This window comes from Pseudomonas sp. FW305-3-2-15-C-LB1 (assembly GCF_058787615.1).
The window spans coordinates 163,562-218,651 of sequence record NZ_JBYSZX010000004.1; the positions used below are offsets into that span (position 1 = coordinate 163,562).

Sequence of the window (55,090 nt, forward strand, 5' to 3'; positions counted from 1 at the left end):
CGACGCCATCGAAGACATCATCAGCAAGACCCCGCCGCGCCGCCAGACCCTGCTGTTCTCCGCCACCTACCCGGTGAGCATCAAGCAGCTGGCCTCAAAGTTCATGCGCGCGCCGCAGCAAGTCAAAGCCGAAGCGTTCCACTCCGATGACCAGATCGAGCAGCGTTTCTACGAGATCTCACCGGAAGAACGCATGGACGCCGTGACCAAGGTGCTGGCGCATTTCCGCCCTGCCTCCTGCGTGGCCTTCTGCTTCACCAAGCAGCAAGTACAGGAAACCGTGGATCACCTGACCTCCAAGGGCATTTCCGCCGTTGGCCTGCATGGCGACCTGGAACAGCGCGACCGCGACCAGGTGCTGGCGATGTTCGCCAACCGCAGCACCTCGGTGCTGGTTGCCACTGACGTTGCAGCCCGTGGCCTGGACATCGACTCGCTGGACATGGTGATCAACGTCGAACTGGCCCGCGATTCGGAAATCCACATCCACCGCGTCGGCCGTACCGGTCGCGCCGGTGAGACCGGCATCGCCATCAGCCTGGTCGCTCCGTCCGAAGCGCACCGCGCCCAGGCCATCGAGCAGTTGCAGAAATCGCCACTGAACTGGGACCAACTGGACAACCTCAAGCCGCAAAGCGGTGGTCCGTTGCTGCCGCAGATGAGCACCTTGTGCATCGCTGCAGGCCGTAAAGACAAGGTTCGTCCAGGCGACATCCTCGGCGCGTTGACCGGTGAAGCTGGCATCCCGGGTGCCCAGGTCGGCAAGATCGCGATCTTTGACTTCCAGGCCTTCGTGGCCGTGGAACGCGGGATCGCCAAGCAGGCCTTGCAGCGCTTGAATGACGGCAAGATCAAAGGCCGTTCGTTGCGCGTGCGCATCCTGTAACGGGCTCTCCGCTTCAATGGAGATCCAATGTGGGAGGGGGCAAGCCCCCTCCCACATTTGACTGTATTCCAAATCAGAACTTGTATGAGGACATTGCTGTGCGCTCGACCGAAGTTGTGATCATTGGCGCCGGCGCCGCAGGCTTGATGTGCGCGCTGACCGCCGCCGGGCGTGGGCGCAAGGTGATGTTGGTCGACCATGCGAACAAGGCCGGCAAGAAGATCCTGATGTCCGGTGGTGGCCGCTGCAACTTCACCAACCTGTACACCGAGCCGGCCAACTTCCTGTCGCACAACGAACACTTCTGCAAGTCCGCCCTGGCCCGCTACACCCAGTGGGACTTCATCGGGCTGGTGGCCAAGCACGGCGTGCCGTACCACGAGAAAAAACTCGGCCAGTTGTTCTGCGATAACAAATCCAGCGACATCCTCGGCATGCTGCTCGATGAGTGCATCCAGGTCGGCGTGAGCCTGCACCTGGACACGTCGGTCCAGGAGATTGCCAAGCTGGACAGCGGCTATCAGTTGCAGACCACCTTGGGCGAGTTGCGCTGTGAATCCCTGGTGATCGCCACCGGCGGCCTGTCGATCCCGACCCTGGGCGCGACCGGTTTTGGTTACCAGGTGGCCAGACAGTTCGGCCACGAACTGCTGCCGACCCGCGCCGGGCTGGTGCCGTTCACCATCACCGACCAGCTCAAGGATTTGTGTGGCGAGTTGTCGGGGACGTCGGTGGATTGCCTGGTCAGCTGCAACGGCCAGAGCTTTCGCGAGAACATCCTGTTTACCCACCGTGGCCTCAGCGGGCCGGCGATTCTGCAGATTTCTTCTTACTGGGAATCCGGCGACACGGTTGAAATCAACCTGCTGCCCGACCACGACGCTCACACCTGGCTGCAACAGCAACAAGTCGAGCGCCCCAACAGCGAGTTGAAAACCCTGCTGGGCGAGATCTTCACCAAGAAGATGGCCAACCTGTTGGCCGAGACATGGTTCGTGTCCAAGCCGATGAAGCAATACACCCATGCCGAAATTGCCGACATCGCGCAAAAACTCGGCAACTGGCAATTGGTGCCGGCGGGCACCGAGGGTTATCGCACGGCGGAAGTCACATTGGGTGGCGTGGACACACGGGAAGTGTCGTCCAAGACCATGGAATCGCTGAAAAGCCCCGGCCTGTACTTTATCGGTGAAGTGCTGGATGTGACCGGTCACCTGGGCGGCTTCAACTTCCAGTGGGCCTGGGCTTCGGGTTACGCGGCGGCGCAGTACGCCTGAAGAGTGTAATCGGTCAAATGTGGGAGGGGGCTTGCCCCCGATGGCAGTGTGTCAATCAGTACGACTGTGACTGATCTACCGCTATCGGAGGCAAGCCTCCTCCCACATGGAATAAATTTTGCTGATGGATGTGATCGCCACGCTTGCCGTGGCGTCCTTGATAGCTCAATTTAGCGGCATCGTCCCGGAAGACTCCAGACTTCATGTCATCGACCTCGTTCAAGCAGTCCCTGCGGCGCCTGTGGGCACTGGATAAATTCAGCTACAGCATTCGGGTATTCATTGCCCTCACCGGCAGCATGGCGCTGTGCTGGTATCAGGATGAAATGGCACTGCTGATCCCGTTGTTCCTGGGGATCATCGCCAGCGCCCTGGCCGAGACCGATGACAGTTGGCAGGGCCGCCTCAACGCCCTGGCGGTGACGCTGGTGTGTTTCAGCATCGCCGCGCTGTCGGTAGAGTTGCTGTTCCCTTATCCCTTGATCTTCGCGGTCTCACTGGCCCTGGCCACCTTCTGCCTGACCATGCTCGGCGCCTTGGGCGAGCGCTATGGGGCGATTGCTTCGGCAACGTTGATTCTGTCGGTATACACCATGATCGGCGTGGACCAACGCGGCGGCGCCGTCAGCGATTTCTGGCATGAGCCGCTGCTGTTGGTGGCCGGTGCCGCCTGGTATGGCGCGCTGTCGGTGCTGTGGCAGGCGCTGTTTTCCAACCAGCCGGTGCAACAGAGCCTGGCGCGGTTGTTCCGTGAGCTTGGACGGTACCTCAAGCTCAAGTCATCGTTGTTCGAGCCAATCCGCCAGTTGGACGTGGAAGCGCGGCGCCTGGAACTGGCCCAGCAGAACGGTCGCGTGGTGGCGGCGCTGAATGCGGCGAAGGAAATCATCCTGCATCGCGTGGGCAATGGTCGACCCGGTTCGAAAGTCAGCCGTTACCTGAAGCTGTACTTCCTGGCCCAGGACATCCACGAACGCGCCAGCTCGTCGCACTACCCATACAACGCCCTGGCCGAGGCCTTCTTCCACAGCGACGTACTCTTCCGTTGCCAGCGCCTGCTGCGCCAGCAGGGCAAGGCCTGCCAGACCCTGGCCGAATCGATCCAGATGCGCCAACCGTTCATCTATGACGACAGCTTCGCCGAAGCCCTGGGCGACCTCAACGCGTCCCTGGAGCACCTGCGCATCCAGAGCAACCCAGCCTGGCGCGGCCTGCTGCGTTCGTTGCGCGCCCTGGCGGCCAACCTTTCGACCCTGGACCGCCTGCTCGGCGACGCCAGCAACCCCGACAGCCTGGCGGACGCCACCGACAGCAACCTGCTGGACCGCGCCCCGCGCAACCTCAAGGAAATGTGGACGCGCCTGCGCACGCAGATGACGCCGACGTCACTGCTGTTCCGCCACGCGTTGCGCCTGTCCCTGGCGCTGACCGTCGGCTACGGCATGCTGCATGCGATCCACGCGTCCCAGGGCTACTGGATCATCCTCACCACGCTGTTTGTGTGCCAGCCGAACTATGGCGCCACGCGGCGCAAGCTCGGCCAGCGAATCATCGGCACGGCCATCGGCCTGACCGTGGCCTGGGCACTGTTCGACTTGTTCCCGAGCCCCCTGGTGCAATCGATGTTCGCCATTGCTGCCGGCCTGGTGTTCTTTATCAACCGCACCACCCGCTACACCCTGGCCACCGCCGCCATCACCTTGATGGTGTTGTTCTGCTTCAACCAGGTCGGCGATGGCTACGGACTATTCCTGCCACGCCTGTTCGATACCTTGCTCGGCAGCCTGATCGCCGGCCTCGCGGTGTTCCTGTTCCTGCCGGACTGGCAAGGTCGCCGCTTGAACAAAGTGCTGGCCAATACCCTGACCTGCAACAGCATCTACCTGCGCCAGATCATGCAGCAGTACGCCGCCGGCAAGAGCGACGACCTGGCCTACCGCCTGGCCCGACGCAACGCGCACAACGCCGATGCGGCGCTGTCCACCACCCTGGCGAACATGCTGATGGAACCGGGGCACTTCCGTAAGGAAGCGGACGTGGGTTTTCGGTTCCTGGTGTTGTCGCACACTTTGCTCAGTTATTTGTCAGGGCTGGGCGCGCACCGTGAAACCCAATTGCCGGCCGAGGTGCGTGAGCATCTGATCGATGGCGCCGGCCAGACCCTGGCGGCGAGCATCGATGAGATCGCCACGGGGTTGGCCAACAAGCAGCCGATCGCGATCCAGAGCGATGCCGAAGAAGCGCTGGCGGCGGACCTGGAGCAGATGCCGGATGAGATCGATGAAGGGCAGCGGTTGGTGCAGACGCAGTTGGCGTTGATTTGCCGGCAACTGGGGCCGTTGCGCACCTTGGCGGCGCATTTGATCAAGGACACCAGCGCGGCCTGACCTGTGGCGAGCGGGCTTGCCACAAGAGGCGCCCGCTACATACCGTGCTGCTTCATCAACCGCTCATAGCTACCGTCAGCCTTCATCTTGGCAATCTCCCGATCAAACCCGGCCACGATCTGCTCATGCTCCGGGTTCTTCAGGCTGACCAGGATATGCAGGCTGTTTTCGCTCAGCGGCTGGGGCAAAAACTCCACCGCATTGCGCACCCGCGCCGACTCGCGCGACAGGTAATAGCGCGCCACATACTCATCCTCCAGCGTCAGCCGCACCCGCTGCGCCGCGAGCATGCGCACGGCCATGGCGAAGTTGTGCACCGGGACTTTCTGCAACTGCGCATCCCCATCGAACGCCGCCGAATAGGCATAGCCACGCACCACGGCGATGGGATAGTCGTGCAATTGCGCAAGGTTCTGGAATTCGATGGGATCGTCGCGGCGCTTGATAAAGCGCACACGGTTGAGCAGGTATTCACCTGAGAACTGGCCCAGTTTCGTACGGGCATCGTCGTACCAGGCGTTGATCAGCACGTCATAACGGCCGTCCCCAACCCCCATCAGCGCACGGGCCCAGGGCACTTGCTCGAAGTCACTGGCATAACCCGCACGGGCAAGGGCGGTACTGACGATATCGGTGGCCAGCCCGCCGTTGATCAAGGTGGAATCGGTAAAAGGCGGCCAGGCATCTGCCACCAGACGCAGACGCTGCGCGAATGCCGGCTGGGCCAGCAGCAACACTCCAATCAAAGCAACGGCACGAGAGAATCGCGGCATGCTCAAAGTCCTTGGCAGGCAGGCGGTGGCCTTGGCTCAGGCGCGGCCCGAGGTTCTAACAGTAGCTCAGATTACACAAAGAAACCGGCGCCGAACGCACTCAATGATGGCAAATTGATTTCACTCACAAAAATAGTTGATTTAGACAGCGTTGCCCGCTGCGCTTACTATCCGCAACAGACATTGATAAGAGAACTCGCCATGACCGTTGAATGGGTGTGCAAACACCACGATGACCTGGGCAAGGAGCAGCTTTACGCGATCCTGCGCTTGCGCAACGAGGTGTTTGTTGTCGAGCAGAAATGTGTGTACCAGGATCTCGATGGGCAGGATTTATCGGGCGACACCCACCACCTGATGGCGTGGCAGGACGACCAACTGGTGGCGTACCTGCGCCTGCTGGACCCGGAATCCCAGGGCGGCGACGTGGTGATCGGCCGCGTGATCGTAGCGCCGGTGGCGCGCGGCACCGGGCTGGGCCATCGGATGATGGAAGAGGCGCTCAAGCAGATTGCCGATACCTGGCCCGAGACACCGATGTTCCTGTCAGCCCAGGCGCATTTGCAGGGGTACTACGGGCGGTATGGTTTTGTGGTGGCAGGTGAGGAGTACCTTGAGGATGATATTCCACACATCGGCATGCGAAAGGACTAGGGATAACCCAGCACCTGCTTGATCTGGCCGAGGTTCGCCTCGATCCAGCGCCGATCAATCGCGCCCCAGCTGCGAATCCGATAGTGCCCGGCATGGTTGCGGGCACCGTCTTCCTGCTCGAACTCACACACAATGTCCAGGTCGGCCAACGCCGCAATGGTGTCCTGCGCCGTACGCCGGGGCATGCCGGTGGCGTCGGTCAGGGCCGGGACGCTGCTGGCCTGGCCGCTGTCGATCAGGTAGGCCACGTACAGGCGGCGGTAGAAGCTGCTCTTGGTCTTGCTCACATCCATGGTCGGTTGCCTTGTGCGGTCAGGGTTTGCCCAGCAGGTCGCGGTACGTGAGGTACACCCGCAGGTCGAATTCCACCTGATGGTAGCCCGGCATCATGTACTCGCAGAGTTTGTAGAACGCCTTGTTGTGGTCCGACTCCTTGAAGTGTGCCAGTTCGTGCACCACGATCATGCGCAGGAACTGCGGCGCGGCCTCCTTGAACAGCGCAGCAATGCGGATCTCTTTCTTCGATTTCAGATTGCCGCCCTGTACCCGCGAGATGGTGGTGTGCAGGCCTAGGGCGCGATGAGTCAGGTCCAGGCGATTATCGAACAGCACCTTGTCGATGGCCGGCGCATTGCGCAGATGTTCCTGCTTCAAGGCCAGGGCGTAGGCGTACAGGGCCTTGTCGCTCTGCACCGCGTGGCGTTCGGGGTAACGTTGCTCCAGGTAGGCACCCAACTGGTCCTTGGCGATCAGTTGACGCACTTGTTCCTGAAGGGCGGCGGGATAGGCCTGGAGGTATTTCAGCGCGGTCATGGGGTCTGCAACAGATTCGGATAGGCGCCAGTGTAACGAATTCAGCGCAGGCGAGCGTGGCACCAGTGTGCCACTTCCTCAGCCACCAACGGCTGCGCCGCCATCGGCCCCTGAATGAAAGGGCAGCCATTGGCCTTCAGCCATTGGGCCTGCTCCTGGGTTTCCACCCCCTCAGCCACCACCACTACATCAAAATGCCCGCACAGCTCGATAATGCTGCGCGCCATCACCTCATCCCGCGCTGAGCCTGGCAGGCGAGCGACCAATTGCGGGTCGAGCTTGAGGGTGTCGAAGGCCAGGTCGCGCAGATGCGCCAGGGAACAGTTGCCCAGGCCAAAGTCATCCAGGGCGGTGCGCACGCCGATCTGGCGCAGCAACTTGAGCTGCTTGATCGACTCTTCAAGGTTGCTCATCAGGCAGTCTTCACTGATTTCCACTTCCAGTTGCCGCCCCAGCAGCCCATGTCGCTCAAGCACCTGCTGCAGTTGGCTCGCCAGGTTGGGCATGTTGAACTGACTGCTGCTCAGGCTCACGCTCAACACCAGTTCATCATCCAAGCCGGCGTGCCAGGCCTGGAGCTGGCCTCCGACCTGCTGGTAAATCCAGGTGCTGAGTTGGCTGATCAGCCGGGCTTCTTCCAGCAACGGCAAAAACAGACCGGGTGGCACATCACCGACACTGGGGTGCTGCCAGCGCAGTAGCGCTTCCACGCCGCGCACACGTCCGTCCGCCAACGCCACCTGGGGCTGGTACACCAGGGTGAACTCCTTGTTTTGAATCGCCGTGCGCACGCCGTCTTCCAGCATCAGGCGCGAACGGGCGCGGCCGTTCATTTCCTGGTCGTAATAGCGATATTGCTGACGACCTGCGCGCTTGGCTTCGTACATGGCGATGTCCGCCGCGCGCAACAGGCCGTTAACGTCCGAACCGCAATCCGGGAACGTGGCGATACCGATACTGACACCGAGCATCACATCCAAACCGTCAACCTGCTGGCAGATAGACACCCGTTCGATCAGTTTTTCCGCAATCTTCGCCGCCTGCTCGGGGAACTCCAGTTCCAGCAGCGCGGTGAACTCATCGCCGCCCATGCGCCCGAGAATGTCGTAGGAACGCAGGCAACCCTGCAACTGCTCCGACACCCAGCGCAGCACCCGGTCGCCGGCGTCATGGCCGAGAGAATCATTGACCCGCTTGAAGCCATCAAGGTCCAGGTACAGCAGCACCAGAGACTGCTCGTTGCGCTCGCTGCGCAGCAAAATGTTCTCCGCCGCCTGGTAAAACCCGCGCCGGTTCAACAGCCCGGTCAGCGGGTCGGTGACTGCCTGGAACTCCAATTGTTGATGCAGGTGACGCACTTCGGACATGTCCAGTACAGTCACCACCATGGCCTTCTGTTCAGCCGGCAGCGGCGCACACGACAACGCCACCGGCACCTGCTGGCCGCGGCTGGTACGCAGGATCGCATCGTGCAAGCGCCAGGTCTGGCCCTGGCGGTAAGCGAGGTACATCTCGAACCCCAGCCAGGCCGGCACATGGGGTTTTTGCAGGAAGCTCAGGAAACTCTCGCCTCGCAACTCGGCCATGGTAGCGTTCAGCAGTCGCGAAATGGCCGGGTTGGCATACTCGATCACACTGCCCTCGCCCACCACCAGAATGCCTTCGGCGGCGTTGTCCAACACCGAGGCATTGAACGCCCGTGCGGACTCCAGCTCATGAGTCAGGCGCTGCAAGGCCCGGCGATTGCGCTGATGCTCCAGCAACGCCTGGACCTTGGGTTTGAGGATATGCGGGTCGAACGGTTTGAACAGGTAATCGATGGCGCCACTGGCATAGCCTTCAAGTACTGCGGCGGGCGACTGGGCATTGGCGGTGAGGAAAATGATCGGGGTCATGCGCGTGCGCTGGCTGCCACGCATCAGGCGCGCCACCTCGAAGCCGTCCATGCCGGGCATCTTCACATCCAGCAGCACCAGGTCGACTTCGTGCTTGAGCAACTTCTCGAGGGCTTCCACACCGGACGCAGCGGTCACCACATGCCAGTCTTCACGCTGTAACAGCGCTCGCATGCTGAGCAGATTCTCTGGGTAGTCATCGACCACGAGAAGAACCGAATGACCATCGCCGTGGTGTGGAGCGCATTCCATGCTACGTCTCTTCCTTAGGACTACTCCGGTCATTTCTGACAGAAAACCCGGACAAACACTGAGGCCTCACTCTAGCCCCGGTTCAGAAAAAGCAGAAGTAACCTCAGTGCCATCATTGCGCCAAAGTTCAGGAAGCCGACTAACGGTCAATCGCTACAAGCCACGAACCACGGGAAACATGGCTTTTTGGCATTCCTTTGGCGCCAATAAGTTGCCAGCAATGATTTAACAAGACGGTTAACACCACCTATAAAGAACCTGTCTGGCCCAAGGGCCATAGCCTACACCCCTCTGTAAAAAGGCCTACGCCATGATCGACCTATCCACCTGGAACCTCAGCATCCCTGTCGGCTCTCCACCCGCGACCATCGAAACCCCCAGATTGATGAGCGGCTTCAACGACCAATATTTCCAGGCCGAAGGCAGCAACGTCCAATTCTGGACCCCGGTCACCGGCACCCGTACCGAAAACGCCATTTACCCGCGCAGTGAATTGCGCGAGACCTACGCCGATGGCCGCCTGCGCAACTGGACCTATCCGGATGCGGACAACTTCCTGCGTGCCACTCTGGCCGTCAATCAAGTGCCGTCCTCCGGCAAAATCGTGATCGGGCAGATTCACGCCTATGACAGCCAGAAACCACTGATCAAGCTGGAGTATCAATTCAAGGAGAAGACCCAGACCGGCAACATCGTCGCCAAGGTGCGCATGCGCCCGGATGAAGATGAAGGCCGGGTGATCACCGTGGCATCTAATGTGCCGCTGGAAAAAACCTTCACCTATGTGATCAACCTCAACAAGGCTGGGCTGCTCAGTGTGTATGCGGCGGACGGCGAGTGGAACGAACGCATCGGCGCGGCGTGGGGCGCCAAGCCGTTGTATTTCAAGGCGGGAGCGTATGTGCAGGACAACAGTGGCGACAGCAAGGAAGGGGCGCGGGTGACGTTTGCCAAGTTGGATATTGATCACGAGTAAGATTATTTCAATCATCCCCCGCTACGGCGGGGGAATGATTACTTGGATATAACGAACTTCGACGATCGTCTTACCCCTATAGCAAAACAGCATAAAAAAATAGTATTTCTTGCAGTGCGCACCTTAGCGCACATCTCATAAAATCATGTGCGTCCGACTCATGTAACCATTCAGGAGTTAAACACATGCCAACGATAGCCACCATTAACCAACCTGCCGTCTCGGGGTTTGGCGCCGGGTCGCAACCAAAAATATACAATGCCACCCCACCTGGTTCTTTTGCGACGCCGCCCCAAAACATGCCAGTTGTCACCAGGCCCTTCAGGTATCTCGTCTTGTCGCACTTTTTGAGCAACAACACCAGGATAGGCGATGTGCTGACTTATTACTGCTACCCTGTGCCGTCCGCAGGTCTTCCTACGATGTTTCTGGAGCAAATAACTCTTACTGCCGCGCTGCTACAAATTTACATCAACAATAAACGCGAACATTTTGAGAAGGAAATACCCTGCTACCTTCCAAACCCAGGAGTCTATGATGTTTACTGGGAGCTTGAAAATGCATCTCAAACATATACGGAGATCAGACAGAACCTGAGATTTACAGTTGTATAACTAGAGTAATTACTAAGATGGCTTATCCATTACCTGAAAAACTATTGCGTTACTCACGATGAAAAACTGTTCACTGTCCTTAGAAAAATACTTCACGCCTATAAGAAACCCGCATTTCTGCGGGTTTTTTTGGCGCTATTGGCTTAGTTCACCTTAGCGTTCAACTCACCTTTCAAATACCGCTGATACATCGCTTCCAACGAGATCGGCTTGATCTTCGAAGCATTGCCGGCAGTACCGAAGGCCTCGTAGCGAGCGATACATACATCACGCATCGCGGTCACGGTCGCACCGAAGAACTTACGTGGGTCGAACTCGCTCGGGTTGGTAGCCATCAGGCGACGCATCGCACCGGTGGACGCCAGACGCAGGTCGGTATCGATGTTGACCTTGCGCACGCCGTACTTGATGCCTTCGACGATTTCTTCAACCGGCACGCCGTAGGTTTCTTTGATGTCACCGCCGTACTGGTTGATGATCGCCAGCCACTCTTGCGGCACCGAGGAAGAACCGTGCATCACCAGGTGGGTGTTGGGGATGCGCTTGTGGATTTCCTTGATGCGGTCGATGGCCAGCACGTCGCCAGTAGGTGGCTTGGTGAACTTGTAGGCGCCGTGGCTGGTGCCGATGGCGATGGCCAGGGCGTCGACTTGGGTCTTTTTCACGAAGTCGGCGGCTTCTTCCGGATCGGTCAGCATTTGGCTGTGATCCAGCACGCCTTCGGCACCGATGCCGTCTTCTTCGCCGGCCATGCCGGTTTCCAGGGAACCCAGGCAGCCCAGTTCGCCTTCAACAGACACGCCGCAGGCGTGGGCCATGGCTACGGTTTGCTGCGTGACGCGCACGTTGTATTCGTAGTCGGTCGGGGTCTTGCCGTCTTCGCCGAGGGAGCCGTCCATCATCACCGAGCTGAAGCCCAGTTGGATGGAGCGCTGGCACACGTCAGGGCTGGTACCGTGGTCCTGGTGCATGCACACCGGGATATGCGGGAATTCTTCGATTGCGGCGAGGATCAGGTGACGCAGGAACGGCGCGCCGGCGTATTTGCGGGCTCCGGCCGAAGCCTGAACGATCACGGGGGAGTCGGTCTTGTCAGCGGCTTCCATGATGGCGCGCATCTGCTCAAGGTTGTTGACGTTAAAGGCTGGGACGCCGTAGCCGAACTCGGCTGCGTGGTCCAGCATTTGACGCATGCTGATAAGTGCCATTGTGTTGTCTCTCCCGGTCGAGGGTCGTTAATCGTGCAAGCCTGCCGTAGCGGCGGCTGCTATTCAAGTTATTGCAGGTCAGGGTTTGCATGCCTGACTTGCTGAATCGTTATTGCTGACTCAGAACCCAATTTGGAACCGAATCTAATGTGGGAGGGGGCTTGCCCCCGATCGCGGTGGATCAGTCAAATGACTCATCACTGACAGACTGCTATCGGGGGCAAGCCCCCTCCCACATTTGGACCTCATTTGTCTTGAGATCGTGGTCTTACTGCGCTTTGCAGCCGCGCCCAATCAAATCATCGGTGGCAACCCAGTAAACCAGGCCTTCCTCACCTTTTGTGTGAAACGCCAATTGGTCGTTGGCATACAGTACGCCCGAGGCGGCAACGTCCTGTTTGAGGCGGTAGACCTGGTCGGAACCGCCGAGGCGTACATCCACCTCGGATTTAGCCGGGTTGGCAAAGCGCCAGTTGACCTCGGCCTTGCTGTCGCAGGTCCAGGTGGTCCACTTGTCGGCCGTTTCGGCCTTGCCGTTGAACATGTTCATGCTGCTGCAGCCGGCCAACAAGGCCAGGGCTGCCAGGGCGAAAACGCCTTTCATTGCCAATCCTCACAGGGCGACCATGGCCGCCGCTGCTGTCGGTTAGTTGATCAGACCCGTCAAGGGCAACCCTGTTCCTGACCGTTGGGCGCGGAGTCGTATTTCTCCAGCCGTTCGTTGCCGATGCGCTTGTTGATCACCGGCATGGTTTCGGCTTGCCAGTCGGCCTGGTAGCAGCTCTTTTTCTGCCCGGAGGCAGGTTCATCTGCCGCAGACTTCGCGTTCGGCGTGCTGCCGCAGCCGGCCAACAGGCCCGCTGCGATCACCAATGCCAACGATTTGATCATGGGAATACTCCTTTTCCGGATCACGAGCCTCAGCCTTTGGCTCGGGTTTCCAGCACTTCAACGGCCGGCAGTACCTTGCCCTCGACGAATTCGAGGAACGCACCGCCACCGGTAGAAATGTAGGAGATCTGCTCAGCAACGCCATATTTATCGATCGCCGCCAACGTGTCGCCGCCACCAGCGATGGAGAAGGCCGAGCTTTCGGCAATGGCGTTGGCCAGCACTTTGGTGCCGTTGCCGAACTGGTCGAATTCAAACACACCGACCGGGCCGTTCCACAGGATGGTCTGCGAAGCTTTCAGCAATTGAGCGAAGTTGGCCGCTGTTTGCGGGCCGATATCCAGGATCATGTCGTCGGCGGCCACGTCAGCGATCAGCTTGACGGTGGCTTCGGCGCTTTCGGCGAATTCCTTGGCCACTACCACGTCCACCGGCAGCGGTACGCTGACTTTGGCGGCGATGGCACGGGCCGTGTCGAGCAGGTCTGGCTCGTAGAGGGACTTGCCTACCGGGTGACCGGCGGCCGCCAGGAAGGTGTTGGCAATGCCGCCGCCGACGATCAGCTGGTTGCAGATCTGGCTCAGGCTGTTGAGCACGTCCAGCTTGGTCGACACCTTGGAACCAGCGACGATGGCCGCCATAGGTTGGGCCGGCGCGCCCAGGGCCTTGCCCAGTGCGTCCAGTTCAGCGGCCAACAGTGGGCCAGCCGCAGCGACCTTGGCGTATTTGGCTACGCCGTGGGTGGAACCTTCGGCGCGGTGGGCGGTGCCGAAGGCGTCCATCACGAACACGTCGCACAGTGCCGCATATTGCTGGGCCAGTTCATCACTGTTCTTTTTCTCGCCCTTGTTGAAGCGCACGTTTTCGAACAGCACGATGTCGCCGGCCTTCACGTCCACACCACCCAGGTAGTCAGCCACCAGCGGCACGTCGCGGCCCAGGGCTTTGCTCAGGTAGTCGGCCACAGGCTTGAGGCTGTTTTCGGCGGAGAACTCACCTTCGGTCGGGCGACCCAGGTGGGAGCAGACCATCACGGCCGCGCCTTTTTCCAGGGCCAGCTTGATGGTCGGCAGCGAAGCCAGGATTCGCGCATCGCTGGTGACTACACCGTCCTTGACTGGGACGTTGAGGTCTTCGCGGATCAGTACGCGCTTACCTTGCAGATCGAGGTCGGTCATCTTCAACACGGTCATGGGTCGCAGTTCCTGAATTACTGTTGATGAGGTTGTTTAGAGGCGATGTGCAGATAATGTTCCGCAACATCCAGCATTCGGTTGGCAAAACCCCATTCGTTGTCGAACCAGGCCAGGATGTTCACCAGCCTCGGGCCGGAAACGCGGGTCTGGCTGGCATCGACAATCGCCGAATGCGGGTCATGGTTGAAATCACAACTGGCGTGGGGCAACTCGGTGTAGGCCAGCAAGCCTTTGAGCGGGCCGCTGGTGGCGGCATCGCGCAGGATCCGGTTGACCTCCGTCGCGTCAGTATCACTGACGGTCTGCATGGTGATGTCCAGGCAGGACACGTTCACCGTCGGCACCCGTACGGCTTTGGCCTGGATTCGCCCGGCAAGTTCCGGCAACAGTCGCTCGATGCCCCGGGCCAGGCCGGTGGACACCGGAATCACAGACTGGAACGCAGAGCGCGTACGGCGTAGGTCCTCGTGGTGATAGGCGTCGATTACCGGCTGGTCGTTCATCGCCGAGTGAATCGTGGTGATCGACACATAGTCCAGGCCGATCGCCTGATCCAGCAAGCGCAACAGCGGCACGCTGCAGTTGGTGGTACAGGAGGCGTTGGACACCAGCCGCTCATCGCCGGTCAGGCAATCCTGGTTGATGCCGTAGACGATGGTAGCGTCGACATCTGCCTCGCTGGCCATCGGCTGGGAAAACAGCACACGCGGCGCGCCGGCGTCGAGGAAACGCTGACCATCGGCACGGGTGTGGTAGACACCGGAACATTCCAGCACCAGGTCGACGCCCAGTGCTTTCCAGTCGATGGCTTCGGGGGTGGCACTGCGCAAGACCTGCACGCAAGTGCCATTAATATGCAGACAATCGCCCTCGACCCGCACTTCGCCGGGGAAGCGGCCGTGGGTGGAGTCAAAGCGTGTCAGGTATTCGATGCTGGCCATGTCAGCCAGGTCGTTGATTGCAACAATTTCAAACCCGGCCGTCGTCCCTCGCTCGAACAGAGCACGCAAGACGCAACGACCAATGCGGCCGTAGCCGTTGAGTGCAACTTTGTAGGGACGCGGTTGAGGCATGGGGTTCTCGATCAAGGTGAGTTCGGTGTTGAAAGCACCATCGCTATCGCGGGCAAGCCCGCTCCCACATTAGACCGCGATCCAAATGTAGGAGCGGGCTTGCCCGCGATGGCGCCAGTACAGACAACGCAGACTGACTTAGTCTTCCAGCAGCTCTTCAGCCTGGCCCAGGATGTTTTCCAGGGTGAAGCCGAACTCTTCGAACAACGCTGGCGCCGGCGCCGACTCACCGTAGGTGGTCATGCCGATCACGCGGCCTTCCAGGCCCACGTACTTGTACCAGTAGTCGGCGTGAGCCGCTTCGATGGCGATACGCGCGCTGACCTGCAACGGCAATACCGACTGCTTGTAGCCGGCGTCCTGGGCTTCGAACACGCTGGTGCAAGGCATCGACACCACGCGCACGTTGCGGCCCTGGGCGGTCAGCTTGTCGTACGCCTGCACGGTCAGGCCCACTTCGGAACCGGTGGAGATCAGGATCAGTTCCGGCTCGCCGATGCAGTCCTTGAGCACGTAGCCGCCACGGCTGATGTCGGCGATCTGCGCGTCGGTACGCACCTGGTGCTGCAAGTTCTGACGCGAGAAGATCAGCGCCGATGGGCCGTCCTTGCGCTCGATGGCGTGCTTCCAGGCCACGGCGGATTCCACCGCGTCGGCTGGGCGCCAGCAATCCAGGTTCGGCGTGGTACGCAGGCTGGTCAGTTGCTCGACCGGCTGGTGCGTCGGGCCGTCTTCGCCCAGGCCGATGGAGTCATGGGTGTACACGTGGATCACGCGTTTCTTCATCAGCGCAGCCATGCGTACGGCGTTGCGGGCGTATTCCATGAACATCAGGAAGGTCGCGCCGTAAGGCACCAGGCCGCCGTGCAGGGACACGCCGTTCATGATGGCGCTCATGCCGAACTCACGCACGCCGTAGTACATGTAGTTGCCGCTGGCGTCTTCCGCCGAGACACCTTTGCAGCCTTTCCACAGGGTCAGGTTGGAACCGGCCAGGTCAGCCGAACCGCCGAGGATCTCTGGCAGCAACGGACCGAAGGCGTTCAGGGTGTTCTGGCTGGCTTTGCGGCTGGCGATGGTCTCGCCCTTGGCCGCGACTTCGGCGATGTAGGCCGAGGCTTTTTCCGAGAAGTCGGCAGGCAGGTCGCCGGCCAGGCGACGCACCAGCTCGTTGGCCAGCTCAGGGAATTCGGCGGAGTAGGCCGCGAAGCGCTGGTCCCACTCGGCTTCGGTGGCCAGGCCTTTTTCCTTGGCGTTCCACTCAGCGTAGATGTCAGCCGGGATTTCGAACGGGCCGTGGTTCCACTTCAGGGCCTCACGGGTCAGGGCGATTTCCGCGTCACCCAGTGGGGCGCCGTGGCAGTCTTCTTTACCCTGCTTGTTCGGCGAACCGAAGCCAATGGTGGTCTTGCAGCAGATCAGGGTCGGCTGCGCGCTCTTGCGGGCGGTATCGATGGCGGTCTTGATCTCTTCCGGATCGTGACCGTCGACATTGCGGATCACCTGCCAGTTATAGGCTTCGAAACGCTTCGGGGTGTCGTCGGTGAACCAGCCTTCGACTTCGCCGTCGATGGAGATGCCGTTGTCGTCGTAGAAGGCAATCAACTTGCCCAGGCCCAGGGTGCCGGCCAGGGACGCGACTTCGTGGGAAATGCCTTCCATCATGCAGCCATCACCCAGGAATACGTAGGTGTGGTGGTCGACGATGTCGTGGCCAGGGCGGTTGAACTGCGCGCCCAGGACTTTTTCAGCCAGCGCGAAGCCTACGGCGTTGGCCAGGCCTTGGCCCAGGGGACCGGTGGTGGTCTCGACGCCTGGGGTGTAGCCGAATTCCGGGTGGCCCGGGGTGCGACTGTGCAGCTGGCGGAAGCTCTTGAGGTCGTCGATGGTGACGTCGTAGCCGGTCAGGTGCAGCAGCGAGTAGATCAGCATCGAGCCATGGCCGTTGGACAGCACGAAGCGGTCACGGTCGGCGAACGACGGGTTGCTCGGGTTGTGTTTCAGGTAGTCACGCCAAAGTACTTCGGCGATATCCGCCATGCCCATCGGGGCACCGGGATGGCCGCTGTTGGCTTTTTGCACGGCATCCATGCTGAGGGCACGAATGGCGTTGGCACGCTCACGACGGCTGGGCATCGCTGATCTCCTGAGGTTTGAATATAAAAGAAACGGAAAAAAGGACCGGCATTTTCCCTCAGCCACCGCCTGCGGGCAATGACAGATAGTCACTTGAGGAGGTTTTTCCTGTGCTTTGGGCGTCAATACCTTGCAGAACCCTTCAAGCTTTTCGTCTAAAGGTTATAGCGACTGCTTATAACCGCCACTTATCGACCAATATCAAAACTTTTTGATATTGGCCTTGCGGGGATGCCCACCCGTCACTAGACTGCTGGCCTTATGAATATACCCATGCCCTCACTGCGCCCCGACGACGGCGATGAACTGGCAGCCTTGTGCAAGGCCGCTGGCGACCCGTTGCGTCTGAACGTGTTGCGCGCACTGGCCAACGACTCCTTTGGCGTACTGGAGCTGGCGCAGATCTTCGCCATCGGTCAGTCCGGCATGAGCCATCACCTGAAGGTATTGGCCCAGGCCGAGCTGGTGGCGACCCGCCGTGAAGGCAATGCGATTTTCTATCGGCGCGCCCTGCCCCACACCGAACTGCTGGGCGGCAAGCTGCACACCGCGCTGCTCGAAGAGGTGGACAACCTGAGCCTGCCGTTTGATGTGCAATCGCGCATCGGCCAGGTCCACGGGCAGCGCGCCGCCGCCAGCCAGGACTTTTTCGCGCGGGTAGCAGAGAAGTTTCGCGCCCAGCAGGACCTGATCGCTGGCCTGGCTCAATACCGCGACAGCGTACTGGCGCTGCTGGACAAGCTGAGCTTCAGCGACGAGGCCACAGCGCTGGAAGTCGGACCGGGCGATGGCGGTTTCCTGCCGGAACTGGCGCGGCGGTTTCACCAGGTCACGGCGCTGGACAACAGCCCGGCGATGCTCGACCTGGCACGCCAGCTCTGCGAGCGCGAGTCGCTGGGCAATGTCCGCCTGCAACTGGCCGACGCACTGAGCAGCACGACAATCAAGGCCGACTGCGTGGTGCTGAATATGGTCTTGCACCATTTCGCCGCCCCCGCCGAGGCCCTCAAGCAAATGGCCGGGCTGCTGCACCCCGGCGGTAGCCTGCTGGTTACGGATTTATGCAGCCACAACCAGAATTGGGCCAGGGAGGCCTGCGGTGATCTCTGGTTGGGTTTTGAACAGGATGATCTGGCCCGTTGGGCCACCGCTGCGGGACTCGTTCCCGGGGATAGCCTCTATGTAGGTTTACGCAATGGTTTCCAGATCCAGGTCCGCCATTTTCAGCGGCCGGCTGGCGACACTCACCATCGGTAAATATCAGGAAAACATCGAGATGAGCGAATACTCCCTTTTCACCTCCGAGTCCGTGTCTGAAGGGCATCCGGACAAAATCGCCGACCAGATTTCTGATGCGGTGCTGGACGCCATCATTGCTGAAGACAAGTTCGCCCGTGTGGCGTGCGAGACCCTGGTGAAAACCGGTGTAGCGATCATCGCTGGCGAAGTGACCACCACCGCCTGGGTTGACCTGGAGCAACTGGTTCGTGATGTGATCACCGACATCGGCTACAACAGTTCCGACGTCGGCTTCGACGGTGCGACCTGCGGCGTGATGAACATCATCGGCAAGCAGTCCCCGGACATCAACCAGGGTGTAGACCGCGCCAAGCCGGAAGACCAGGGCGCCGGCGACCAGGGCCTGATGTTCGGCTACGCCAGCAACGAAACCGACGTGTTGATGCCAGCACCGATCACCTTCTCGCACCAGCTTGTGCAGCGTCAGGCAGAAGCCCGCAAATCCGGCCTGCTGCCGTGGCTGCGCCCTGACGCCAAGTCCCAGGTGACCTGCCGTTACGAAGGCGGCAAGGTCGTGGGTATCGACGCGGTTGTACTGTCGACCCAGCACAACCCTGACGTGTCCTACGCCGACCTGCGCGAAGGCGTGATGGAGCTGATCGTCAAGCACGTGCTGCCGGCCGAACTGCTGAGCAAGGACACCCAGTTCCACATCAACCCGACAGGCCAGTTCATCATCGGTGGCCCGGTAGGCGACTGCGGCCTGACCGGTCGCAAGATCATCGTCGACAGCTACGGCGGCATGGCCCGTCACGGCGGCGGCGCGTTCTCGGGTAAAGACCCGTCCAAGGTTGACCGCTCGGCAGCCTACGCGGGTCGTTACGTGGCGAAGAATATCGTCGCGGCCGGCCTGGCCGAGCGCTGCGAGATCCAGGTTTCCTACGCTATCGGCGTGGCCCAGCCTACGTCGATCTCGCTGAATACCTTCGGCACCGGCAAGATCAGCGACGATAAGATCGTCAAGCTGGTGCGTGAGGTCTTCGACCTGCGCCCTTACGCGATCACCACCATGCTCGACCTGCTGCACCCGATGTACCAGGAAACCGCAGCGTACGGCCACTTCGGCCGTACCCCTGCGCAGAAGACTGTCGGCGACGACACCTTCACCACCTTCACCTGGGAAAAAACCGACCGCGCCAACGACCTGCGCACCGCCGCCGGCCTGTAAACGCTCAAGGTGCACAAAAGCCCCGCCAGGTTCGCCTGGCGGGGCTTTTTATTGCATCGCACTTTGCGCGACACCCCTCACACTTTTTGGATCCAAAGCTTGCAGGCCCAATGATGGCCCTCTAGAATCCGCGCCCTCTCGGGCCTCTCACCTTATTTGGATATTGCCCTGCGCCAGCCCGGGAGTTCCAAGCGCGCAGGCAATCGAACATTGAGGTTTTTCATGCGCATCTCCACGCTCGCCCCTGCCGCCCTTCTGCTCAGCCTGTTCGCCCTGCCGGTCCACGCCGCCGACCTGAGCGCACTGAGCGGTGCCCTGAGCTCGCAGCTCGGTGGCGGCAATTCCGGCGACTGCCAGAAGCAAGCCGCAGACCTGCAAACCAGGATCGATGCAGCCGAAGCCCAGAAGGACACCTTGAAAGTGAAGGCCTTCAAAGCCGCTCAAGACCAGATCAACAAAGGCTGTGACAAACTTTCCGAAGCGCAGGCCAAAGCCGATGCCAAGCAACAAACACAGGAAGCCAAGGCTGATAAACCTGACGCGGTGAAAGCCCTGGGCGGCCTGTTCAAGTAAACAGAAACACCCGGTAAAAAGCCCCGCGCTGTCGGGGCTTTTTTGTGGCCGCAGGGTTCCATTAGGCTGGGCACCCTTTTCGAGCAAGGATGCTCATGATGCGCCTACCGATAGCCCTTTTACTCAGTATTTTATCGTTCAGCCTGTGGGCCGAAGATTGCCCCGACGATGCTCGGGCACAGGTCAGCACCCTGGCCGAACAACTCCGCCAGTGGGATGACAGCTACCACCGGCTCGGCCAATCCCCTGTGAGCGATGAGCTCTACGACCAGGCCCGCCAGCGACTGGCTCACTGGCGCCAGTGTTTCCCCGACACCCCTTTGACGCCCGACAACCCACTGGCGAGCGCACGCGGTACCCGGCCGCATCCCGTTGCCCATACCGGCCTGGAGAAACTGCTGGATGAACAGGCAGTTGATGCCTGGCTGGTCAACCGCGAGGATGTCTGGATTCAACCGAAGGTGGACGGTGTGGCGGTGACCCTGGTGTATCGCAAGGGGCGCCTGAGCCAAGTCATCAGCCGCGGCGATGGAGCAAGGGGTCACGACTGGTCTGCCTCGGCGCGCAAAATCCCCGGCATAGTCCAGCAGTTGCCCGAGCCCATTGATCTCGTATTGCAAGGCGAACTCTATTGGCACCTCGGCGACCATGTGCAGTCGGCAAATGGCGGGCTCAATGCCCGCAGCAAGGTGGCCGGCTTGATGAACCGCAAGCAATTGAGCGACACCGACGCCGCAGGCATTGGCCTGTTCGTCTGGGCTTGGCCGAAAGGGCCGGCGACATTTACCGAACGCCTCGCCACACTGGCACGCTGGGGCTTCACCGATAGCCAACGCTACAGCCATCCCATTCGAAACATCACCGAAGCCTCGCATTGGCGCACCTATTGGTACAACCATCCATTGCCGTTCGCCAGCGATGGCGTGGTGCTGCACCAGGCGCAGCGCGCACCCGCCGAACGCTGGCAGGTTAATGCGCCGTATTGGGCAGTCGCCTGGAAGTACCCAGCGGCCAAGGCGTTGGCACTGGTGCGCAACGTTGAGTTCAAGGTCGGACGCACCGGACGCATCACCCCCATGCTGGAACTGGAGCCGGTACGCTTGGACGACCGGAAAATCAGCCGGGTAAGTGTCGGCTCATTGGTACGCTGGCAAGCGTTGGATATCCGACCTGGCGACCAGGTCGCGGTCAGCCTGGCGGGCCAGGTTATTCCTCGGTTGGACGCGGTCATTTTGCGCAGTACCACCAGGGTGGACCTGCCAGTGCCCAACCCTGCCAAATTCCATGCGCTGAGCTGCTGGCAACTGGACCCCGATTGCGAGGAACAATTACTGGCACGCCTTACCTGGCTCAGCGGCAACCAGGGCCTCGCGTTGCCACACGTAGGTCGTGAAACCTGGAACGTATTGATCCAGGCCGGTCTAATCGCAGGCTTTCTCGATTGGTTAACCCTGGACGCGGCAGAGCTTGCTAACATTGATGGCTTCGGTGATCGCAGCCGCGAACGCCTACTCGAAAGCCTTCACAGCGCTCGGCAGCGGCCCTTTGCACAATGGCTCAAGGCCCTGGGTGTACCGCCTGCGGCACGTAACAACCTGGAGGGCGACTGGCAGACGCTGGTCGCCAGAGACACCCAGGCCTGGCTGAACATTGATGGCATCGGCCCAGGCCGCGCAGCGCAATTGAGCGCTTTTTTTCGCGACCCGCATGTACAGGCCTTGGCTGAAACATTACGCATGGCGGGGATAGACGGGTTTTGAACCCCGCTGCCCCTCGCCATCAGATTGCGACTTTGGAGCCCCACATGAAATTTCTAATCCCTTTTGCCTTGCTGACCGTCGCAAGCTTCATGACCACACCGTTGCTGGCCGCTGAACAAGCCGCTCCCCTCACCGGCTGCGCCGCCAAACGCCAAGCCATCAGCACCCAGATCGAACAAGCCAAGGCCCACGGCAACAGCGCGCAACAAGCCGGCCTGGAAAAAGCCCTGAGTGAAGTCACCGCCAACTGCACCGACGCGTCCCTGAAGAAGGAGCGTGAAAACAAGGTACTCGACGCCAAGCACGAAGTCAGCCGCCGTCAGGCCGACCTCGACAAGGCCATGAAAAAAGGCGACGCGGACAAGATCAACAAGCGTAAGGACAAGCTCGCCGAGTCCCGCAAGGAACTGCAGGACGCGGTGGAAGAACTCGACCAGTAAAACCGGTCAGTGGTCCCGGAACTGTTTATGGCAGGCGCTGCAGGCATCTTCGACTTTCTGCACGGCCGGCCCCAGGTTACTGGCCTTGTAGGGCTGCACCTGGCTGGCGGTCACCAATTCGCCGGTGGCCGCTTCAAGGTTGCGAGCCAGTTGCTGGAATTGCGCCTGTTTCTGCCAGACATCGTCCTTGGCGCTGGTGTTATCTTCTTCGCGCACGCTTGGGAAATGTTTCCAAGGCTCATGGGACAAGGCGTCGAGCTTGACCGCACCCTCGGCAAACTTGGCGCCGTCGAACGGGATGCGCCCGCGCAACATGCCGCCCAGGTCTTCGCCGGTCTTGAGCATCTGTTTGAAGATTGCCTTGCGCTGGCCCAGCGGCGAATTCGGATCAACACCGCCGCAGGCGGACAGGGCCAGACAGGCCAGCAGTACAACAGTCAGTCGTTTAAAAGTCATGGTGGCTTCGAGGTCACGGGAAACGGCGGCCAGTATCCTCGCCCCACCCACAAAGACCAATAGCCCTATTAATAATAAGGGTTGCCCGAAGGTGTTACAGCGCGGGCAATCGCTTCAGGAAGTGTTTGTATGTATGTCATGTCGAAACCCTGGAGCCGCCGCCTGGCGTGGGCTCTGCCGATAATCGTGCTGCTGGCCGGCTGCGATGCGGGTAAAGAAGCAGCCAAAGATGAAACTTCCAAGCCTCACGCCGTCGCGACCTATGTCAGCGCGCCGTGGGAAGCGCTACCCGCAGTATCCGACAACGATTTGCTGGCCGGTTTCGAATCCTGGCGCAGCGCCTGCCAACGCCTCAAGGCCGACCCGATCTGGGGCGCGACCTGCGCAGCCGCCGCTACGGTGCCCGGCAATGCCGTGGCCGTACGCGGGTTTCTCAAGGAGCGCCTGGATGTGTTCGGCCTGCGTTCGGCCGACAACACCCCGAACGGCTTGATCACCGGTTACTACGAGCCGGTCTACCCCGGCAGCCTGACCAAAACCGCCAAAGCCAATGTGCCGGTGTATGGCGTACCGGACGACCTGATCATCGTTAACCTGGAAAGCATCTACCCCGAACTCAAGGGCAAACGCCTGCGCGGTCGCCTGGAAGGTCGCGTACTCAAGCCCTACGACGACGCCAGCGCCATCAATGGCCAGGGCTCCACGGCCAAACCGATTGCCTGGCTGACTGACCCGATGGACCTGCAATTCCTGCAAATCCAGGGCTCAGGCCGGATCCAACTTGCCGGAGGGCGCCAACTGCGCGTCGGTTATGGTGACCAGAATGGCTACCCCTATCGCCCCATCGGCCGCTGGTTGGTGGAGCAAGGGCAGTTGAAGAAAGAAGATGTGACCATGGGCGCCATCAGCGCCTGGGCCAAGGCCAACCCGCAGCGCATCCCGGAACTGCTGGCGAGCAACCCCAGCTACATCTTCTTCAGCGCCCGCCCCGACAGTAACGAAGGCCCGCGCGGTTCGCTGAACGTGCCGTTGACCGCAGGCTACAGTGTGGCGGTGGATCGCAAGGTGATTCCACTGGGCAGCCTGCTGTGGCTATCGACTTCCAAACCGGACGGTTCACCTATCACAAGGCCCGTCGCCGCCCAGGACACTGGCGGTGCGATCACGGGCGAAGTGCGCGCGGACCTGTTCTGGGGCACCGGCGACGCAGCGGGAGAATTGGCGGGCAACATGAAACAGCAGGGGCAGATCTGGATGCTGTGGCCCAAGGGCGCAGCACTGCCGCATGTACCGGATGCACCTAGCGGGACGTGAAAGCGGTCTGTCCAACTTGGTTCATTGGGGTGAGCGGGCTTGCCAGTGGCAGGCTTGTTGTGGCAAGCGCGCTTACCACAACAAGCCCACACCCAAGGAATCGGCTTCAACCGTCAGATCGAGACAAAGAAGAAACTCGCAATCAACGCCATCCCCACAAACCACACCAGCGAACGCAGCATCGCCCAGTCCGCCAGGTAACAGATGATGTACAGCAGGCGGCTGGTGATAAACAGCACAGCCAGCACATTGATGGTCACCAATTCGGCCGTACCGGCCAGGTGCGCGATGATCACTGCAGCCGCAAACGCTGGCGTGACTTCAAAGCTGTTGAGCTGCGCACTATGCGCACGCTTGGCAAACCCTTCGAGGGTGTCCAGGAACGCCCGGGGGTCGTGGTTCTGCCGTGGCCCGAACTTACCACCACTGAACTTGGCCACGCCTGTACACAGATAAGGCAGGAAAATTGCGATCAACACACACCAGAAGGCCACCGTCATCACTGATTCCTTTTTTAATTTTGTTTTAAGTTTTAAACAGAAATTAGAGTTTTAGCACTAAACCTGTAAAACCGCACACACCGCTATGAACCGCCACGTCCGGAAAGGTTCTATCGGTGATTTGTCCCCACTCCTGCAACATCGTGCCGCTGTTGCGGTCCATCCCCCATCAACGCTCTCTCCCCACCTTCCAAGGACCCCGGATGCTTGAACTTGTCGCCGCCTTCATTTGCCTCACCACCCTGCTCACCTACGTGAACTTTCGCTTTATCGGCCTGCCACCCACCATCGGCGTGATGGTCACGGCGCTGGTGTTTTCACTGATCCTGCAAGGCTTGAGTTTTCTCGGCTACCCCGGTCTTGAGGAACGCATCCAGCAACTGATCGGCCAGATCGACTTCGGCGATTTGTTGATGAACTGGATGCTCTCGTTCCTGCTGTTCGCCGGCGCCTTGCACGTCAACCTGAACGACCTGCGCAGCTACCGCTGGCCCATCGGCCTGCTGGCGACCTTCGGCGTGCTGATCGCCACCGTAGTGATCGGCAGCCTGGCGTATTACATCTTTGCCTTGTTTGGCTGGCATGTGAGCTTCCTCTACTGCCTGCTGTTCGGTGCACTGATTTCCCCTACCGACCCGATTGCGGTGCTGGGCGTACTGCGTACCGCCAATGCCTCCAAACCCCTGAAAACCACCATCGTCGGCGAGTCGCTGTTCAATGACGGCACGGCAGTCGTGGTGTTTACCGTACTGCTGGGGATCGCACAGTTGGGCGAGACGCCCACCGTGGGCGCTACCGCCATGCTGTTTGCCCATGAGGCCATCGGCGGCGTGGTGTTCGGTGGCCTGATCGGCTACCTCGTTTACCTGATGATCAAGAGTATCGAGCAGCACCAGATCGAAGTGATGCTGACCCTGGCTCTGGTCATCGGCGGCTCGGCAATGGCCACCGAACTGCACGTCTCGGCACCGATCGCGATGGTGGTCGCCGGCCTGATCATCGGCAACCTGGGGCGCAAGCTGGCAATGAACGACATGACCCGTCGCTACCTCGACGGCTTCTGGGAGCTGCTCGATGACATGCTCAACGCCCTGCTGTTTGCACTGATCGGCATGGAACTGTTGCTGTTGCCGTTCAACTGGCTGCACGTGTTCGCCGCCAGCCTGCTGGCCGTGGCGATCCTGCTGTCGCGCCTGCTGACGGTCGCTCCGGCCATTCTGTTGCTGCGCCGCTGGCGCACGGTGCCACGCGGGACCATCCGCATCCTGACCTGGGGTGGTTTGCGCGGTGGGGTTTCAGTGGCGCTGGCATTGGCCTTGCCACTGGGCCCGGAGCGCGATTTGCTGCTGAGCATCACCTACATCGTGGTGCTGTCGTCGATCCTGTTGCAGGGGTTGAGCATCGGCAAGCTGGTCAAGCGCGTAACCCGGGACGAGCCCCAGGCCGCGCCTGACACTCACTGATCCTTGTTGATCCGCTGCGGATGCCTCGGGTCCGCAGCTTTTTTGCCCGGCAGGCTGCTTTCGCTGCGAATCTGCGCATGACTGATCAACGCAAAGATAAAGCTGCCGCCAATGATATTGCCCGCCAGGGTCGGCCCGGCAAACACCAGCCAGAAGTCACTCCACGGCAACTCGCCGGCAAACACCAGGTACGACACCTCCGCCGAGCCGACAACGATATGAGTGAAGTCGCCCAATGCCATGAGGTAGGTGATCAAGATAATGATCCACATCTTGGCGCTCTCCATGGACGGGATCATCCATACCATGGTGGCGATCATCCAGCCGGAAACGATGCCCTTGGCGAACATCTGGCCGGGGTCGTTCTCCATGATCTTGCGCCCGATCTCAAGGAAGGCCATGTCGGTCCTGGTATCGAAGATCGGCAGGTGCAGCATCACGTACGCCACTAGCAAGGTGCCGCACAGGTTACCCACCAGCACCACCGACCATAACCGCAGCAGGCGCCCGGCGTTGCCCAGGGTGGGCTTGCTCATCACCGGCAGCACGGCCGTCAGGGTGTTTTCGGTGAACAACTGTTGGCGCGCGAGGATCACCGCCAGGAAGCCCGCGCAGTAACCGAAGCTGGCGATCACCTTGAAGGCTTCGCCCTCCGGCAGACGCGAGTTGAGCAGCCCCATGGCCATCAGCGACAGACCCATGGTCAGGCCGGCAGCCAGCGCCGACCACCATAGGGCGGCGACGCTGCGCTCGAGCTCCTGGTCGCCCTGGGTGCGGATGATTTCGTGCAGCACCGCCGCGCGAGGCGGCTGGTTCTTGTCCACGTCCTGCTGCTCTTCCTGCGACAGGTTGGGGGTCTTGCCGTCTGTTTGGGTGGCCATGATTTACCAGAGTCCGAGGGGTACCTGTAGCTACGACACGGCCCGACGATGGCTGTTCAGTGGCCTGACGATTTAACTGGTATGCGCCAGGCTATGGCGGCTTCTACAGTGGTAGAGCGGATCGGGGTACTCCAGGGTTTACTACGCGCCTTGTAGTATTTGACGATGCCGTCGCGCACGTTGTTGAACGCCTGTGGCGTCGTGGCATCCGCCAAGTCACGGGCGGCACGCCGCAGCAATTCGATATTGGCCTGCGGCTGGCCAGGCCGATAGAGCGACGGGTAAATGACTTCCCGCGTGAAATTTTCGGCCTTTACCGCCAGATCACGCCTGTTCATCTGCACAACCGCGTTCGTCATGACCTTCGACATCGCCACTTCGTTGCCAGGAGGCTGTCTGTTCATCACTTGCAGAAGCTGCTGAAAATTAGGCCTTCCGGCTGCGTTGAGACGCCGTCCCAACCACTCGACACGCTCGGGACGACGTGCCAGCGCATCCAGGTTACGCAACGCAGCCGCCAACCTGGGAGTCACCGTCAGCTTGTCACTGGCCTGATTGGCTTCGGTAATGGCGGCCTCCAGTTCCTGCATTGCTTGCTGTGCGCTCTTGCGAAACATCAGCACATCCTTGGCGGCGGGATCCTTCTCCAGATAACTCTCAACGCTCGCCAGCATTTTGTCGTCCATGGCCAACACCGCGTGGTCCAATGACTGGAATTGGTAACGCTCACGCAACGCGGCACGCTTTTCCAGGTGCGCGCTTACCGCCGTACGCGCCGACGCTTGCAGATGCTTCTTCTGATCGTCGGTCATGGTGAAATTGACCGTGCCACCGAACACGCCACGGAAGTCGCCCTTTTCTGATTTCAGCGGTAATACGACGGTCTGATCCGCTTGTGCCTTGAGCTTGTCTTCCTGATACCCCCAGGCAGCCGCATGCGGGACACCAATGATCCTATCGAGCAAGCCGCTCACAACGCTGCCTGCCTTGGCAGGCTCCGGGTTTTCGGACTCGAACCTGACGACCAGTGACTCGCTCTTGCTCAGAGGGCTTTCTGGAAAAGGCGGATCAATCACCGCAGAAGACGGCGTGTTGACCAGCAGTCCACCATCCAGAAATGCCGTTTGCTCAGCGTGCTCCTGAAAGGCATGGCCCCGCTCTATCGGGCTTTTGAACAACCCAGGTAATGAGCCAGATATAAGAGCCACCTGGGCAATGTCCATGTCCGGTGTGGTGCTCGCATTGAACACCACCAACTGCGGTCGGCCATCGAACAGACCGGTTCCCGTGATGTTGAGCTGCTTGACCGCAGCAATGTGACGACTCAACACCTCAATGTCGCGAAACGTCGGTCCTTTCCCGGCACTGAGCCGGTCTGCAATCTTCATGACGCCAGCGGGCCGGTCTACCCGCCGGGTCCCGGCGACCTTCGCCAGCAGCGACTTGCGCGCCTCATTGCCGATCAGGTCTTTCAGGGCCTGCGCTTCGGTTTGCAGGCGCGGTATCAGGGTGAACAATAACTGCGCGATATTTCCCGCCGTACCTGGCAAGCGCCCTGCCAGTTTTCCAATTTCAGTACTGGCATTCTGTAGCTTTGCCATAAAAGAATTCTTGCTGTTCAGCAATTCAGGCAGGTTGAGTCTGTTCGACAGGTTTTCAAAGGTCCTGGCATCCATGCCACTGGCCAGCAACACAGCAGAAATCGCGCCCACGGAGGACGCGGAGATCACTTTGACGCCCGCCAGTGCTTTGTGGTTTTCAAGTGCCTGGGCCATGCCCGGGAAAGCAATGCCCTTGGCCCCACCCCCACTCAATACCAGATGCGTAAGCGGCGGCGGTGACGAAACCACTTCCACCCGGCCATCGCTGAATCGCTCAAGGCTCACTTTGCGCTCGCCCACGTCTTTGACCAGCGATGTCTTTATATTCTTTTCTACATTCTCCGGCGGCTGAGACTGAGCAGTGAAATGCGAGCTGGACACTTTCATATTCATACGCGCCATTCTCTACAGGATGTCATCCTGAGTGACGCGAGAGCCGGGACAGGTCCATCCGGAATGATTTGGTAAAGCAAATCGACCCGGGCCGAGATTACAGTGGAGGAATGTCGTCCTTGAACTGATCCTTCACATACCTGATCTCAGTGCGGCCATGAGGCGCTGGCAGGCCATCTTCACCAAGGTTGACGAAAACCATTTTTTCCACGGTAAGAATGCTACTGCGGGTGATCTTGTTGCGCACTTCACAGGTCAGGGTGATGGAGGTGCGGCCGAACGCAGTGGCGGTGATGCCCAGTTCGATGATGTCGCCCTGGCGCGAGGCACTGACGAAGTTGATTTCGGAGATGTACTTGGTGACGACGCGTTGGTTGCCCAGTTGAACAATGGCGTAGATGGCCGCTTCTTCGTCGATCCAGCGCAGCAGGCTGCCGCCGAACAGGGTGCCGTTGGGGTTGAGGTCTTCGGGTTTTACCCATTTGCGGGTGTGGAAGTTCATGTTCACTCCAAAGCGTGTTGCCCAATGATGGGCAACATCATGGCAGACGCCCGCCCCAAGCTCTACGCGCCATTGCCTATCAACCCCATGAGCGATCTTCATATGGCCGACAGAAAGGCTTGGGAAGTCTGGCGCACACGGCTATAATCGCCCCCGCTTCAAAACGGTTATCTTCGGTTGATACCGTTCTCCCGCCACCTGTCCGAGGGGCGCTGCAGCAGGTTCAACCTGTCAGGCTCGGATGGGGCGTTGTCCGGCCTGGTCCACCTGGCCTGATACTAAACGCTCAACGGCGCCCATTCGCACACTACGAATGGAGGCTCTTCATGAGCGCTGTCAACACGCCTGCAGATTTCAACGACTACAAAGTCGCCGACATGTCCCTCGCTGCCTGGGGCCGTCGCGAAACCTTTATCGCCGAATCCGAAATGCCTGCCCTGATGGGTCTGCGTCGCAAGTACGCCGCTGAGCAGCCGCTCAAGGGCGCGAAGATCCTCGGTTGCATCCACATGACTATCCAGACTGCCGTGCTGATCGAAACCCTGGTTGCCCTGGGTGCCGAAGTGCGCTGGTCGTCCTGCAACATCTTCTCGACTCAAGACCAGGCCGCTGCCGCAATCGCTGCTGCCGGTATCCCGGTGTTCGCCTGGAAAGGCGAGACCGAAGAAGAGTACGAGTGGTGCCTGGAGCAAACCATCCTCAAAGATGGCGCGCCTTGGGATGCCAACATGATCCTCGACGACGGCGGCGACCTGACCGAGCTGCTGCACAAGAAGTACCCGCAGATCCTCGACCGCGTCCACGGCGTGACCGAAGAAACCACCACCGGCGTGCACCGCCTGCTGGACATGCTGGCCAAGGGCGAGCTGAAAATCCCGGCCATCAACGTCAACGACTCGGTGACCAAGAGCAAGAACGACAACAAGTACGGCTGCCGTCATAGCCTGAACGATGCCATCAAGCGCGGCACCGACCACCTGCTGTCGGGCAAGCAAGCCCTGGTGATCGGCTACGGCGACGTGGGCAAGGGTTCGTCCCAGTCCCTGCGTCAGGAAGGCATGATCGTCAAGGTTTCCGAAGTCGACCCGATCTGCGCCATGCAAGCCTGCATGGACGGTTTTGAAGTGGTTTCGCCGTTCATCGACGGCGTCAACGACGGCACCGCCGCCAGCATCGACAAGGCCCTGCTGGGCAAGATCGACCTGATCGTCACCACCACCGGTAACGTGAATGTCTGCGACGCCAACATGCTCGCCGCCCTGAAAAAACGTGCCGTGGTCTGCAACATCGGTCACTTCGACAATGAGATCGACACCGCTTTCATGCGCAAGAACTGGGCATGGGAAGAAGTGAAGCCTCAGGTGCACAAGGTTCACCGTACCGGCGCGGGTGATTTCGACCCACAGAACGACGACTACCTGATCCTGCTGGCTGAAGGCCGCCTGGTTAACCTGGGCAACGCCACTGGCCACCCAAGCCGCATCATGGATGGCTCGTTCGCCAACCAGGTACTGGCCCAGATCTTCCTGTTCGGCCAGAAGTACGCCGACCTGTCGCCTGCCCAGAAAGCCGAGCGCCTGACCGTGGAAGTACTGCCGAAGAAACTCGACGAAGAAGTGGCCCTGGAAATGGTCCGCGGCTTCGGCGGCGTGGTAACTCAACTGACCAAGACCCAGGCTGACTACATCGGCGTGACCGTCGAAGGTCCGTTCAAGCCGCACGCTTATCGCTACTGATTTGCTTACCACCCGCTCTCCTTGTGAGGGCGGGCCTTTAATGTGGGAGGGGCGCTGCGACGATTCGACGTGCCCCCGATAACGAAATGCCAGTTAACAGATATGTCGACTGACACACCCTCATCGGGGGCTAGCCCCCTCCCACATTAAATCGGTGCATGACTTCCGGTATCTGAGTTTCAAAGGGTTATTACCATGTCCCAAGACCGTCGCTACAGCTTCGAGTTCTTCCCGACCAAGACCGATGCTGGGCATGAAAAACTGATGGCGACTGCCACGCAGTTGGCCAGCTACAACCCGGACTTCTTCTCCTGCACCTACGGCGCTGGCGGCTCGACCCGTGACCGCACGATCAACACCGTGTTGCAGCTGGAAAGCCAGGTCAAAGTTCCCGCCGCTCCGCATTTGTCATGCGTGGGCGACAGCAAGGCCGACCTGCGCGGCCTGCTGACCCAGTACAAAGCTGCTGGTATCAAGCGCATCGTCGCCCTGCGCGGTGACCTGCCGTCCGGCATGGGCATGGCCAGCGGCGAGCTGCGCTACGCCAATGACCTGGTGAGCTTCATCCGTGAAGAAACCGGCGACCATTTCCATATCGAAGTCGCGGCTTACCCGGAGATGCATCCACAAGCACGCAATTTCGAAGACGACCTGCAGAACTTCGTGCGCAAGGCCAACGCCGGCGCCGACAGCGCAATCACCCAGTATTTCTTCAACGCCGACAGCTACTTCTACTTCGTCGAGCGTGTACGAGCCATGGGCGTGAACATCCCGATCGTGCCAGGCATCATGCCGATCACCAACTACAGCAAATTGGCGCGTTTCTCCGATGCCTGCGGCGCCGAGATCCCACGCTGGGTGCGCAAACAACTGGAAGCCTATGGCGACGACGTCAAGAGCATCCAGGCGTTCGGCGAACAGGTCATCAGCACAATGTGTGAAGAATTGTTGCAAGGTGGCGCGCCAGGGTTGCACTTCTATACCCTGAACCAGGCTGAACCAAGCCTTGCAATCTGGAACAACCTCAAGCTGCCACGCTGAAGGTTGCCCGGCAGTGCCAAGGCCCTCGTCTACGAGGGCCTTTGTCGTTTTACATGCCCACGGAACCCAGCAGTCCATGAATACAGTGCCCACGCCGTCCCGCCCACAACTGGTCTACCTGGTCTTCGGCTCCGAGACCTACCACCAGGAAGCGGTGTTCAGCATCGCCAGTGCGCTGGCTTTCCTGCAGGCAACCCCGGAAGCCGCCGTGGATATCCAGGTATTCAGCGACAACCCCGAGCCCTATCGCCTTTTGCCGGTACGCGTACGCCCGCTGGACGAAGCTACCCGCAAACGCTGGAGCGAACCCCACGGCTATCACTTCCGTACCAAGCATGTGGTATTGCGCCAAGTGCTGGAAGAATCGCCGGTGGCCATGCTGATCGACACCGATACCTTCTTCCATCACTCACCGATGGACCTGTTCGAGCGCGTGCAACCCGGCACCCTGCTGTGCAATGCCTTCTACAGCAAGTACGGCGACAACCACGAGAGCATTCTCTACACCGCCTTGCGCCAGCGCCTGCTGGACATGGGCGTGGCCGACGATGACATGATGACGCTCAACTCCGGGGTCATGGGCCTGACGCAACAGGATGCGCACATCCTCGACCGCTCCATCGCCTTGATGGACGAACTGTTCCCCTATGCCCAAGGCGCGTACACCCTCGAAGAGTTCTGCCTGTCGATCGCCGCCTATCGCACCGTCAACGTGCGCGAATGCCCGGACCTGATCCACCACTACTGGAGTCGCAAGCAGCTGTTTCGCGCCAAGGTCAAGGCCTGGATCGCCAAGCATGCGGCCGCGCCCACCAGCGCACTGGCGTTGGCCGACACTCGCAAGGTGTCCTCGCACCTGCCACGCCCTCCCCGCCTGCAGCGCCTTCTGTACAAGCTGATCACGCTGGTGCTGCCCAAGCACCAGCAGCAATTCATCCGTGAAATTCTCTACGGCTGCTACGAGCATGAGAACGAGTTCGACCAGGCGTGTGGCCCGGTTTGGTGGGACAAGGCCCGGCAGAACCTGGAAGAACGCCAGAAGCGCCCGATCGACACTCATCAGTTGGAGCACTGGTTTGCCAACCCCGTGGTACGCCTGATCCTCGGCGAGCGGCGGGCAGCGATCTACGAACACTTGATGGCCTCACCGGGCAAATAGCCCCGCCCGCAGATGCGCGTGCCAGAGCTTCTCTTTAGTGCGGGAGCGTCGTAACCTCAGGGCATGCCCGTCATTCTGAAGTTGTTGACTGCCGCCCTCTTCACTTGCCTGAGCCTCGCCGCTTATGGCGAGAAACTGCGCATTGTCACCGAGCCCTGGGCGCCCTACGTGTATGAGGACCAGGGCAGCATGCGGGGGCTGGATTATGAAACCACGGTAATTGTGTTCCAGCGCCTGGGCGTAGATGTGGAATGGCAGTTCCTGCCCTGGAAGCGCTGCCTGGCCATGCTGGACCAAGGCCATGCCGATGGCGCTTTGGATATTTTCCACAGCCATGAGCGCGACGCCTTGCTGCTATACCCCAGTGAGCCGTTGTCCGAAGTGGAGTTCACGCTGTTCTACGCCAATGAGCGTCCCCACCCCGTGCACAACCTCGAAGACCTGAGCGGCCTGACCGTCGGCACGTCGCCAGGCTACCTGTACGGCGCGGCGTTCAGCGACTCCCCCCTGTTCAATCGTGAACCGGCACCGAGCCATGAGGCCAACTTCGGCAAATTGATGCTGGGACGCATCGACCTGGTGATCACCGACCGTCGAGTGGGCCAGCATGTGATCAAGGCGCTGGGCCTGGAAGGCAAGGTCAGCCAGGCGCCGGCCGTGGTCAGTCGCCAGCAGCAATTTCTCGCGGTACGCCGTGGCGCAGGCATGGACCTCCTGGTACAGCGCTTTGCCGCCGAGCTCAAACGCTTCAAGCAAGAGCCGGCCTATAGCGCCTTGAGTGCCAAATATGGTGGAATCCAGGCCATTACGGCCTCTGAACGCACCGTTGAGCAGCAGGAAAGCAGCGCACAGTGATTGCTCTGTTATACTCCGGCCTTTCCGCCAGGCTCACGCCCGGCCGCTGAGGTCTTGAAAAAGGCACCCAACCCCGCTACAGCGCAGCTTTCAGCCCGCGCGAGCCGGTGGAGTGCCCGCCAGACGCAGCAGGACCGGACGGGGTTGCGCTCCCCTAAGCGCCATTCACGCCCGGCAAGATTATCCCTTTGGGCCAAGCCCTAACTAAAACAGGATTACTCATGTCCTTTGCTTCCCTCGGTCTCTCCGAGGCTTTAGTCCGCGCCATCGAGGCAGCGGGCTATACCGAGCCTACTCCGGTGCAACAGCGGGCCATTCCCGCCGTGTTGCAAGGTCGCGACCTGATGGTTGCGGCTCAGACAGGTACTGGTAAAACCGGCGGTTTCGCCCTCCCGATTCTGGAGCGGTTGTTCCCCAACGGTCACCCGGACAAATCCCAGCGTCACGGCCCACGCCAACCGCGCGTACTGGTCCTGACCCCAACCCGCGAACTCGCCGCCCAGGTGCATGACAGCTTCAAGCTGTATGCCCGCGACCTGAAGTTCGTCAGCGCCTGCATCTTCGGCGGCGTCGGCATGAACCCACAGGTTCAGGCCATGTCCCGTGGCGTCGACGTGCTGGTGGCCTGCCCCGGTCGTTTGCTCGACCTGTGCGGCCAAGGCAGCGTCGACTTGTCCCACGTGGAAATCCTCGTGCTGGACGAAGCCGATCGCATGCTCGACATGGGCTTTGTCCATGACGTGAAAAAGGTCCTCGCCCGCCTGCCAGCCAAACGCCAGAACCTGCTGTTCTCGGCCACGTTCTCCCAGGACATCACCGCCCTGGCCGGCAAGCTGCTGCACAACCCGGAGCGCATCGAAGTCACGCCGCCGAACACCACGGTCGAGCGTATCGAGCAACGCGTCTTCCGCCTGGCCGCCAGCCACAAGCGTGCGCTGCTGGCGCACCTGATCACCGCAGGCGCCTGGGAACAGGTGCTGGTGTTCACCCGCACCAAGCACGGCGCCAACCGCCTGGCCGAGTACCTGGACAAGCACGGCCTCACCGCCGTCGCCATCCACGGCAACAAGAGCCAGAACGCGCGCACCAAGGCCCTGGCTGATTTCAAGGCCGGCTCGGTGCGCATCCTGGTGGCCACCGATATCGCCGCTCGCGGCCTGGATATCGACCAACTGCCGCACGTGGTCAACTTCGAGCTGCCGAACGTCGATGAAGACTACGTACACCGTATCGGCCGTACCGGCCGTGCCGGTCGTTCGGGCGAGGCCATCTCCCTGGTCGCGCCGGACGAAGAAAAACTGCTGAAAAGCATCGAGCGCATGACCAAGCAGAAAATCGCCGATGGCGACCTGATGGGCTTCGATGCCAGCGCCGTGGAGGCCGAAAAGCCAGAAGCGCGCGAGCGCCCGGACGTGCGCAACCCACGCAACCCACGCGGTCCGAAGGGCGATGGCCCGAACGGCGGCGGGGGTGGCGGTGGTCGTCGCGACAAGGGCAAGGACAAGGGCAAGGAAAAATCCGCCACCAGCAGCCGTGGCGAACGCCCGGCCCGTGAGCAGAAACCCCGCGAAGGCACCCCGGCCCGCGAACAGCGCCAGCCGAGCCAACCGCCACGCGCTGCTGCCGACCGTGCTCCGGACGAGTTCCTCGACGACGATGTGGATAACTTCGGTAACCGCGTTGACTACGTGCCCCAGGCCAAACCGGCCCAAGGCCGTGGCCGTCGCCCTGGTGCTCCGGCGCAGGGCGCGGGTGCAGGCGCTCCACGTGGCGGCCAGCCACAGGGCGGCCGTCAGAATGGCCCTCGCAACAGCAGCGGCGGTACCACCGGTACGCCGCCTGCCAAGCGCAATGGCCCGCGCAATGGCGCACCCCGTGACGGCCAGGCCCGTCGCGAAGACTCGCGCAACAACAATCGCCGCCCGGCCCGTGACGACCAGCCTCGCTTGTCCGAACCGGCTGTGCAGAACCCGCGCGGTGGCCCGGCGCCGAAGATCATCCACAAGGAGTCGAAAGTAGATCGCTTCCCGACACCGGAGCAACTGGATCAGTTGCCAGGCCGTCCTCGTGGTGAGAAGCCAGCGCTGCTGACACGCAATCGCTGAGTTTTACAGCCCCATAAAAAAGCCCCGCATCTTTCGATGCGGGGCTTTTTTTGTGCAGCCAGAAATTACTTCTGCTTGACACCTTCCAGCGAGATGTCCAGGTCCACTGTCTGCGAGGACGGGCCTGGGCCTTTGATACCGAAGTCGTTCAGGTTGACGGTGGTCTTGGCATTGAAGCCGGCACGTTCGCCGCCCCATGGATCCTTGCCTTCACCGTTGAAAGTGGCCTTGAAGGTCACAGGCTTGGTTACGCCGTGGAAGGTCAGGTCGCCGGTTACGTCAGCGGTTTTTTCGCCAGTGGGCTTGACTGCGGTGGACACAAACTTGGCGTCGGCAAACTTGGCAACGTCCAGGAAGTCTTTGCTGGCGATGTGCTTGTCACGCTCTGCGTGGTTGGACCACAGGCTGGCGGTCTTCACATCGACCGCGATTTTGCTGGCCTCTGGCTTGGCGGCATCCCAGCTGAAGGTGCCGTCCCAGTCCTTGAAGGTACCGTGAATGTAGCTGTAGCCCAGGTGGCTGATTTTCCAGTCGATGAAGGCGTGCTGGCCTTCTTTGTCGATCTTGTAGTCAGCAGCCATCACCTGGCCTGCGGACAGCAGGGCAGTACCGATTGCCAGAGCAGCGAGGGTCTTTTTCAACATGCTTTCTATTCCTTGTGAGTCGAGGTTGAACATCAGGCTTTGCGCCCCAGCATTCGCGTGAGGGTCGCATCACGATCGATAAAGTGGTGTTTCAATGCAGCCACGCCGTGCAAGCCGGCGAAGACCACCAACACCCAGGCCAGGTACAAGTGCACCACGCCGGCGGTGTCTGCCTGGTCCGGTAGCCCGGAAACCACGGCAGGAATCTCAAACAGACCAAACACCGGGATACCGACACCGTCTGCGGTGGAAATCAGGTAACCGGCGATCATCACGGCAAACAGCCCGAGATAAAGGAAGGCGTGACCAAAGGCCGCGCCGATACGGGTCATGCGGCTGTAACTGGCCAACGGTGGTGGCGGCGGGCTCACCAGGCGCCAGACGATACGCACCAGCATGATGGCGAACAGCGTGATGCCAATGCTCTTGTGCAGGTCCGGCGCTTCTTTGCGCCAGGCGCTGTAGTAGTCGAGGCCGACCATCCACAGGCCCAGGGCGAACAAGCCAAACACCACCAGGGCCACGCCCCAGTGCAAAACCATGCTGACCCAACCATAGCGGGCCGGTGAATTGCGTAGCTGCATGTACTTAATCCCGTAAGAACTGTGCCCAAGACTAGCGATTTACCTATCGAATTAAAGCCGAAAATTTCGCTTTGAAATATCGAGAAATACGACCAAGAGGTTATGCACAGTACGTTAACAATGGATTAAGGACTATTCCTTAGAAACGTGACAGACCGTCTCGCGTTTACTGCGAATTCACCGGTAATGGCTTGTGACACAGCCGCCCATTGCATAGGCTTGCGCGATTGTTTCACCTGCGCCGGCCGCAGGACCGCTTCGAGGAGATCACCGATGGGCTTGAACAACCAGTGGATGCAACGCGACCTTGCCGTGCTGTGGCATCCCTGCACCCAGATGAAAGACCACCAGCAACTGCCGCTGATCCCGATCAAGCGCGGTGAAGGCGTATGGCTGGAAGACTTCGAAGGCAAGCGCTACCTCGACGCCGTCAGCTCCTGGTGGGTCAACGTGTTCGGCCACGCCAACCCGCGCATCAACCAGCGCATCAAGGACCAGGTCGATCAACTGGAACACGTGATCCTCGCCGGTTTCAGCCACCAGCCGGTGATCGAGCTGTCCGAGCGTCTGGTGGCGATGACGCCCGAAGGCCTGACCCGGTGCTTCTATGCCGACAACGGCTCGTCGTGCATCGAAGTCGCGCTGAAAATGAGCTTCCACTATTGGCTCAACCGCGGCCTGCCGAACAAGAAGCGCTTCGTCACCCTGACCAACAGCTACCACGGCGAAACCATCGCCGCGATGTCGGTGGGCGACGTGCCGCTGTTTACCGAGACCTACAAGGCGCTGTTGCTCGACACCATCAAAGTACCAAGCCCGGACTGTTACCTGCGCCCCGAAGGCGTGAGCTGGGAAGACCACTCGCGCACGATGGCTCGGGTGATGGAACAGACCCTCGCCGAGCACCACGACACCGTGGCCGCTGTGATTATCGAACCGTTGATCCAGGGCGCTGGCGGCATGCGCATGTACCACCCGGTTTACCTCAAGCTATTGCGCGAAGCCTGCGACCGTTACGGCGTGCACCTGATCCACGACGAAATCGCTGTTGGCTTCGGCCGTACCGGCAGTATGTTCGCCTGCGAGCAAGCCGGTATCCGCCCGGATTTCCTGTGCCTGTCCAAGGCGCTCACCGGCGGCTACCTGCCGCTGGCAGCCGTGGTCACCACCGAAGACGTGTACAGCGCGTTCTACGACGACTACCCCACCCTGCGCGCCTTCCTGCACTCCCACAGCTACACCGGCAACCCGCTGGCGTGTGCGGCGGCACTGGCAACGCTGGATATCTTTGAAGAAGACAACGTCATCGAGAACAACAAGGCCCTGGCCCAGCGCATGGCCACTGCCACTGCGCACCTGGTGGACCACCCTCACGTCTCGGAAGTACGCCAGACCGGCATGGTGCTGGCCATCGAGATGGTCCAGGACAAAGCCACCAAGACCGCCTACCCGTGGCAGGAACGCCGTGGCTTGAAGGTATTCGAGCACGCCCTGGAGCGCGGTGCGCTGTTGCGGCCGCTGGGCAGTGTGGTGTACTTCCTGCCGCCCTATGTGATTACCCCGGAGCAGATCGACTTCCTTGCCGAGGTCGCCAGCGAAGGCATCGATATCGCCACCAACAGCACAGTCAGTGTGGCGGTGCCAAAAGACTTCCACCCAGGCTTCCGTGATCCGGGCTGATTGCCCGCACTCCTTTTTCAGAGAACAGAAATGAGACTGTCCCGCTTTTTCACCGACACCCCGCTGAGCATCGGCGACCACGAACTGCCCGAAGCCCAGGCGCACTACATCAGCCGCGTGCTGCGCATGGGCGAAGGCGATGCCGTGCAATTGTTCGACGGCTCCGGCCAGGAGTTCCTGGGCACGCTGCTGGAAGTCGGCAAGAAACGCGTCACTGTGCAACTGACAGAGTGCTTCGCAGGCCAGGCCGAATCACCGCTGCATATCCACCTCGGCCAGGGCCTGTCACGGGGCGAGCGTATGGACTGGGCGATCCAGAAAGCCACCGAACTGGGCGTCAACGCGATTACGCCGATTTTCAGCGAGCGTTGCGAAGTACGCCTCAAGGACGAGCGTGCCGACAAACGCTTGCTGCACTGGCGCCAGGTGGCGATCAGCGCCTGTGAACAATGCGGGCGTTCGACGGTGCCGGCGATCCACCCGCCGCTGCTGCTGGCAGACTGGTTGAAGCAGACCGAGGCGCAGTTGAAGCTGGTGCTGCACCCGGTGGCCGAGCCGATGATCAGCCATGCAAAGCCTGCCAGCCTGGCCTTTCTGATCGGCCCCGAGGGCGGGTTGACCGACCATGAAGTCGATACCGCCCAAGGCGCCGGCTACCACGCCGCCCGCCTCGGCCCGCGGGTGTTGCGTACCGAGACGGCGCCGGTGGTGGCGCTGGCCGTCGCCCAGCAGTTGTGGGGCGACTTCTAGGGGTTACTCCACCGGATCGCTGATCGGCTGGGCAATGATCGCCTTCAACTCGCTGGTCATCGGGAACTCCAGGTTCAGGCCCTTGGGTGGAATCGGCTGTTCGAACCAGCGCTGGTAAATCCCATTGATCTCGCCGCTGCGGTACAGGTCTGCGAGCGTCTCGTTGACCACCGCCAGGAACTGCGGGTCGTCCTTGCGCACCATGCAGCTGTAGATTTCCCGCGATTGCTCCTCGCCCACCACCACCCAGTTGTGCGGGTCCTTGGCCTTGGCGCGTTCGCCGTAGAGCAACGCGTCGTCCATGTAGAACGCCGCCGCGCGGCCGGTCTCAAGCATCTTGAAGGCTTCGCCATGGTCCTTGGCGCTGATCACGAACATATTGGCCTTGTGCTCGGCGTTGTAGCTCTTGAGGAAACGCTCGTTGGTGGTGCCGGCCGTGGTCACCACGTTCTTGCCTGCAAGGTCCGCAAAGCCTTGGATGCCACTGTCTTTTGCCGTGAGCAACTGCCCCTTCACATAGATAAACCCGTAGGAGAACGCTACTTGCTTCTGGCGCTCGGCGGTCACCCCGGTGGAGCCACACTCCAGGTCGACGGTACCGTTCTGCACCAGCGGGATACGGGTCTGAGACGTCACCAGGTTGTACTTCACAGTGAGCTTGGCCACCCCGGTTTTCTGTTGGATGCGCTCGACGATCTTGTTCGCCAACTCCACCGAATAGCCCATGGGTTTGCCACTGTTATCCCCCACGTAGGAAAACGGTACCGACGCATCGCGATAGCCCAAGGTGATGGTCTTGGCGTCGGCAATCTTGCCCAGCGTACCGTCCAGCGGCGTTTGATTGGCATGGGCCTGCGCGGCCAGCAAAAGCCCCAGGGTGCAGCCGGTCAACAGGATCTTTTTCATTGTTATTCTCCGTTGGTTTTCGGTTTGTGAGTCTTTACGCAGCGCGAGGCGTAAGGCCCTGCATATCAATGGAAGGCGTTCGCCGGCCGATCAACTCGGCCAGTAACTGGCCGCTGCCACAGGCCAGGGTGAAGCCGAGTGCGCCGTGACCCAGGTTCAGCCACAGGTTGCGGTAGACACCCGCGCCAATCAGCGGCACACCGGTCGGGGTGGCCGGGCGCATGCCGGCCCATTCCACTGCGTGGGCGTAATCCCCCGCCAGCGGAAACGTCTGCACGGCCTGGCGTTTCATCAGCGCCAGGCGTTTGGGTTCGAGGCGGGCGTCGAAACCGACGATATCGACCATGGCGGCGACCCGCAGTTGTTCGCCGATACGTGCGTAGACCATCTTGCGGTCATAGTCGGTGATGCTCACGTTCGGCGCCTGGTGCCGAGCGCCAATCGGCACGCTGAGGCTGTAGCCCTTGAGCGGGTACAGCGGCAGCGACACGCCCAACTCGGCGCTGCGATACCCCGCCGCCAGCACCAGGTGTTCGACCGGCATCACTTCATCATCGATCTCGATGGCCTGCACCGCGCCCTCGGCATGGCGGATCCCGGTGACCTTGCGCCCCAACAAGAAGGTGCAACGCCCCGATGCCTCCAGCCGCGCCGCCAATCGCTGGCAGAAGGCATGACAATCGGCGACCTCTTCATTGGGTGTATAGATCCCGCCGACAAATCCACCGCCCGCCAGCGCCGGCTCCAGGCGAGCGCAATCAGCGGCCGACAGCACCTGCTGTTGCAGGATATCGGTGACCTTGCCGCGGGCATGCTCAAAGGAGCTGGCGTTGCGAAAGGTCACTAGCTTGCCGTTGCGCCGCCAGTCGAAACCGTCCAGGTGGTCGTGCTCGCGCCACTGCTGCAAGGTGTCCTGGCTCAGGCAGGCCAGGCGCAACAGGTGCGCGGCATTGCGTTTATTCACCGAGCCACGGCAGGCACCCAGGAACGCCGCCATCCAGCGCCATTGCCGGGGGTCGAGGCGCGGGCGCAGCTTCAGCGGCGAGTCACCACGCAGCAACCAGCCAATGGCTTGCAGCGGCACGCCAGCATCGGCCAGGGGTGCCACGTAGCGATAGGATAATTGCCCGCCGTTGGCGAAGCTGGTCTCACTGCCCAGGGTCTCGCGTGCATCGATCACCGTCACCTCATGACCTGCACGCACCAACGCGTATGCGCTGGCCAGACCAATCACCCCACCGCCAATGATGCACACCATCTTTGCCGCCCACCGTTGAATCAAGAGGCCTCAAGCCTAAGAGCAGGTGACAGGCCACCGACAATGAATAAAGATGGGTCACCTATAAACAAAGGTTATGGACTTGCCATGCGCTTGCGTCATATCGAAATCTTCCAGGCCATTCGCCAGACCGGTTCGGTCAGCGCCGCCGCGCAGTTGCTGCATGTCTCGCAACCGGCGGTGACCAAAGTGTTGCAACACGCCGAATTGCAGTTGGGTTTCCCCCTGTTCCTGCGGGTACGCGGCAAGTTGCTGCCCACCCCGGAAGCCCTGGCGCTGGAAAGCGAAGTGGAGAAAGTCACCGATAGCCTGCAAGGTGTGCGGCGCCTGGCCAAGGCCTTGCGCCGAGAACCGGGCCAGAGTGTGCGCATCGGCGCGATCCCGGCGCTGGCGCTGTCGCTGCTGCCGCCGGCGATTCTGCAGTGGAAAAACGATTACCCGGACATGGCCTGCGAGCTGTCCAGCGACCATAGCCGCGAGCTGGTGCAGAAGCTGCTGATGCGTGAGATTGACCTGGCGCTGACGCTCAACTTTTCCGGCCATCCGGGGTTGACCACGCAGGTGCTGGCGGGCGGTGTGCTGGTGGCATTGGCGTCCAAAGACTATTGGCCGCCAGCCGAACTGAGCCAGCCCTTGCCGTTGGCTGACCTGGCAGGCGCACCGCTGATCGGCCTCTCCAGCGCCGACCCATTGGCGGCGAAGCTCGACAGCTACCTGGAAAACGTCGACCCACCGCCCAGGGTGACAATCTCGGTGCAAACCTATTCCCTGGCCCGCGCCATGGTGGAATCCGGCGCGGGTCTGACGGTGATCGACCCCTTCACCGCGCTGGGCGCGTCGACAACCACTACCTGCATCCGCCCTCTGACCCCGCCGCTGCCAATCACCCTGTACGCCCTGACCCGCGCCGACGAGGCGCCGCCGCATATGTTGGCCAATCTGCTGGAGATTTTTGGCCACCGTGCCAGGGAGCTTCTGGAGCGGCTATAAGACGTAATGCATGATCGCCACAAAATGCAGGAGGCTGCCGCCGATCACAAACAAATGCCAGATGCCATGGGAATGCCGCAGGCGATCCTCCAAGGCAAAAAAGATAATGCCGACGGTGTACAACACCCCGCCCGAGGCCAGCCAGATAAACCCGGCCGTCCCCAATGCTGCCAGCAACGGCTTGACCGCCACCAGCACGATCCAGCCCATCACCGCATAGATCACGATCGACAGGATGCGCGCCTCCGAGCGCGGCTTGATCTCCTGCAAAATCCCGATCACCGCCAGCCCCCACACAATCCCGAACAGCGTCCAGCCCCACGGCCCGCGCAGGGTCACCAGGCAAAATGGCGTGTAGCTGCCGGCGATCAACAGGTAGATCGAAAAGTGATCGACCTTCTGCATGATCTCTTTTCGCCGCCCCTGCACGCTGTGGTACACGGTGGACGCGCTGTACAGCACCATCAAGGTAAACCCATAGATCGCCACGCTGACGATCTTCCAGGGGCTGCCGTCCAGGCTCGCCACCACCAACATCCACACGGCGCCAATACACGCCGCGACTGCACCGAGCAAATGGCTCCAGGCGTTGAATCGTTCCCCGTGGTACATCTGTCACTGGCCTCCTGTAACCGTTAGGACTGGCTGGCAAGCGTCCAGCCTTGCGCATAAGAGTGCAAGCGGCTTATGACGTTCCGGCGACGCCGAACGGTTTTGCGGGCACAATCGACGGCATTCGAACAAGAGCCACGGCCATGCTGATCGACGAAGAATTCACCCTCAAGAAACTGGAAATCTTCCTGGCGTTCATGCGCACCGGCAACCTGACCCGCGCCGCCGCCGAGCTGCAAACCAGCAATGTGAGCGTACACCGCGCCATCCACTCCCTGGAAAACGCCCTGCGCTGCCCGCTGTTCAAGCATGAAGGGCGCAACCTCACCCCGCTGGAAAGCGCCTACGTCCTCGAAGAACGTGCGCAGAAACTGGTGGCCGACGTGGTCGACAGCGTACGCCTGACCCGCGAAGCCGCCGGGTTCTCCGCCGAACGCTTCAAACTGGGCTCGCTGTATTCGCTGACAGTGAAGACCGTGCCGCAATTGATCATGGGCCTGAAGATCCGCCGCAGCGAGCTCAATATCGACCTGATCCTGGGTTCCAACTTCGACCTGCTCTACAAGCTCAAGAACATGGAAGTAGACGCGATCCTCATCTCCCTGGATGAGCACGCCAACGACCCCGACTGCGAACAGATCGCGCTGTTTTCCGACGACATCTTCCTCGCCACCCCGGCCGACTCACCCTTCGACCGCGAGCAAGAAATCGACCTCGCCGACGTGCGCGACGCGACCTTCATCACCCTCACCCAAGGCTTCGCCACGCACCAGGATGGCAACCGTGTGTTCAAGCAGGCGGGGTTCGAGCCGAAGGTGGCGATGCAGGTCAATGATATCTTCACGCTGCTGAGCATGGTCAGCTCGGGCGTGGGTTATGCGCTGCTGCCGGGGCGGATCGCGGCGGTGTATGAGAACCGCGTGAAGCTGATACCGCTGCAACCCAGGTATCGGTTGCAGCAGCATATCGGGGTGGTGTTCCTGAAGGCCAAGGAAAGGGACCCGAACCTGCTGGCGTTGTTGGCGGAGTGTCGGATGTATGCCAATCGCCAAGTGTCAGCCTGACACACAGCCATCGGGGGCAAGCCCCCTCCCACACTTGAATGTGTTCGCAGTTCAAATGTGGGAGGGGCTTGCCCCCGATGAGGCCCTGATAGACCCCTTACCCAACCAGGCCGCGCACAATGAAATACAGCAACGAAGGCCCAAGCAGGCAGCCCAGCCCGGTGTGGAACGTCGCCGTCAGCGCGCCATACGGCACCAGCCGCCGATCCGTCGCCGCCAGCCCCGCCGTCACACCGCTGACGGTGCCGGCCAACCCACCAAACACCATCGCCGAACGCGGGTTGTCCAAGCCCATCCAGCGCGCCGCGACCGGCGTACCGACCATGACCAGGATCGCCTTGATCAAGCCGGTGGCAATCGACAGCGCCATCACATCCGAGGTCGCGCCAATCGCTGCGCCGGTCACCGGGCCGACGATGTAGGTCACAGCCCCTGCGCCAATGGTGGTCATGCTGATCGCATCGCGATAACCAAACGCCCAAGCCATGCTCGCGCCTACGATGAACGGCAGGATCGTCCCCAGCAGCAGCGCGATCACGCCAATCATCCCGGCCTTGCGCGCCTCGGTGGCTTGCACCTCGAACGCCGTGGCGACGATGGCAAAGTCGCGCAGCATCGCGCCGCCCATCAGGCCGATGCCGGAGAACAGCGCCAGGTCCGCCAGGCCTTTCTGACCGCCGGTAATCGTGCCACCGACCCAGGCCAATACCAGGCCGATAACGATGGCAATCGCCGAGCCATGAATGCGCCCGAAGGTCAGGCGCCTGGACAGCACCACGGAGAGCCACATGACCACACCCACGAAGGCAAACGCGGTGATCAGGCCGTTGTGTTCCAGGCCTTTTTCGATGAGATCCCACATATCAGCGACCTCCCACTGGAGCAATCAGCGGCTCTTCATCGGGCAACGGTTCGCCCTTGTGCGTGCGGCTGATCAGGGCAATCGTGCAACCACACACCACCACCGAACCGATCGCCGCCAGCACCGCTACCGGGCCGCCGTGCAAGGCGGTGACGACGTTCTGTTGCGCAGCCATCGCCACGACCACCGGGATGTACATGGCACCCCAGAATCCCACGCCCATTTCGCAGTCCTTGGTCATGCCGCCACGTTTTTGCATCCACAGGCGGGCGCAGATCAACAGGATCATCGCGATCCCCACCCCGCCCACGTTGGATTTGACACCCAGCAACACGCCGAGCATGTCGCCCATGATCACGCCCGCAAGCGTACAGATCGCCAGTAATGCCACACCGTAGATAATCATTGTTGTTGTCCTCAAAGTGCTCGATCGAAATTGTTGTTGTTGTGCTTCGAAAGCCTTGGGCAGTGCTTTATCGGTGGCGGCGCTCCTCCTCTTGCAGCAGGGCCTGCAAGGTGTCCAGGCGTGCGCCCTCAAAGGCGATCACCGTGCCTTGTTCAAACACCCGGCGTGACAGGCCGGTGAGCACCGCGCCCGGTGGCAGTTCGATTTGCAGGCGCACGCCGCGCTCGTAGGCGCTTTGCACGGTGCCGCGCCAGTCGACGACGCGGCACATGTTGAAGGCCAGGTCGTCGCGCAATTGCTCGGGGTTGTGAATCGGCCGTGCGCGGGTGCTGCTCAGGTAGGTGATGCGCGGCGCCTTGAGCGGACCGAAGGCTTGCGCCAAGGCCTGGGCCGGTTGGTCCAACAATGCGCAATGGGAGGGCACGCTGACGGCCAGGCGTTTGGCGATGCCGTTGCCCTTGATGCGGTCGGCGAAGCATTTCATGGCCTGGTCGCTGCCGGCGATGACGGTCTGATTATCGGCATTGATATTGGCCAGATACACCGGGGTTTCAGGGCTGTGGATTTCGGCCAGCAGGTTTTCGACGGTGGATAACTCGGGGCCGATGATCGCGGTCATGCCGTAGCCCTGTGGATAAGCGTTTTGCATCAGCTCACCGCGCAGGCTGACCAGCTTGATTGCATCGCTGAAGTCCAGGGCACCAGCGATCACCGCTGCCGGGTAAGCACCGATGGACAGGCCTGCAACGTAATCCGGGGTTTGTTGCAGCTGGCGGGCATGGGCGACGCCGGCGATCAGCAGGCAGAGTTGTACAGCGCGGGTACTGGCCAGGGCCTCGGCCGAATCCAAGGTGCGAACGTCTTCACCCAAGGCATCGCTGGCCTGCTCCAGCACGTCCGCCGGCACCGCCTGGAGCATGCCCGGGCGCTGGGCGCCCTGCCCTGGGAACACCAGAAGGCTGCTCATGCCACGGCCTGCCAGGGATCAATGACCAAATGCGCACCGTTGGCGGTTTTCAACAGCACCCGCCGTGATGGACCGGCCCATTCGCGCAAGGCGACGGCGCCGAAAGGTGTCTGCAGTTGCAGGTCCACGGCACACGTAACTTCATCCAAAGTGGCCAGCAGGTCGCGTGCATCGTTGCGATCCAGCGGCTCGGGCGTGCGCAGAATCAGGTCCAGGTCGCTCTGGGCATGCAGGGCTTCAATGCCCGTTGCCAACTCAAAACCTGCACTGCCCGTGACGCCCCAACTCAATGGCGCCAGCACGGGCCGCAGTTGATCGAGGGCCTGCAATGCCGGTAGATCCCTTGTCGACACCACATCGCGCAACGCTTCCGGCGCGACCCGCCGCTGTACGGCTGCCATCGGCATCAACGCGGCAAACCGCTGCTCGCGCAAACGCCCACGCACGCCCACCGCGACAAAGCCAGGCGCGACGATGGCGCGACGCACGACTACCGTGCCAACCGCATCCTTCGCCCACCCCGGCGCGTCAGCGGGCAGGTGCGCCGGGGTCATGCCCCAGAGCAGGTCGTGGGCGTTCACCATTGCTCCCGCAGCAGTTGGCGCACGTGGCTGGAGGCGGCGCGGTTGGTAGCGCCGAGGCGGCTGCTCAAGTCGGTGTTGCCGATATCCTTGATCGCATGCACCAGGCAATCGCCGACCCGCGCCACGTCGTCCGCAGTGGGCTGTTCGATCTGGCTGACCGAGAGCGTCTCCCACAACAGACCGAGGCTGGCATAGCTGTCAATGTCATAGGCCATCGGCGGCACGCTGGCGGCCAGGGCTTCCAGCTCTTCGACGCTGCGCAGGGTCACCCGCGCCGCCGAAGCCTTGCCCATGGCGTGCACCATCACGCCGGGGTCGCGCAGGGCGATCAGGCGGTTGGCCTGGTAACCGTGGGCGAGGAACGCGCCGGACATGGCCTTGCCCACCAGCAGCGCGATCACCGGGTGCCCGGCCAGCCGTGCGCGAGCGTAGCTGTCGGCGGCGGCCGCCAGCGCCTGGTGGATGCCGAGGGCTTCTTCGCGCCGGCCGTAGGCTTGGCTGGGCACGTCGACAATGGCGATGATTGGGCGCTTGTCGCCACGGGCGATGGCTTCATCGACAGCCTTCGCCAAACCCCAACCTTCCAGCAAACCGACTTCGCCATTGCGTGCGCGGGGGAAACGGTTTTGGGCGTCGGTGACCACGGCGATAAAGCGTACGGCTTGTTCGCCCAGCAGGCCGTCGGCCACTTTCACGGAGTTCGGCAAACCCTCGACAGGCGTGGCGCCGGCGCTCAATGCGTTGAACCACTGCAAACCTCTCATGAGCGTTCTCCTTGATACAGCGCGCGCACCGTCGCCGGGTCGATCTGCGGCGTAGCGTCCAGTTCGGCCAGGCGCGCCAGGTAATATTCGGATTGGCGGCTGCGTTGTCGGGCGGGCAGGCCTTGTTGCAGCAGCGCACTCACAGTCTGTTGAATCTCGGCCACATCGTCCGCCACGTAACGGTCGGCCAAGCCACTGTCGAAGCGTTGCTCGCCGCCGGTAAGGCTCCAGATGAAGGGCCGGTCGCGGGAGTCGTACTCTTCAAGCCCCGCTTCCTGTTCGATCACTTGCGGGCCATTCAAGCCAAGGCGTGCTTCGCGAGTGACCACCAGGTAACTGCACAACCCGGCCGCGATGGACATGCCGCCAAAGCAACCGACACTGCCCGCCACCACGCCGATCACCGGCTGGTACTGACGCAGGTCGACAATCGCCGCGTGGATATCCGCAATCGCCGCCAGGCCCAGGTTGGCCTCCTGCAAGCGCACGCCACCAGTCTCCAGCAACAACACAGCGCGGGTCGGGATACCCTTGCGATTGTCTTCGGCCGCCAGTTCCAATGCGCCGGCGATTTTCGCACCGCCCACTTCGCCGAGGCTGCCGCCCTGGAAGTTGCCTTCGATGGCGGCAATCACCACCGGTTTCCCGCCGAGGCTGCCCTTGGCGATCACCACACCGTCATCGGCCTGGGGCACCACACCCTGGCGGCTGAGCCACGGCGACATGACACGCTGGAACGGGTCGATCAATTCGCGGTAAGAGCCAACGTCCAGCAAAGCCTTGGCGCGCTGCCGAGCGCCCAGCTCGACGAAGCTGTGTCTGGCGAGCAAGTCAGTCATGGCCGACCTCCTCGAAACCCTGCTCCAGGCGCAGGCGCACCACGCCAGGGGTGGCACCGAAGTCGTGAATATCGATGTTCAAGGCCGGTGGCGTCTGCTCCTGGAACATCCTCTCGAACAGATGTTGCCAGCGTTGTTCGGCGCCGTTCACCGAAGTCTGCACCTGGATGGTCAGGGTGCCCGGCGTGCCCGGTTCCAGCAGCACTTCCAGGTCGCCCGAGCCGACGCAACCCACCAGCGCACGGCCTTTTGGCGGCTGCCCGGCGGGGAATTCAAAGGATAAGGTTTCCATCACAACGCTCCGTCGAGGCGGTCGATAAACAGGCAGGCGGCCAACAGGTCGGCGGCGCCGCCGGGGGAGGCATTCAGGGCCAGCAGTTGCTGGTCCAGCTCATGCAGTTGGCGGCGACCGGCCAGGGTTGCGCTGCCGCCAGCGTCCAGCACGGCTTGGGCACCGTGCTGCATGGCCTGAAGGCCTTCGGTGCCGGCGCGGTAGAGCACGCAAGTGTCGGCCAGCTCGGTCATGATCGCGAGCAAGGCGTCCAGGCGAGCGTTCTGTTCACCGGCATGGTGCAGGCGGCTTTTACGCAGTTGCGGCAGGCCACGTTGCACCACGGACGGGAAGCCGAGCTGCGCTTCTTCACGGGCACCGCGTGCGCCGTAGCGTTGGGCAACCTGGGCGCCATGGCTCATGGGTTGTGGGGCGAAGCGGTCGTGGAGCAGGGCCAGTCTGGCGGCAGTCAGCGTCACGGCGCGTGGTTGCAGCGCGGCGGCGGCGGTGAGCAGCCCGAGTGCCCAGATCGCGCCACGATGGGTGTTCACGCCGTTGGTGGTGGTCAGCATTGCCTGCTCACCGTCACGGCCAAGACGCCCGAGGGCTTCACGCAGGGGCAAACCGACTTCACCGATCTCAATCGCGGCCTCGGCCATTTCCTTGAACATCGGCCACAGCGACAACGCCGAAGCGTGCATCAGGCCCAAGTGCAAATCGCTATGGGCGCCGTTGCCACGCCTATCCACCAGGGCCGGTTTGGGCGATAGGTCGGCTTCATCGATCAGCGCATCGACGGCCATGTCAGCCAGGCGATCCGCAAGGCTGAGTTCATGCAGTTTGAGGGCGCGCATTTACCAGCTCCTGAATTTGGCGGGCGGGTTGTACAGGCCGCCAGACCAGTCCACCAGGTCGGCTACACTCTTGGCGGCCAACAACTCGCGGGTGGCGTCGGTGCGGCGAATCCCCAGGTCTTCGGGCAAGGCGATCAGGCCTTCGCGGCGCATGCGTGCGGTGTCCTTGGGGTTGTGGCGCATGCCGATGGCCGTGACGCCCGCGACAGCGGCGATCATCGCCTGGCGCTCTTCGAGGGAGCGCGCCTTGTACAGGTAGGCGATGCCTTCTTCGGTGAGCAGATGGGTGACGTCATCACCGTAGATCATGATCGGCGCCAGGGGCATGCCGCTTTTGCGTGCGACTTCCACGGCGTCGAGGGTGTCGACGAAGGTGGGTTTGCCGCCTTCCTGGAAGGTCTCGACCATTTGCACCACGAGTTTTTTGCCGCGCTCCAGCAAGGCTTCGGGCGCATCGTCGTGGCGCATGTCCAGCCATGCGGGTGTGCCATGGCGGCGACCGCGTGGGTCATGGCCCATGTTCGGCGCGCCACCAAAACCGGCGAGTCGGCCACGGGTCACGGTGGAGGAATGGCCGTCGCCGTCGACTTGCAGAGTGGCGCCGATAAACAGGTCCACCGCGTATTGGCCGGCGAGCTGGCAGAACATGCGGTTGGAACGCATCGAGCCGTCGCGACCGGTGAAGAACACATCCGGGCGGGCGGCGATGTAGTTTTCCATGCCCAGTTCGGTGCCAAAGCAATGCACGCTTTCCACCCAGCCGCTTTCGATGGCGGGGATCAGCGTGGGGTGCGGGTTGAGGGTCCAGTTGCGGCAGATCTTGCCCTTGAGGCCGAGGGATTCGCCGTAGGTCGGCAGGATCAGCTCGATGGCGGCGGTGTTGAAACCGATGCCGTGGTTGAGGGACTGCACGTTGTGTTTTTCGTAGATGCCACGGATCGCCATCATCGCCATCAACACATGCACCGGCTTGATGTGGCGGGGATCGCGGGTAAACAGTGGCTCGATATAGAACGGCTTGTCGGCCACCACCACAAAGTCCACCCAGCTCGCGGGGATGTCGACGCGGGGCAAGTCGGTAACGTCGTCCACCAACTGGTTGACTTGCACGATGACGATGCCATCGCTGAACGCAGCTGGCTCGATCAGCGCCGGAGTGTCTTCGGTGCTGGCGCCGGTGTAGATGTTGCCGGCGCGGTCGGCCATGAAACCGGCGGAGAGCACCACGTTGGGGATCAGGTCCACCACCAGCCGCGCATAGAGTTCGATGTAGGTGTGGATCGCGCCGATTTCCAGCAGGCCGTCTTCGAGCAACTGGCTGATGCGCAGGGATTGGGTGCCGGCGAAGGAAAAGTCCAGCTTGCGGGCGATGCCTTTTTCAAACAGGTCCAGGTGCTCGGAGCGGCCGACACTGGGCATGATCATGTGCAAATCGTGGAGCTTGGCCGGGTCGGCCTTGGCCAGGGAGCGCGAGAGGAAATCAGCCTGTTTCTGGTTGTTGCCTTCCAGCACCACGCGGTCGCCGGGGAGGATCAGCGCCTCAAGCGCCTCGACGATCCTGTCGCTGGGCAGCACCGCACCGTCTGCGTATTGCCTGACCAGCCCGAGCCGCCGCTGCTTCTCGTCGCGCCGCCGCGTCCAGCGTGAGTCGGGGGTGATTGTTGTTGTCATGGTCGCTCCACGGGTTTGCTGTCGTGGGGCTTACCTTAGGAGTGATTGAGGGGGCCATCAATCAAGCTGAGCGCTGGACTGTTACGCCTGGATTAATGATGGCTCAATGAACCCGGGCGTTCAGGTGCTGTGCCATTCGCTGCGGTGGAACCATATGGTTCTTAACAACGCCAACGCGGCAAAACCGTGCAGCCCCAACACAGCCGCCCAACTCCACTCCCACAGGCCCGACAGCGCCTGGGCGTAAACCGGCGACAGCAGCAAGAGCAGCGCCACCAGCGCACAGCCGCCCAGTTGCTCCCAGTTTCTCAAGCGATTGGGACGGGAGGTTATCGCGTAACCCAGCAGGGCACCCAGGCACACCATCAGCAGGCTCAGCAAGTCGTGCTCGTCGACGGGAGGCCAGCCCAGCAGGTTGAGTGGCAAGCACACCGCGAACACGGTGAACGCGCAAATCGCGACGTACACAAAGGCGTATTCAAGCGCGTCCAGCAGACGATCACGGATAAACCCTCGAGCCTGTTTGTCTTCTTCAGGGGTGGGTCCTTGGGTTATCGCCACCGCCAGCAGGCCCGAGCCAAGACCGCCCAGGGTCATGACCACAAAGTTGCTCACCACGCCTTTGATAGCCTTATCGGCGCCGACCAGCTTGAGGCTTTCGAGGTACACCAGGATAAACACCGCGCCTGCGGTGGTAATCATGAACCCCCACAGCTTCCCACGATTGGACTGCACGTTCATGGTCACCGCTGCCGTGAGCACCAGCACGCCAAACCACATCAGAAGCGTGCCGGTAAACCGGTTGAGGTCGTACAGCCAGGCAAACCCATCCAAAAGCCACATTGCGTCGATACTTCTGTCGAAAAACTTCCTTGGCTATCGGCAGTGGGGTGGGGATCTTTACGATGGGAAAGGAACAAGTGATCCGCACCCCGTCACAATTCACCAGGACGCCTCTCCTACATTTTTGATCGAGTCATGCCCACTGATATCCAGCCAACAGGCCCTCCACGTTTCCCTGCAACGTGGTCGTGCTGTCAATCAACTGGGCTAAGAGCGGCTCGTCCTCATCCATATACCCTTCGTACTCCGCCAGGTTCCGACGCTCATGACACAGCGCCAACAACCTCACCTGCACCTTGCCGGCACCTGTGGTGTGAACCAGGCATTGAAACACCAGATAGCGTTTGTCCGAGCGATACCCCTGCAAGCGCAAGGCCGTGAGGGCGATAGCATGAGCCGCGTTGTAAGCCAGGTCGAAACGACTGGCGAATGATAACTGTGGGTTGCCGGCATCCCTCAGCCGATCCCTGGCTGAACGCATCAGCCCATCACACTCTTTGCGATCCGGCGGCTCAGCCTTCAAACCGCCGCTACGTTGCAGATTCTCCAGGTTTACCTTGCTGTCCATCCGTGGATTCCAGGGGGTTGCCCCCAATCAGATTGATCTTGTCCTGCTGCACGACCCGCTGCACAAAACTGTTCCCCGCATTCCATTTGCCGATCCAGTCTTCAGGGGTGTAAAGCGTCGGGTTGATGGTGCGGCCCAGCTGCTCTTCCAGCGGCATGAGCTGCTCCATGACTTCACTGTAGTTGAGGCTTTCGCCGATCAACATGAGATCTATGTCACTGGATGAGTGTGCTTCGCCCTTGGCGATGGAACCGTAGACAAAGGCCCAGGTTATCTGCTCGGCGAAAGATGCCAGTGCATTACGCAAGGGCTCGTCCAGGCTCAGGGTCTTGCGCACGATGGCTAACAATTCCGAGTAGATCGGGCATTGAGGATTTGCTTGGTAATGGGTCTGGTTGCCCTGGCGCGTCATACTCAAGATGCCTGCCAACTGCAAACGTTCCAGTTCACGCGTAAGGCTACCCTTGCCAACCTGGGCCCAGCGTGCAATTTCATTGGTAAAGAAGCTTTGGTCGGGCTTGCCGAAAAGTAGACCCAGCACTTTTTGCTGGGTAGCGGTGAAGAGCGCGGTGCTGAGCGGCAAGGTTTGCATGGCAGCGGCCAAAGAGTCCCAAAAAGGGAACGATAGGTCCCTTTTTGGGAACGATCAAGTTTTAAGCGGCTGGATAAGGGGAAATCTGTTCCAGGGCACGATCCACCAGCAATTGCCCCAACTCCGCCATTTGCTGGATGCCGAGCATGATTGCGCGCTGGGAGGTGTCCAGGTCGAAGGCGAGGTTGCAAGTGAGTGCGTTGAGGGAAGACAGGGTTTCGCTGGCGTTGACCAGCAGGGTTTCGGTGTCTTGGTGAGGGTTTACGGTGAAGAGGGGCGGATTGGGGGTGGGTTTGATCATGATCTACAACTCCGATATGTGATGGAGACTGCCCTCTTCCGCTTGCACGCGAATTAAGGTGGCAGCTGTGCGCAGGTGTGCAAGACCGGGCATATCGGACCCCGGCAGACCCCGAGGGATCTCCCACGCACAGCCGCCATAACGAGTACAGCAGGCATAAAAAACGCCCGTTGAATGGCTATGGGCGTTTGTGCGCCGACATGTAACCGGACTTGCACGTCCGTGTCACCGTTTTTTGCGATGACGGGACGAAGACTAGGCGCGCTGTCCGCGCCCGACAAGTTCATGCACAGCCCAAAATCTTGCAGGAAAAATCCGAAGCCCAGTCCATCACAGCCCCATCACCACCTTGATCGGGCCAAGACCTTCGAGGGCATAGCTGTTGTACTCGTACACTCGCCCCTGAATATCCAATGTAAGCACGCCCTCATGCTCACTCACTTGAACATTGGGTTCCTTGGTTTTCAGAAAAGGATGCGCCGACACCAATGTGGTGAGTATTTCCCGATCGTTACTCAAGTTCCTATGCACGTAGTAGCGGTATGAAAAGCCCACCGTTGCACCGCCTTGGCCATCCCGCGCGCCATAGATCGAGGAGCCGTTGCCCAAGGAATGCTTCAACACCACTTCGTCCAAATCCGGTGTTCCGGGTGATAGTAACCAACTGCCTGCGATATAAATCAGGCAGCCCACCAGCAGGCAGTTACGCAGGATCGGTATGAGGCCTTCAGTAGCCTTGTGAAATCGCATACTCGATACCTCTCCTTATCCAATATTGATCT

The 55,090-nt window shown here is 61.0% G+C and carries 57 protein-coding genes and 1 riboswitch (2 of these 58 cut by a window edge); of the genes, 22 read left to right on the top strand and 35 right to left on the bottom strand.

Annotated elements, in window-relative coordinates; all coding sequences use genetic code 11:
• The 3 genes from dbpA to yccS all read left to right on the top strand — a co-directional run.
• Positions 1–886, top strand: the 3' portion of a protein-coding gene (dbpA, locus tag AC3WP7_RS10100) for an ATP-dependent RNA helicase DbpA (RefSeq protein WP_231501119.1). Its footprint begins 452 nt before the window's first position; 886 of the gene's 1,338 nt are visible here — the last part of the coding sequence; its start codon lies beyond the left edge, outside the window; its stop codon occupies positions 884–886.
• A gap of 98 nt (positions 887–984) precedes the next feature.
• On the top strand, positions 985–2,163 hold the full coding sequence (locus tag AC3WP7_RS10105) for a BaiN/RdsA family NAD(P)/FAD-dependent oxidoreductase (protein WP_092242106.1): 1,179 nt from the start codon (positions 985–987) through the stop codon (positions 2,161–2,163).
• 203 nt (positions 2,164–2,366) lie between these two features.
• Positions 2,367–4,550, top strand: coding sequence for a YccS family putative transporter (yccS, locus tag AC3WP7_RS10110; protein ID WP_093120715.1), 2,184 nt, complete (start codon positions 2,367–2,369; stop codon positions 4,548–4,550).
• 35 nt (positions 4,551–4,585) lie between these two features.
• On the opposite strand, the gene AC3WP7_RS10115 is transcribed toward yccS, so the two are convergent.
• Positions 4,586–5,323 (bottom strand): substrate-binding periplasmic protein, encoded by a 738-nt coding sequence (locus AC3WP7_RS10115; RefSeq protein ID WP_071490320.1) that lies wholly within the window; start codon positions 5,321–5,323, stop codon positions 4,586–4,588.
• A gap of 201 nt (positions 5,324–5,524) precedes the next feature.
• On the opposite strand from AC3WP7_RS10115, the gene AC3WP7_RS10120 reads away from it, so the two are divergent.
• Positions 5,525–5,977, top strand: coding sequence for a GNAT family N-acetyltransferase (locus AC3WP7_RS10120; protein ID WP_102591835.1), 453 nt, complete (start codon positions 5,525–5,527; stop codon positions 5,975–5,977).
• Here the strand turns inward: AC3WP7_RS10120 and AC3WP7_RS10125 are convergent.
• From AC3WP7_RS10125 to AC3WP7_RS10135, 3 genes are read right to left on the bottom strand one after another with little or no spacing between them, the layout of a single operon-like run.
• Positions 5,974–6,270, bottom strand: coding sequence for a winged helix-turn-helix domain-containing protein (locus AC3WP7_RS10125; protein WP_033898013.1), 297 nt, complete (start codon positions 6,268–6,270; stop codon positions 5,974–5,976). The genes AC3WP7_RS10120 and AC3WP7_RS10125 overlap by 4 nt on opposite strands.
• A gap of 19 nt (positions 6,271–6,289) precedes the next feature.
• Positions 6,290–6,790, bottom strand: a complete 501-nt coding sequence (locus AC3WP7_RS10130) for a M48 metallopeptidase family protein (RefSeq protein ID WP_058426613.1) — start codon at positions 6,788–6,790, stop codon at positions 6,290–6,292.
• Positions 6,791–6,831: 41 nt separating this feature from the next.
• Positions 6,832–8,937, bottom strand: a complete 2,106-nt coding sequence (locus AC3WP7_RS10135; RefSeq protein WP_102591834.1) for a putative bifunctional diguanylate cyclase/phosphodiesterase — start codon at positions 8,935–8,937, stop codon at positions 6,832–6,834.
• A 310-nt stretch (positions 8,938–9,247) separates the two neighbouring features.
• On the opposite strand from AC3WP7_RS10135, the gene AC3WP7_RS10140 reads away from it, so the two are divergent.
• Together AC3WP7_RS10140 and AC3WP7_RS10145 are read left to right on the top strand one after the other, a co-directional pair.
• A complete protein-coding gene (locus AC3WP7_RS10140) occupies positions 9,248–9,913 on the top strand; it encodes a polysaccharide lyase family 7 protein (RefSeq protein ID WP_071490323.1) in 666 nt (221 codons plus the stop codon).
• 185 nt (positions 9,914–10,098) lie between these two features.
• Positions 10,099–10,527 carry a hypothetical protein gene (locus AC3WP7_RS10145; RefSeq protein WP_102591833.1) on the top strand — a complete coding sequence of 143 codons (429 nt, stop codon included), beginning with the start codon at positions 10,099–10,101 and terminating at the stop codon, positions 10,525–10,527.
• A gap of 143 nt (positions 10,528–10,670) precedes the next feature.
• Here AC3WP7_RS10145 and fba read toward each other — a convergent pair whose 3' ends face one another.
• The 6 genes from fba to tkt all read right to left on the bottom strand — a co-directional run bounded on the left by fba (position 10,671) and on the right by tkt (position 17,031).
• Entirely contained in the window at positions 10,671–11,735 is a 1,065-nt protein-coding gene (fba, locus tag AC3WP7_RS10150) for a class II fructose-bisphosphate aldolase (RefSeq protein ID WP_003177554.1), read from the bottom strand.
• Between the two features lie 268 nt (positions 11,736–12,003).
• Positions 12,004–12,339 carry an MliC family protein gene (locus tag AC3WP7_RS10155; RefSeq protein WP_071490324.1) on the bottom strand — a complete coding sequence of 112 codons (336 nt, stop codon included), beginning with the start codon at positions 12,337–12,339 and terminating at the stop codon, positions 12,004–12,006.
• A gap of 59 nt (positions 12,340–12,398) precedes the next feature.
• Entirely contained in the window at positions 12,399–12,626 is a 228-nt protein-coding gene (locus AC3WP7_RS10160; protein WP_092242101.1) for a hypothetical protein, read from the bottom strand.
• A 29-nt stretch (positions 12,627–12,655) separates the two neighbouring features.
• Complete coding sequence (locus tag AC3WP7_RS10165) at positions 12,656–13,819, bottom strand: phosphoglycerate kinase (protein ID WP_092242097.1); 1,164 nt, start codon at positions 13,817–13,819, stop codon at positions 12,656–12,658.
• 17 nt (positions 13,820–13,836) lie between these two features.
• Positions 13,837–14,895 (bottom strand): erythrose-4-phosphate dehydrogenase, encoded by a 1,059-nt coding sequence (gene epd, locus AC3WP7_RS10170; RefSeq protein WP_071490327.1) that lies wholly within the window; start codon positions 14,893–14,895, stop codon positions 13,837–13,839.
• A 138-nt stretch (positions 14,896–15,033) separates the two neighbouring features.
• Positions 15,034–17,031 carry a transketolase gene (tkt, locus tag AC3WP7_RS10175; RefSeq protein WP_092242094.1) on the bottom strand — a complete coding sequence of 666 codons (1,998 nt, stop codon included), beginning with the start codon at positions 17,029–17,031 and terminating at the stop codon, positions 15,034–15,036.
• Between the two features lie 261 nt (positions 17,032–17,292).
• On the opposite strand from tkt, the gene AC3WP7_RS10180 reads away from it, so the two are divergent.
• The 5 genes from AC3WP7_RS10180 to AC3WP7_RS10200 all read left to right on the top strand — a co-directional run bounded on the left by AC3WP7_RS10180 (position 17,293) and on the right by AC3WP7_RS10200 (position 22,271).
• Positions 17,293–18,288: an ArsR/SmtB family transcription factor gene (locus tag AC3WP7_RS10180; protein WP_093120695.1), complete on the top strand. Its 996-nt coding sequence runs from the start codon at positions 17,293–17,295 to the stop codon at positions 18,286–18,288.
• Positions 18,289–18,307: 19 nt separating this feature from the next.
• A complete protein-coding gene (gene metK / locus AC3WP7_RS10185) occupies positions 18,308–19,498 on the top strand; it encodes a methionine adenosyltransferase (RefSeq protein WP_071490330.1) in 1,191 nt (396 codons plus the stop codon).
• Positions 19,499–19,720: 222 nt separating this feature from the next.
• Complete coding sequence (locus tag AC3WP7_RS10190) at positions 19,721–20,071, top strand: DUF1090 family protein (RefSeq protein ID WP_092242088.1); 351 nt, start codon at positions 19,721–19,723, stop codon at positions 20,069–20,071.
• A 95-nt stretch (positions 20,072–20,166) separates the two neighbouring features.
• Complete coding sequence (gene ligB / locus AC3WP7_RS10195) at positions 20,167–21,831, top strand: NAD-dependent DNA ligase LigB (RefSeq protein WP_102591832.1); 1,665 nt, start codon at positions 20,167–20,169, stop codon at positions 21,829–21,831.
• 44 nt (positions 21,832–21,875) lie between these two features.
• A complete protein-coding gene (locus AC3WP7_RS10200; protein ID WP_092242082.1) occupies positions 21,876–22,271 on the top strand; it encodes a DUF1090 domain-containing protein in 396 nt (131 codons plus the stop codon).
• A gap of 6 nt (positions 22,272–22,277) precedes the next feature.
• Here the strand turns inward: AC3WP7_RS10200 and AC3WP7_RS10205 are convergent, their stop codons facing one another.
• Positions 22,278–22,727, bottom strand: coding sequence for a c-type cytochrome (locus AC3WP7_RS10205; RefSeq protein ID WP_071490334.1), 450 nt, complete (start codon positions 22,725–22,727; stop codon positions 22,278–22,280).
• 129 nt (positions 22,728–22,856) lie between these two features.
• Here AC3WP7_RS10205 and mltA point away from each other — a divergent pair, with 129 nt between their 5' ends.
• Positions 22,857–24,041 carry a murein transglycosylase A gene (mltA, locus tag AC3WP7_RS10210; protein WP_102591831.1) on the top strand — a complete coding sequence of 395 codons (1,185 nt, stop codon included), beginning with the start codon at positions 22,857–22,859 and terminating at the stop codon, positions 24,039–24,041.
• A 113-nt stretch (positions 24,042–24,154) separates the two neighbouring features.
• Here mltA and AC3WP7_RS10215 read toward each other — a convergent pair whose 3' ends face one another.
• On the bottom strand, positions 24,155–24,541 hold the full coding sequence (locus tag AC3WP7_RS10215; RefSeq protein ID WP_010207167.1) for an MAPEG family protein: 387 nt from the start codon (positions 24,539–24,541) through the stop codon (positions 24,155–24,157).
• Between the two features lie 203 nt (positions 24,542–24,744).
• On the opposite strand from AC3WP7_RS10215, the gene AC3WP7_RS10220 reads away from it, so the two are divergent.
• On the top strand, positions 24,745–26,004 hold the full coding sequence (locus AC3WP7_RS10220) for a cation:proton antiporter (RefSeq protein ID WP_092242070.1): 1,260 nt from the start codon (positions 24,745–24,747) through the stop codon (positions 26,002–26,004).
• Here AC3WP7_RS10220 and AC3WP7_RS10225 read toward each other — a convergent pair.
• The 3 genes from AC3WP7_RS10225 to AC3WP7_RS10235 form a co-directional block, all read right to left on the bottom strand.
• Entirely contained in the window at positions 25,998–26,885 is an 888-nt protein-coding gene (locus tag AC3WP7_RS10225) for a formate/nitrite transporter family protein (RefSeq protein ID WP_092242068.1), read from the bottom strand. The two genes, AC3WP7_RS10220 and AC3WP7_RS10225, sit on opposite strands and share 7 nt — an antisense overlap.
• Positions 26,886–26,941: 56 nt before the next feature.
• Entirely contained in the window at positions 26,942–28,873 is a 1,932-nt protein-coding gene (locus AC3WP7_RS10230) for a patatin-like phospholipase family protein (protein ID WP_102591864.1), read from the bottom strand.
• A 103-nt stretch (positions 28,874–28,976) separates the two neighbouring features.
• Entirely contained in the window at positions 28,977–29,381 is a 405-nt protein-coding gene (locus AC3WP7_RS10235; protein WP_092242066.1) for an acyl-CoA thioesterase, read from the bottom strand.
• 198 nt (positions 29,382–29,579) lie between these two features.
• Positions 29,580–29,686, top strand: a riboswitch (S-adenosyl-L-homocysteine riboswitch).
• A 21-nt stretch (positions 29,687–29,707) separates the two neighbouring features.
• On the opposite strand from AC3WP7_RS10235, the gene ahcY reads away from it, so the two are divergent.
• From ahcY to rhlE2, 5 genes are all read left to right on the top strand, one after another.
• Positions 29,708–31,117 carry an adenosylhomocysteinase gene (ahcY, locus tag AC3WP7_RS10240; RefSeq protein ID WP_058426595.1) on the top strand — a complete coding sequence of 470 codons (1,410 nt, stop codon included), beginning with the start codon at positions 29,708–29,710 and terminating at the stop codon, positions 31,115–31,117.
• A gap of 195 nt (positions 31,118–31,312) precedes the next feature.
• Positions 31,313–32,158, top strand: coding sequence for a methylenetetrahydrofolate reductase [NAD(P)H] (metF, locus tag AC3WP7_RS10245; RefSeq protein WP_071494443.1), 846 nt, complete (start codon positions 31,313–31,315; stop codon positions 32,156–32,158).
• A gap of 76 nt (positions 32,159–32,234) precedes the next feature.
• Positions 32,235–33,317, top strand: a complete 1,083-nt coding sequence (locus AC3WP7_RS10250; RefSeq protein ID WP_092242051.1) for a hypothetical protein — start codon at positions 32,235–32,237, stop codon at positions 33,315–33,317.
• Between the two features lie 63 nt (positions 33,318–33,380).
• Positions 33,381–34,172 carry a substrate-binding periplasmic protein gene (locus AC3WP7_RS10255; RefSeq protein ID WP_092242049.1) on the top strand — a complete coding sequence of 264 codons (792 nt, stop codon included), beginning with the start codon at positions 33,381–33,383 and terminating at the stop codon, positions 34,170–34,172.
• Positions 34,173–34,393: 221 nt separating this feature from the next.
• On the top strand, positions 34,394–36,277 hold the full coding sequence (gene rhlE2 / locus AC3WP7_RS10260; RefSeq protein WP_102591830.1) for an RNA helicase RhlE2: 1,884 nt from the start codon (positions 34,394–34,396) through the stop codon (positions 36,275–36,277).
• 65 nt (positions 36,278–36,342) lie between these two features.
• On the opposite strand, the gene AC3WP7_RS10265 is transcribed toward rhlE2, so the two are convergent.
• Positions 36,343–36,921, bottom strand: coding sequence for a YceI family protein (locus AC3WP7_RS10265; RefSeq protein WP_071490344.1), 579 nt, complete (start codon positions 36,919–36,921; stop codon positions 36,343–36,345).
• 32 nt (positions 36,922–36,953) lie between these two features.
• Complete coding sequence (locus AC3WP7_RS10270) at positions 36,954–37,505, bottom strand: cytochrome b (protein ID WP_092242044.1); 552 nt, start codon at positions 37,503–37,505, stop codon at positions 36,954–36,956.
• A gap of 273 nt (positions 37,506–37,778) precedes the next feature.
• Here AC3WP7_RS10270 and AC3WP7_RS10275 point away from each other — a divergent pair, with 273 nt between their 5' ends.
• Together AC3WP7_RS10275 and AC3WP7_RS10280 are read left to right on the top strand one after the other, a co-directional pair.
• A complete protein-coding gene (locus AC3WP7_RS10275) occupies positions 37,779–39,185 on the top strand; it encodes an adenosylmethionine--8-amino-7-oxononanoate transaminase (RefSeq protein ID WP_093120675.1) in 1,407 nt (468 codons plus the stop codon).
• Positions 39,186–39,215: 30 nt separating this feature from the next.
• A complete protein-coding gene (locus AC3WP7_RS10280; RefSeq protein ID WP_093514128.1) occupies positions 39,216–39,935 on the top strand; it encodes a 16S rRNA (uracil(1498)-N(3))-methyltransferase in 720 nt (239 codons plus the stop codon).
• Positions 39,936–39,938: 3 nt separating this feature from the next.
• Here AC3WP7_RS10280 and AC3WP7_RS10285 read toward each other — a convergent pair whose 3' ends face one another.
• The gene (locus AC3WP7_RS10285; protein WP_092242039.1) at positions 39,939–40,841 is read right to left on the bottom strand and encodes a transporter substrate-binding domain-containing protein; all 903 of its coding nucleotides are present in this window, start codon (positions 40,839–40,841) and stop codon (positions 39,939–39,941) included.
• A 34-nt stretch (positions 40,842–40,875) separates the two neighbouring features.
• Complete coding sequence (locus tag AC3WP7_RS10290; protein WP_331459181.1) at positions 40,876–42,120, bottom strand: D-amino acid dehydrogenase; 1,245 nt, start codon at positions 42,118–42,120, stop codon at positions 40,876–40,878.
• Between the two features lie 87 nt (positions 42,121–42,207).
• On the opposite strand from AC3WP7_RS10290, the gene AC3WP7_RS10295 reads away from it, so the two are divergent.
• Positions 42,208–43,110 carry a LysR family transcriptional regulator gene (locus AC3WP7_RS10295; RefSeq protein WP_102591829.1) on the top strand — a complete coding sequence of 301 codons (903 nt, stop codon included), beginning with the start codon at positions 42,208–42,210 and terminating at the stop codon, positions 43,108–43,110.
• On the opposite strand, the gene trhA is transcribed toward AC3WP7_RS10295, so the two are convergent.
• Entirely contained in the window at positions 43,105–43,722 is a 618-nt protein-coding gene (gene trhA / locus AC3WP7_RS10300) for a PAQR family membrane homeostasis protein TrhA (protein ID WP_058426584.1), read from the bottom strand. The two genes, AC3WP7_RS10295 and trhA, sit on opposite strands and share 6 nt — an antisense overlap.
• Positions 43,723–43,865: 143 nt before the next feature.
• Here trhA and AC3WP7_RS10305 point away from each other — a divergent pair, with 143 nt between their 5' ends.
• Positions 43,866–44,786: a LysR family transcriptional regulator gene (locus AC3WP7_RS10305; RefSeq protein ID WP_092242030.1), complete on the top strand. Its 921-nt coding sequence runs from the start codon at positions 43,866–43,868 to the stop codon at positions 44,784–44,786.
• 97 nt (positions 44,787–44,883) lie between these two features.
• On the opposite strand, the gene madM is transcribed toward AC3WP7_RS10305, so the two are convergent.
• The 15 genes from madM to AC3WP7_RS10380 all read right to left on the bottom strand — a co-directional run.
• Complete coding sequence (madM, locus tag AC3WP7_RS10310; protein ID WP_071490352.1) at positions 44,884–45,648, bottom strand: malonate transporter subunit MadM; 765 nt, start codon at positions 45,646–45,648, stop codon at positions 44,884–44,886.
• A 1-nt stretch (position 45,649) separates the two neighbouring features.
• Positions 45,650–46,054, bottom strand: coding sequence for a malonate transporter subunit MadL (gene madL, locus AC3WP7_RS10315; RefSeq protein WP_015886323.1), 405 nt, complete (start codon positions 46,052–46,054; stop codon positions 45,650–45,652).
• 67 nt (positions 46,055–46,121) lie between these two features.
• Positions 46,122–47,021, bottom strand: a complete 900-nt coding sequence (gene mdcH / locus AC3WP7_RS10320; RefSeq protein ID WP_102591828.1) for a malonate decarboxylase subunit epsilon — start codon at positions 47,019–47,021, stop codon at positions 46,122–46,124.
• A complete protein-coding gene (locus AC3WP7_RS10325) occupies positions 47,018–47,605 on the bottom strand; it encodes a malonate decarboxylase holo-ACP synthase (protein ID WP_093120659.1) in 588 nt (195 codons plus the stop codon). Before AC3WP7_RS10325 ends, mdcH begins: the two co-directional genes overlap by 4 nt.
• The gene (mdcE, locus tag AC3WP7_RS10330; protein WP_092242015.1) at positions 47,599–48,369 is read right to left on the bottom strand and encodes a biotin-independent malonate decarboxylase subunit gamma; all 771 of its coding nucleotides are present in this window, start codon (positions 48,367–48,369) and stop codon (positions 47,599–47,601) included. Before mdcE ends, AC3WP7_RS10325 begins: the two co-directional genes overlap by 7 nt.
• Positions 48,366–49,208: a biotin-independent malonate decarboxylase subunit beta gene (locus tag AC3WP7_RS10335; protein WP_092242012.1), complete on the bottom strand. Its 843-nt coding sequence runs from the start codon at positions 49,206–49,208 to the stop codon at positions 48,366–48,368. The genes mdcE and AC3WP7_RS10335 overlap by 4 nt, the downstream gene beginning before the upstream one ends.
• Complete coding sequence (locus AC3WP7_RS10340; RefSeq protein WP_071490357.1) at positions 49,201–49,500, bottom strand: malonate decarboxylase subunit delta; 300 nt, start codon at positions 49,498–49,500, stop codon at positions 49,201–49,203. Before AC3WP7_RS10340 ends, AC3WP7_RS10335 begins: the two co-directional genes overlap by 8 nt.
• The gene (locus AC3WP7_RS10345) at positions 49,500–50,333 is read right to left on the bottom strand and encodes a triphosphoribosyl-dephospho-CoA synthase (RefSeq protein WP_092242009.1); all 834 of its coding nucleotides are present in this window, start codon (positions 50,331–50,333) and stop codon (positions 49,500–49,502) included. The genes AC3WP7_RS10340 and AC3WP7_RS10345 overlap by 1 nt, the downstream gene beginning before the upstream one ends.
• The gene (gene mdcA, locus AC3WP7_RS10350) at positions 50,334–52,004 is read right to left on the bottom strand and encodes a malonate decarboxylase subunit alpha (protein WP_093120652.1); all 1,671 of its coding nucleotides are present in this window, start codon (positions 52,002–52,004) and stop codon (positions 50,334–50,336) included.
• Between the two features lie 120 nt (positions 52,005–52,124).
• A complete protein-coding gene (locus AC3WP7_RS10355) occupies positions 52,125–52,847 on the bottom strand; it encodes a hypothetical protein (RefSeq protein WP_092242003.1) in 723 nt (240 codons plus the stop codon).
• Between the two features lie 133 nt (positions 52,848–52,980).
• Entirely contained in the window at positions 52,981–53,415 is a 435-nt protein-coding gene (locus tag AC3WP7_RS10360; RefSeq protein ID WP_092242400.1) for a hypothetical protein, read from the bottom strand.
• A complete protein-coding gene (locus AC3WP7_RS10365; protein ID WP_092242000.1) occupies positions 53,378–54,007 on the bottom strand; it encodes a nucleotidyltransferase domain-containing protein in 630 nt (209 codons plus the stop codon). The genes AC3WP7_RS10360 and AC3WP7_RS10365 overlap by 38 nt, the downstream gene beginning before the upstream one ends.
• 61 nt (positions 54,008–54,068) lie before the next feature.
• The gene (locus tag AC3WP7_RS10370) at positions 54,069–54,308 is read right to left on the bottom strand and encodes a DUF6124 family protein (protein WP_092241997.1); all 240 of its coding nucleotides are present in this window, start codon (positions 54,306–54,308) and stop codon (positions 54,069–54,071) included.
• A gap of 330 nt (positions 54,309–54,638) precedes the next feature.
• Positions 54,639–55,058 carry a hypothetical protein gene (locus tag AC3WP7_RS10375; RefSeq protein WP_058426571.1) on the bottom strand — a complete coding sequence of 140 codons (420 nt, stop codon included), beginning with the start codon at positions 55,056–55,058 and terminating at the stop codon, positions 54,639–54,641.
• Positions 55,036–55,090 carry the 3' end of a polymorphic toxin type 44 domain-containing protein gene (locus AC3WP7_RS10380; RefSeq protein WP_081049329.1) on the bottom strand. Its footprint extends 329 nt past the window's final position, so 55 of the gene's 384 nt are visible here — the last part of the coding sequence; its start codon lies beyond the right edge, outside the window — the gene reads right to left on this strand; the stop codon is at positions 55,036–55,038. The genes AC3WP7_RS10375 and AC3WP7_RS10380 overlap by 23 nt, the downstream gene beginning before the upstream one ends.

Coding starts and splice junctions, on each gene's coding strand:
- ahcY (WP_058426595.1), top strand. CDS start 29,708: ATGAGCGCTGTCAACACGCCTGCAGATTTCAACGACTACAAAGTCGCC.
- AC3WP7_RS10140 (WP_071490323.1), top strand. CDS start 9,248: ATGATCGACCTATCCACCTGGAACCTCAGCATCCCTGTCGGCTCTCCA.
- AC3WP7_RS10145 (WP_102591833.1), top strand. CDS start 10,099: ATGCCAACGATAGCCACCATTAACCAACCTGCCGTCTCGGGGTTTGGC.
- metK (WP_071490330.1), top strand. CDS start 18,308: ATGAGCGAATACTCCCTTTTCACCTCCGAGTCCGTGTCTGAAGGGCAT.
- AC3WP7_RS10370 (WP_092241997.1), bottom strand. CDS start 54,308: ATGATCAAACCCACCCCCAATCCGCCCCTCTTCACCGTAAACCCTCAC.
- AC3WP7_RS10115 (WP_071490320.1), bottom strand. CDS start 5,323: ATGCCGCGATTCTCTCGTGCCGTTGCTTTGATTGGAGTGTTGCTGCTG.
- ligB (WP_102591832.1), top strand. CDS start 20,167: ATGATGCGCCTACCGATAGCCCTTTTACTCAGTATTTTATCGTTCAGC.
- AC3WP7_RS10360 (WP_092242400.1), bottom strand. CDS start 53,415: ATGGACAGCAAGGTAAACCTGGAGAATCTGCAACGTAGCGGCGGTTTG.
- AC3WP7_RS10250 (WP_092242051.1), top strand. CDS start 32,235: ATGAATACAGTGCCCACGCCGTCCCGCCCACAACTGGTCTACCTGGTC.
- AC3WP7_RS10295 (WP_102591829.1), top strand. CDS start 42,208: ATGCGCTTGCGTCATATCGAAATCTTCCAGGCCATTCGCCAGACCGGT.
- AC3WP7_RS10135 (WP_102591834.1), bottom strand. CDS start 8,937: ATGGAATGCGCTCCACACCACGGCGATGGTCATTCGGTTCTTCTCGTG.
- mdcE (WP_092242015.1), bottom strand. CDS start 48,369: ATGAGAGGTTTGCAGTGGTTCAACGCATTGAGCGCCGGCGCCACGCCT.
- AC3WP7_RS10220 (WP_092242070.1), top strand. CDS start 24,745: ATGCTTGAACTTGTCGCCGCCTTCATTTGCCTCACCACCCTGCTCACC.
- AC3WP7_RS10165 (WP_092242097.1), bottom strand. CDS start 13,819: ATGACCGTGTTGAAGATGACCGACCTCGATCTGCAAGGTAAGCGCGTA.
- AC3WP7_RS10180 (WP_093120695.1), top strand. CDS start 17,293: ATGAATATACCCATGCCCTCACTGCGCCCCGACGACGGCGATGAACTG.
- madM (WP_071490352.1), bottom strand. CDS start 45,648: ATGTGGGATCTCATCGAAAAAGGCCTGGAACACAACGGCCTGATCACC.
- madL (WP_015886323.1), bottom strand. CDS start 46,054: ATGATTATCTACGGTGTGGCATTACTGGCGATCTGTACGCTTGCGGGC.
- AC3WP7_RS10305 (WP_092242030.1), top strand. CDS start 43,866: ATGCTGATCGACGAAGAATTCACCCTCAAGAAACTGGAAATCTTCCTG.
- AC3WP7_RS10335 (WP_092242012.1), bottom strand. CDS start 49,208: ATGACTGACTTGCTCGCCAGACACAGCTTCGTCGAGCTGGGCGCTCGG.
- AC3WP7_RS10340 (WP_071490357.1), bottom strand. CDS start 49,500: ATGGAAACCTTATCCTTTGAATTCCCCGCCGGGCAGCCGCCAAAAGGC.
- AC3WP7_RS10230 (WP_102591864.1), bottom strand. CDS start 28,873: ATGAAAGTGTCCAGCTCGCATTTCACTGCTCAGTCTCAGCCGCCGGAG.
- AC3WP7_RS10125 (WP_033898013.1), bottom strand. CDS start 6,270: ATGGATGTGAGCAAGACCAAGAGCAGCTTCTACCGCCGCCTGTACGTG.
- epd (WP_071490327.1), bottom strand. CDS start 14,895: ATGCCTCAACCGCGTCCCTACAAAGTTGCACTCAACGGCTACGGCCGC.
- AC3WP7_RS10235 (WP_092242066.1), bottom strand. CDS start 29,381: ATGAACTTCCACACCCGCAAATGGGTAAAACCCGAAGACCTCAACCCC.
- AC3WP7_RS10120 (WP_102591835.1), top strand. CDS start 5,525: ATGACCGTTGAATGGGTGTGCAAACACCACGATGACCTGGGCAAGGAG.
- AC3WP7_RS10280 (WP_093514128.1), top strand. CDS start 39,216: ATGAGACTGTCCCGCTTTTTCACCGACACCCCGCTGAGCATCGGCGAC.
- AC3WP7_RS10375 (WP_058426571.1), bottom strand. CDS start 55,058: ATGCGATTTCACAAGGCTACTGAAGGCCTCATACCGATCCTGCGTAAC.
- AC3WP7_RS10275 (WP_093120675.1), top strand. CDS start 37,779: ATGGGCTTGAACAACCAGTGGATGCAACGCGACCTTGCCGTGCTGTGG.
- AC3WP7_RS10265 (WP_071490344.1), bottom strand. CDS start 36,921: ATGTTGAAAAAGACCCTCGCTGCTCTGGCAATCGGTACTGCCCTGCTG.
- mdcH (WP_102591828.1), bottom strand. CDS start 47,021: ATGAGCAGCCTTCTGGTGTTCCCAGGGCAGGGCGCCCAGCGCCCGGGC.
- yccS (WP_093120715.1), top strand. CDS start 2,367: ATGTCATCGACCTCGTTCAAGCAGTCCCTGCGGCGCCTGTGGGCACTG.
- AC3WP7_RS10325 (WP_093120659.1), bottom strand. CDS start 47,605: ATGGTGAACGCCCACGACCTGCTCTGGGGCATGACCCCGGCGCACCTG.
- mltA (WP_102591831.1), top strand. CDS start 22,857: ATGTATGTCATGTCGAAACCCTGGAGCCGCCGCCTGGCGTGGGCTCTG.
- AC3WP7_RS10255 (WP_092242049.1), top strand. CDS start 33,381: ATGCCCGTCATTCTGAAGTTGTTGACTGCCGCCCTCTTCACTTGCCTG.
- AC3WP7_RS10285 (WP_092242039.1), bottom strand. CDS start 40,841: ATGAAAAAGATCCTGTTGACCGGCTGCACCCTGGGGCTTTTGCTGGCC.
- trhA (WP_058426584.1), bottom strand. CDS start 43,722: ATGTACCACGGGGAACGATTCAACGCCTGGAGCCATTTGCTCGGTGCA.
- AC3WP7_RS10190 (WP_092242088.1), top strand. CDS start 19,721: ATGCGCATCTCCACGCTCGCCCCTGCCGCCCTTCTGCTCAGCCTGTTC.
- AC3WP7_RS10155 (WP_071490324.1), bottom strand. CDS start 12,339: ATGAAAGGCGTTTTCGCCCTGGCAGCCCTGGCCTTGTTGGCCGGCTGC.
- AC3WP7_RS10345 (WP_092242009.1), bottom strand. CDS start 50,333: ATGCGCGCCCTCAAACTGCATGAACTCAGCCTTGCGGATCGCCTGGCT.
- tkt (WP_092242094.1), bottom strand. CDS start 17,031: ATGCCCAGCCGTCGTGAGCGTGCCAACGCCATTCGTGCCCTCAGCATG.
- rhlE2 (WP_102591830.1), top strand. CDS start 34,394: ATGTCCTTTGCTTCCCTCGGTCTCTCCGAGGCTTTAGTCCGCGCCATC.
- AC3WP7_RS10160 (WP_092242101.1), bottom strand. CDS start 12,626: ATGATCAAATCGTTGGCATTGGTGATCGCAGCGGGCCTGTTGGCCGGC.
- AC3WP7_RS10365 (WP_092242000.1), bottom strand. CDS start 54,007: ATGCAAACCTTGCCGCTCAGCACCGCGCTCTTCACCGCTACCCAGCAA.
- AC3WP7_RS10270 (WP_092242044.1), bottom strand. CDS start 37,505: ATGCAGCTACGCAATTCACCGGCCCGCTATGGTTGGGTCAGCATGGTT.
- AC3WP7_RS10130 (WP_058426613.1), bottom strand. CDS start 6,790: ATGACCGCGCTGAAATACCTCCAGGCCTATCCCGCCGCCCTTCAGGAA.
- fba (WP_003177554.1), bottom strand. CDS start 11,735: ATGGCACTTATCAGCATGCGTCAAATGCTGGACCACGCAGCCGAGTTC.
- AC3WP7_RS10355 (WP_092242003.1), bottom strand. CDS start 52,847: ATGTGGCTTTTGGATGGGTTTGCCTGGCTGTACGACCTCAACCGGTTT.
- AC3WP7_RS10205 (WP_071490334.1), bottom strand. CDS start 22,727: ATGACTTTTAAACGACTGACTGTTGTACTGCTGGCCTGTCTGGCCCTG.
- mdcA (WP_093120652.1), bottom strand. CDS start 52,004: ATGACAACAACAATCACCCCCGACTCACGCTGGACGCGGCGGCGCGAC.
- AC3WP7_RS10225 (WP_092242068.1), bottom strand. CDS start 26,885: ATGGCCACCCAAACAGACGGCAAGACCCCCAACCTGTCGCAGGAAGAG.
- metF (WP_071494443.1), top strand. CDS start 31,313: ATGTCCCAAGACCGTCGCTACAGCTTCGAGTTCTTCCCGACCAAGACC.
- AC3WP7_RS10215 (WP_010207167.1), bottom strand. CDS start 24,541: ATGACGGTGGCCTTCTGGTGTGTGTTGATCGCAATTTTCCTGCCTTAT.
- AC3WP7_RS10200 (WP_092242082.1), top strand. CDS start 21,876: ATGAAATTTCTAATCCCTTTTGCCTTGCTGACCGTCGCAAGCTTCATG.